Origin of the sequence: Peptoniphilus sp. HCN-40583 (assembly GCF_037892835.1) — a bacterium.
In the GTDB taxonomy this organism is placed as follows: domain Bacteria; phylum Bacillota; class Clostridia; order Tissierellales; family Peptoniphilaceae; genus Aedoeadaptatus; species Aedoeadaptatus rachelemmaiella.
Genome location: NZ_JBBKBU010000020.1, coordinates 1 through 44,054 on the forward strand (window position 1 = coordinate 1; position 44,054 = coordinate 44,054).

40 protein-coding genes and 1 riboswitch are annotated in these 44,054 nt (G+C 41.3%); of the genes, 33 read left to right on the plus strand and 7 right to left on the minus strand.

Annotated features, from left to right (window positions below):
* The 7 genes from WKT05_RS07070 to WKT05_RS07100 all read left to right on the plus strand — a co-directional run.
* Positions 1-312, plus strand: a 312-nt coding sequence (locus tag WKT05_RS07070) for an MptD family putative ECF transporter S component (RefSeq protein ID WP_340413534.1), incomplete at its 5' end; no start/stop codon positions are given.
* Positions 309-995 carry an energy-coupling factor transporter transmembrane component T family protein gene (locus tag WKT05_RS07075; RefSeq protein WP_101540581.1) on the plus strand — a complete coding sequence of 229 codons (687 nt, stop codon included), beginning with the start codon at positions 309-311 and terminating at the stop codon, positions 993-995. The genes WKT05_RS07070 and WKT05_RS07075, both read left to right, overlap by 4 nt.
* A complete protein-coding gene (locus WKT05_RS07080; protein WP_101540582.1) occupies positions 992-2,452 on the plus strand; it encodes an ABC transporter ATP-binding protein in 1,461 nt (486 codons plus the stop codon). Before WKT05_RS07075 ends, WKT05_RS07080 begins: the two co-directional genes overlap by 4 nt.
* Positions 2,453-4,168, plus strand: a complete 1,716-nt coding sequence (locus tag WKT05_RS07085; RefSeq protein WP_110058321.1) for an ABC transporter ATP-binding protein — start codon at positions 2,453-2,455, stop codon at positions 4,166-4,168.
* On the plus strand, positions 4,168-5,904 hold the full coding sequence (locus tag WKT05_RS07090) for an ABC transporter ATP-binding protein (RefSeq protein WP_110058322.1): 1,737 nt from the start codon (positions 4,168-4,170) through the stop codon (positions 5,902-5,904). Before WKT05_RS07085 ends, WKT05_RS07090 begins: the two co-directional genes overlap by 1 nt.
* A gap of 12 nt (positions 5,905-5,916) precedes the next feature.
* On the plus strand, positions 5,917-7,254 hold the full coding sequence (locus WKT05_RS07095; RefSeq protein WP_110058323.1) for an MATE family efflux transporter: 1,338 nt from the start codon (positions 5,917-5,919) through the stop codon (positions 7,252-7,254).
* Positions 7,255-7,533: 279 nt separating this feature from the next.
* Positions 7,534-7,890, plus strand: coding sequence for a TetR/AcrR family transcriptional regulator (locus WKT05_RS07100; protein WP_285044414.1), 357 nt, complete (start codon positions 7,534-7,536; stop codon positions 7,888-7,890).
* A 665-nt stretch (positions 7,891-8,555) separates the two neighbouring features.
* On the opposite strand, the gene WKT05_RS07105 is transcribed toward WKT05_RS07100, so the two are convergent.
* Together WKT05_RS07105 and WKT05_RS07110 are read right to left on the minus strand one after the other, a co-directional pair.
* Entirely contained in the window at positions 8,556-9,911 is a 1,356-nt protein-coding gene (locus WKT05_RS07105; protein WP_110058326.1) for a relaxase/mobilization nuclease domain-containing protein, read from the minus strand.
* Positions 9,911-10,279 carry a plasmid mobilization protein gene (locus WKT05_RS07110; protein WP_101540588.1) on the minus strand — a complete coding sequence of 123 codons (369 nt, stop codon included), beginning with the start codon at positions 10,277-10,279 and terminating at the stop codon, positions 9,911-9,913. Before WKT05_RS07110 ends, WKT05_RS07105 begins: the two co-directional genes overlap by 1 nt.
* 249 nt (positions 10,280-10,528) lie before the next feature.
* On the opposite strand from WKT05_RS07110, the gene WKT05_RS07115 reads away from it, so the two are divergent.
* The 7 genes from WKT05_RS07115 (at position 10,529) to WKT05_RS07145 (ending at position 18,164) form a co-directional block, all read left to right on the plus strand.
* A complete protein-coding gene (locus WKT05_RS07115) occupies positions 10,529-11,206 on the plus strand; it encodes a response regulator transcription factor (protein WP_101540589.1) in 678 nt (225 codons plus the stop codon).
* The gene (locus tag WKT05_RS07120; RefSeq protein WP_285044476.1) at positions 11,199-12,326 is read left to right on the plus strand and encodes a sensor histidine kinase; all 1,128 of its coding nucleotides are present in this window, start codon (positions 11,199-11,201) and stop codon (positions 12,324-12,326) included. Before WKT05_RS07115 ends, WKT05_RS07120 begins: the two co-directional genes overlap by 8 nt.
* Before the next feature lie 111 nt (positions 12,327-12,437).
* Complete coding sequence (locus WKT05_RS07125; RefSeq protein WP_285044477.1) at positions 12,438-13,976, plus strand: radical SAM protein; 1,539 nt, start codon at positions 12,438-12,440, stop codon at positions 13,974-13,976.
* A 53-nt stretch (positions 13,977-14,029) separates the two neighbouring features.
* Positions 14,030-14,251 (plus strand): Apre_1838 family putative sactipeptide bacteriocin, encoded by a 222-nt coding sequence (locus WKT05_RS07130; RefSeq protein WP_019035150.1) that lies wholly within the window; start codon positions 14,030-14,032, stop codon positions 14,249-14,251.
* An 86-nt stretch (positions 14,252-14,337) separates the two neighbouring features.
* Positions 14,338-15,210, plus strand: coding sequence for an ATP-binding cassette domain-containing protein (locus WKT05_RS07135; protein WP_282924703.1), 873 nt, complete (start codon positions 14,338-14,340; stop codon positions 15,208-15,210).
* Positions 15,210-16,418, plus strand: a complete 1,209-nt coding sequence (locus tag WKT05_RS07140) for a hypothetical protein (protein ID WP_340413535.1) — start codon at positions 15,210-15,212, stop codon at positions 16,416-16,418. The genes WKT05_RS07135 and WKT05_RS07140 overlap by 1 nt, the downstream gene beginning before the upstream one ends.
* Positions 16,419-16,433: 15 nt before the next feature.
* Complete coding sequence (locus WKT05_RS07145; protein WP_110058330.1) at positions 16,434-18,164, plus strand: ATP-binding cassette domain-containing protein; 1,731 nt, start codon at positions 16,434-16,436, stop codon at positions 18,162-18,164.
* 81 nt (positions 18,165-18,245) lie between these two features.
* On the opposite strand, the gene WKT05_RS07150 is transcribed toward WKT05_RS07145, so the two are convergent.
* Both WKT05_RS07150 and WKT05_RS07155 read right to left on the minus strand, forming a co-directional pair.
* Positions 18,246-18,713, minus strand: coding sequence for a conjugal transfer protein (locus tag WKT05_RS07150; RefSeq protein ID WP_110058331.1), 468 nt, complete (start codon positions 18,711-18,713; stop codon positions 18,246-18,248).
* Positions 18,713-19,114, minus strand: a complete 402-nt coding sequence (locus tag WKT05_RS07155) for a helix-turn-helix domain-containing protein (protein WP_170111624.1) — start codon at positions 19,112-19,114, stop codon at positions 18,713-18,715. The genes WKT05_RS07150 and WKT05_RS07155 overlap by 1 nt, the downstream gene beginning before the upstream one ends.
* A gap of 287 nt (positions 19,115-19,401) precedes the next feature.
* Between WKT05_RS07155 and WKT05_RS07160 the strand changes: the two genes are divergently transcribed.
* The 10 genes from WKT05_RS07160 to WKT05_RS07205 all read left to right on the plus strand — a co-directional run bounded on the left by WKT05_RS07160 (position 19,402) and on the right by WKT05_RS07205 (position 30,235).
* Positions 19,402-19,875 (plus strand): sigma-70 family RNA polymerase sigma factor, encoded by a 474-nt coding sequence (locus WKT05_RS07160; protein ID WP_110058332.1) that lies wholly within the window; start codon positions 19,402-19,404, stop codon positions 19,873-19,875.
* Positions 19,876-20,337: 462 nt separating this feature from the next.
* Positions 20,338-20,529 carry a DUF6462 family protein gene (locus tag WKT05_RS07165; protein ID WP_019035163.1) on the plus strand — a complete coding sequence of 64 codons (192 nt, stop codon included), beginning with the start codon at positions 20,338-20,340 and terminating at the stop codon, positions 20,527-20,529.
* 91 nt (positions 20,530-20,620) lie between these two features.
* Entirely contained in the window at positions 20,621-20,788 is a 168-nt protein-coding gene (locus tag WKT05_RS07170) for a hypothetical protein (protein ID WP_033626172.1), read from the plus strand.
* A gap of 47 nt (positions 20,789-20,835) precedes the next feature.
* The gene (locus WKT05_RS07175; protein WP_282924700.1) at positions 20,836-22,071 is read left to right on the plus strand and encodes a site-specific integrase; all 1,236 of its coding nucleotides are present in this window, start codon (positions 20,836-20,838) and stop codon (positions 22,069-22,071) included.
* Positions 22,072-22,356: 285 nt separating this feature from the next.
* Complete coding sequence (locus tag WKT05_RS07180; RefSeq protein WP_340413536.1) at positions 22,357-23,160, plus strand: nitrilase-related carbon-nitrogen hydrolase; 804 nt, start codon at positions 22,357-22,359, stop codon at positions 23,158-23,160.
* Positions 23,161-23,337: 177 nt separating this feature from the next.
* The gene (locus WKT05_RS07185) at positions 23,338-24,678 is read left to right on the plus strand and encodes a butyryl-CoA:acetate CoA-transferase (protein WP_340413537.1); all 1,341 of its coding nucleotides are present in this window, start codon (positions 23,338-23,340) and stop codon (positions 24,676-24,678) included.
* 46 nt (positions 24,679-24,724) lie between these two features.
* Positions 24,725-26,038: an acetyl-CoA hydrolase/transferase family protein gene (locus tag WKT05_RS07190; protein ID WP_340413538.1), complete on the plus strand. Its 1,314-nt coding sequence runs from the start codon at positions 24,725-24,727 to the stop codon at positions 26,036-26,038.
* 47 nt (positions 26,039-26,085) lie between these two features.
* A riboswitch (SAM riboswitch) is annotated at positions 26,086-26,182 on the plus strand.
* Between the two features lie 51 nt (positions 26,183-26,233).
* Complete coding sequence (metK, locus tag WKT05_RS07195) at positions 26,234-27,418, plus strand: methionine adenosyltransferase (protein ID WP_215508089.1); 1,185 nt, start codon at positions 26,234-26,236, stop codon at positions 27,416-27,418.
* Positions 27,419-27,443: 25 nt separating this feature from the next.
* Complete coding sequence (recD2, locus tag WKT05_RS07200) at positions 27,444-29,612, plus strand: SF1B family DNA helicase RecD2 (protein ID WP_340413540.1); 2,169 nt, start codon at positions 27,444-27,446, stop codon at positions 29,610-29,612.
* Entirely contained in the window at positions 29,606-30,235 is a 630-nt protein-coding gene (locus tag WKT05_RS07205; protein ID WP_340413541.1) for a ComF family protein, read from the plus strand. The genes recD2 and WKT05_RS07205 overlap by 7 nt, the downstream gene beginning before the upstream one ends.
* A 56-nt stretch (positions 30,236-30,291) precedes the next feature.
* Here WKT05_RS07205 and WKT05_RS07210 read toward each other — a convergent pair whose 3' ends face one another.
* Both WKT05_RS07210 and WKT05_RS07215 read right to left on the minus strand, forming a co-directional pair.
* On the minus strand, positions 30,292-31,068 hold the full coding sequence (locus WKT05_RS07210) for a PhzF family phenazine biosynthesis protein (protein ID WP_340413542.1): 777 nt from the start codon (positions 31,066-31,068) through the stop codon (positions 30,292-30,294).
* An 18-nt stretch (positions 31,069-31,086) separates the two neighbouring features.
* Entirely contained in the window at positions 31,087-32,019 is a 933-nt protein-coding gene (locus tag WKT05_RS07215) for a YihY/virulence factor BrkB family protein (RefSeq protein ID WP_215508085.1), read from the minus strand.
* Positions 32,020-32,091: 72 nt separating this feature from the next.
* On the opposite strand from WKT05_RS07215, the gene WKT05_RS07220 reads away from it, so the two are divergent.
* Positions 32,092-32,787, plus strand: a complete 696-nt coding sequence (locus tag WKT05_RS07220; RefSeq protein WP_215508084.1) for a response regulator transcription factor — start codon at positions 32,092-32,094, stop codon at positions 32,785-32,787.
* Positions 32,788-34,059 carry a sensor histidine kinase gene (locus WKT05_RS07225; protein ID WP_340413544.1) on the plus strand — a complete coding sequence of 424 codons (1,272 nt, stop codon included), beginning with the start codon at positions 32,788-32,790 and terminating at the stop codon, positions 34,057-34,059.
* A 47-nt stretch (positions 34,060-34,106) separates the two neighbouring features.
* Here the strand turns inward: WKT05_RS07225 and hpf are convergent, their stop codons facing one another.
* Positions 34,107-34,646 (minus strand): ribosome hibernation-promoting factor, HPF/YfiA family, encoded by a 540-nt coding sequence (hpf, locus tag WKT05_RS07230; RefSeq protein WP_340413545.1) that lies wholly within the window; start codon positions 34,644-34,646, stop codon positions 34,107-34,109.
* Between the two features lie 127 nt (positions 34,647-34,773).
* On the opposite strand from hpf, the gene WKT05_RS07235 reads away from it, so the two are divergent.
* The 7 genes from WKT05_RS07235 (at position 34,774) to WKT05_RS07265 (ending at position 44,031) form a co-directional block, all read left to right on the plus strand.
* Complete coding sequence (locus tag WKT05_RS07235) at positions 34,774-35,694, plus strand: FUSC family protein (RefSeq protein ID WP_340413546.1); 921 nt, start codon at positions 34,774-34,776, stop codon at positions 35,692-35,694.
* Positions 35,687-37,330, plus strand: coding sequence for a hypothetical protein (locus WKT05_RS07240; protein ID WP_340413547.1), 1,644 nt, complete (start codon positions 35,687-35,689; stop codon positions 37,328-37,330). Before WKT05_RS07235 ends, WKT05_RS07240 begins: the two co-directional genes overlap by 8 nt.
* A gap of 65 nt (positions 37,331-37,395) precedes the next feature.
* The gene (locus WKT05_RS07245; protein WP_340413548.1) at positions 37,396-38,781 is read left to right on the plus strand and encodes a hypothetical protein; all 1,386 of its coding nucleotides are present in this window, start codon (positions 37,396-37,398) and stop codon (positions 38,779-38,781) included.
* 9 nt (positions 38,782-38,790) lie between these two features.
* Complete coding sequence (locus WKT05_RS07250; protein WP_340413549.1) at positions 38,791-39,810, plus strand: polysaccharide deacetylase family protein; 1,020 nt, start codon at positions 38,791-38,793, stop codon at positions 39,808-39,810.
* 6 nt (positions 39,811-39,816) lie between these two features.
* A complete protein-coding gene (gene murJ / locus WKT05_RS07255; RefSeq protein WP_340413550.1) occupies positions 39,817-41,334 on the plus strand; it encodes a murein biosynthesis integral membrane protein MurJ in 1,518 nt (505 codons plus the stop codon).
* Positions 41,335-41,398: 64 nt separating this feature from the next.
* Positions 41,399-42,307, plus strand: coding sequence for an AAA family ATPase (locus WKT05_RS07260; RefSeq protein ID WP_421949889.1), 909 nt, complete (start codon positions 41,399-41,401; stop codon positions 42,305-42,307).
* Positions 42,304-44,031 (plus strand): hypothetical protein, encoded by a 1,728-nt coding sequence (locus tag WKT05_RS07265; protein ID WP_340413551.1) that lies wholly within the window; start codon positions 42,304-42,306, stop codon positions 44,029-44,031. The genes WKT05_RS07260 and WKT05_RS07265 overlap by 4 nt, the downstream gene beginning before the upstream one ends.
* Positions 44,032-44,054 lie beyond the last annotated feature (23 nt).

Consider the following 44,054-nt stretch of genomic DNA (forward strand, 5'->3'; position numbering starts at 1 on the left):
ATTTTATCTGAACTTATAGCTGGAGACTATTCTTCCAATACAAAAGTAGGAATAGCATTTACAGTTGGAATGTTTATTGTGGCTATGCACCCAATCATATTTGTCAAGATTTTAGGTGTTGAAGGAATTGTAAAGTTTGCAGCTTCAATTGGTAGGGAACAAGCAGAATGGATGGCTAATTTTTACACTACTAAAAATATTTTGATAGCTGTTGCTAGTAATATCGTTTTAGAATTTTTAGCTGGTAAGTTTGGAATCTACATCAATAATAAATTCTTTGAAAAGAGAACGGATGGGGCAATCTTGAAATGATAAGCTTTAAGAAAATCCAAGAAAATAATGTAAATCCTATAACTTTGTTTGTTTTAATAATTTTTACATCATTCTTGATTTTTCTTGTAAATGATAGGTTGTTTCTTTATATCTTAGTTGCAAGTTTTGCTTTACTGTTATTTTTCTCTTTTAAGGAATTTATCAAGAGGATTATTATCTATTTAGTCATGATTGGCTTGGTTAAATTAATTTCCATGACCAATATAGGACTAACCACAAATGCATTAATAGCTCTATTGGCATTAGGATTAAGGCTATACCCTATATTCAATATAGGGTTAGCCCTAATTTTAACGAGTCCCCTAAAAATAATGAGTGCTTTAAGAAAAATAAAAGTCACTAACAATATAAGCATTGCTCTTGTGACAGCCTTAAGATATTTAGGTGAACTGAGATTAAGAATGAAAGAAATTAAGAATGGCATGAAGGTACGTGGATTTAGAGCAAGTGTTTTTCGACCAGTATATTCATTTGAATTATACTTGATTCCTTTAATTTACAAATGCCTCCATATAAGTGAAACCTTAACTTCTTCAATTATTTCACGAGGAATTGAGTATGAAGGGGATAAAACAAGCTATAGATCAATAAGATTTGGTTTGATAGACCTTGTCTTCATAGGAATATTCACAGGGATATTAATTGCATGGAGGTTGACATGAAAGTAATAGAAGCAACTATAAAAAGTTTTAAATACGAAAACGATACTAAAGAGACCTTGAAGGAGATCAATTTAAATATTGAAGAAGGAGAACTTGTTGTAATAACAGGTTTGTCAGGTTGTGGAAAAACTACTCTCACCAGAGTTTTAAATGGTCTTGTCCCTCATCATTATGGCGGTAATTTAATTGGTGAAGTTAAGCTTCTTGGCCAGAATATTCTAGACTATAGAAAAGGTGAAATTGCAAAGCATATTGGTAATGTTTTTCAAAACCCTAGTGATCAGTTTTTTGCCACTGTTGCAGAAGACGAAGTCGCTTTTGTAGGTGAAAATCTTGGCATGGAGTATGAAGTTTTAAAGGAGAGAACGAAACAAGCCTTTCGAGAAATGAAAATAGATAATTTGCTGGACAAAAAACTATCAGAGCTATCAGGAGGGCAGAAACAAAAAGTTGCCATAGCTTCTACATTAATTTACGACACGAAGATTATTTTCTTTGATGAACCCTCATCGAATTTAGACTTCCAAGGCATTGCTCAATTTGTGGAAATCATAAAAGATCTTAAGAAGATGGGAAAAACGCTTGTTATTGTAGAGCATAGACTTTTTTATTTAAGAGACCTTTATGACAGATTACTTTATATGAAAAACGGAAGAGTAGTTAAAGAATTTGGAAAGGGCAGATTAACTGAAGTAGATTGTAAGGAAAACAACCTAAGGAGTATTAATTACGAAAATCTTGTTAGTGAGAATGCAACCTCTTTTAAAGAAAAAACTGAAGAGATTAACAAATTAAATATATCTATAGGAAAAAGAACTTTGATTGAGAATCTTTCCTTTGAATTGCATAGAAATGAAATCATGGCTATTGTCGGTGCGAACGGCATTGGAAAAACAACGTTAGCAAGAACTTTAGCTGGTTTAATTAAGTCGAAAGGTTCTATAAGCTTTGGGGCTTATAGAAGGGAAAGACTAAAGAATGCTTATTACATGATGCAAGATGTAGACTATCAAATATTCTTTGATACAGTGGAGAATGAACTAATACCAAAAAATAGATTACAAGATGATAATTATCTAGTGCAAGTTAAAAATTATTTAGAGCAAATTGATTTATGGGATAAAAGATTGGAGCATCCACAAAACTTATCTGGAGGCGAGAAACAAAGGTTATCGTTAGCGACTTCTTTTTTGAGTGAAAGAAAAGTAATAATCTTAGATGAACCAACATCGGGGCTTGATTATAAACGAATGGCGGAAATATCCACATCAATAAGAGATTACGCTAAATATCACCCTGTTATTATAATAACGCATGACCTAGAGCTTATATTTAAGACTTGCAACACAATTTTAATGTTAAATAAAGATTCATTTAAAAAGATTAAGACTTATGGTAACGAAAAAGCCATATTAAATTTTTTAACTAATGAATCCTTATATGAGGAGGTTATTTAAATGGGCTTAATTAAGCAATATGTAAAAAAAAGAAAGGGAAGTTATTTCGCTTCCATTTTACTAGCTATCATAGGCGTGGTTGCTAGCCTTTTTTCCTACATTTACATGGCCGAAATTATAGTTAGCCTAATAGGTGGTAATGGAACAACAAAATATTATCTAAATACATGTTTAATGATTCTTCTAATGTTTGTCATTAAAGAGATTGCTTCATGTGTCTCTACGATGATATCTCATACAGCAACATTCCAAGCACTTGGAGAAATCAGAAGGGACATTTCAAACAAGTTATTTAAGATGCCCTTGGGCGATGTGATGTCCAGATCATCTGGAGAATTAAAAAATATTATGGTGGAACAGGTAGATAGCATGGAAACATCCCTTGCCCACCTAGTGCCAGAGTTTACAGCTAATTTAGTAGGACCTGTCGTACTCTTAGTCTACATGTTTATCCTAGATTGGAGGTTGGCTCTCTTATCACTCGTGCCCTTTGTCATTGGCATGTCCATTATGATGAGTGTTATGAATGATAGTTACAAGGAAATGTTTGGAAAATCCGTAGCTATTGGACAAAGAATGAATAACTCAATTGTGGAATATATCAATGGGATTGAAGTTATTAAAACTTTTAACCAAGGCGATAATTCATATGAGAAATATTCCGATGCAGTTTATGACAACGCCCAGTTTTATTATGACTGGATGGGTCAAACCATGACTAAGGTGGCCATCGGTCGATTACTATCGCCTATGGGTATTCTAACCATTATTCCCTTTGGAATTCTTTTCTATCTTCATGGAAGCATTGCTCTACCAAGTTTAATCACCTTGATTGTCTTATCTTTTGCAACAGTATCAAGCATCGTAAAGATTATGAACTATATGGATGACTTATCTAGAATATCAACCATAACAGGAGAAATTGGAAAGATATTAGACTCCAGAGAGTTAGAAAACAGGGAGCAAAGCAAAGAGATCAAGGGATATGACATTGAACTTAAAAATGTAGACTTCTCCTATGATGGAGAAAAGAAAGTCATTGATGATATCTCTTTAAAAATTGAAGAAGGAAGCACTTCAGCTCTCGTTGGGCCGTCTGGTTCGGGCAAATCTACTTTGGCAAAACTGATTGCAGGATTCTGGAATGTGGACAAAGGGATAATAAAAATAGGTGGTGTGGAAACAAGAGATATGTCACTAGAAAAACTCTCTTCATTAATTTCCTATGTATCTCAAGACAACTTCCTCTTTGATATGTCTGTAAGAGAAAATATACGTACAGGTAGAAAAGATGCAAGTGATAAAGAAGTAGAAGAAATTGCCAAGAAATCAGGTTGCCATGACTTTATTATAAACCTAACTGATGGTTATGACACCATCGTTGGGGAAGGTGGAGGACACTTATCTGGTGGAGAAAGACAAAGAATATCTATTGCAAGAGCAATGCTTAAAGATGCTCCTATCGTTATCTTAGATGAAGCCACTTCCTATATTGACCCAGAAAATGAAGCGGTTATTCAAGAGGCCATTAGAAACCTAGTTAAAGGTAAAACCCTTCTTATCATTGCTCATAGGTTAAAAACGATTACAGATTCCGACCGAATTTTTGTCATCAAAGACGGAAAACTGGACAGCTTTGGCACCCAAGAAGAACTGGTTCAAAAATCTGAAGTGTACAAACAAATGGTCGAAGCAAGTCGAAAGGGGGAAGAATAATGATTAAAGTATTTAAAAAGATATGGAATTTTTCCCAAGAAGAACAAGGTTATATCCGAAGATCCATTATTGCAGGCTTCTTCCATGCTATCTTTAATGCCCTTCAATTTGGTGCCATTTACTATATGCTGATTGCTATATTCAGCCAAAGGGTAAGTACACAAACTATTTGGATTTGTTTAGGTATATTACTTGTTTCACTGATTGGGAAAATTGCTACACAAAAGATTTCACAAATGAATCAAACCCATGCGGGCTATTTTATGGCTGCTCATAAGAGAATTGAAATTGGGGAAAAGATTAAAAAAGTACCGATGGGATTTTTCTCAAGCTACAGTCTTGGCAGATTAACAACCATCGCAACAACAAGCTTAAGTCAGGCGGAACAATGGATTCCTATGCTTTTGGTTTTAGTACTCGGTGGCATTCTCAACACCTTGATATTTGTCCTCGGTACTTTCATTTTCAATCAAAAGATTGGTCTTGTGGCGGTGGTTGGTGTTATTGTGTTCTTCATTGTAACTTCTCTAATGGAAAAGAAGTCTACAAAAAATGCAAAGAAGATGACCGAAACACAAACAGAATTAACAAAGCAAGTTTTAGCAGCCATTCAAGGCATGCAGGTGATTAAGTCCTATAATTTAGCAGGTACAAACAATAGAAAGCTTGAAAAATCGATTAAGGACACCTCATCTCTTTTATTGAAGCTTGAAAAAAGTGTTCAGCCCTATATTGTTACACAAAGAATCGTTATGGGCATTACAACCGTTGCTATGACTTATCTTTCTATCAAATTGAATTTAGCTGGAGACTTGCCATTGGCAGAAACCATCCTTATGATTATTGCCAGCTTTATCATCTTTGAAGGCTTAGTTGGAGCAGGTTCAAATATGGCCATTTTAAGGGCAGCAGAAAATGCTATAGATTCCGTAGATTTTGTCAATGAAATTCCAGACATGAAAGAGGGAACAGAACGCACACCCATTCAAAATCACAATATTGAATTTAAAGACGTATCTTTCTCCTATGACCAAAGACCGATTCTTAAAAATGTGTCTTGTGCAATCAAAGAAAATACAATGACGGCTATTGTTGGACCATCTGGTTCAGGTAAAACGACCTTCTGCAACCTCATTGCTCGTTTCTGGGATGTAGATTCTGGACAAATTAGCATTGGTGGTAAGAATATCAAAGACTACACCATTGAAAACTTAATGAACAATATTTCTATGGTGTTCCAAAATGTCTATCTCTTTGAAGATACCATCGAAAACAATATTAAATTTGGCAAACAAGATGCAACGAAAGATGAAATCATTGAAGCAGCTAAAAAAGCACAATGCCACGACCTCATTATGACACTTCCTCAAGGTTATCAAACCATGATTGGAGAAGGTGGAGCAAGTCTATCAGGTGGTGAAAAGCAAAGAATATCCATCGCCAGAGCTATGCTAAAAGATGCACCAATTATTATCTTTGACGAAGCTACAGCCAACATTGACCCAGAAAACGAAGACAAGTTAAAAGAAGCCATAGAGTCTTTAACAAAAGATAAGACCGTTATTATGATTGCCCACAGACTAAAAACCATTAGAAATGCGGATCAAATTCTGGTCTTAAATCAAGGCAATATTGTCGAACGAGGAGACCATGAAACTCTTATGGCATATGGTGGACTCTATAAAGACTTGATTAAAGCCAAGAAGGTATCTGAAAGTTGGAAATTGAATAATTAGGAGAGTGACCTAATGAAGGAAAAAGAAGATAAATTATTAAAAGAAAAACCCTTTAAGCTTATGTTGGAGCTTTCAGTCCCTGCCATTATAGGTATGGTGATTATTGGCTTATATCCCTTAATGGATGGGATTTTTGCGGGACAAATTCTAGGAAATCAAGCAATGACAGCAGTCGGCATAGCTATGCCTATGACCTTTATTAACTCGGGTATATCTACGCTGATAGGAGTTGGTTCTGCATCAATACTGTCCAGAGCTATTGGACGTAAAGATCAACAAACAATAGATAAGATAATGAATAATCTCTTGTTTTGGGTGGTTTTATTATCAGCCATTGTTACTGTACTGGGACTTGTATTTACCGACCAGTTACTCTCTATTATGGGAGCAACACCAGACATACAGGCTCTTGCAGTAAGGTATATGAAAATTATTTTCATAGGCTCATTCTTTGTCAACTTTACACAAGCTTCTAATATGGTTATTCGTGGTGAAGGATTGATGAAAGATGCCATGATAATAATGGGAACAGGAGCTTTAATAAACATTATATTAGACCCTATTCTCATGAAAGCAATGGGTGATAAAGGAATAGAAGGAGCAGCAATTGCTACGGTTACTGCACAAATACTCCAAGCCATAATGACAATTTTCCACTTTAAAAAGAAAAGTAAGATTGTACAGATAAAGGGAATAAAAGCGGATAGAACACTTTATAAAGAGATGTTTGCTATTGGAGTATCTGCAATGTTAATGCAGGTATTATCTATCATACAACAGACTCTTTTATATAATTCCGCTTTTGCAAATGGTGGGGAAAGTGCTGGATCAATTATGGCCGCATCTCTTAGAGTATTCTCTTTCTCATTTATCCCATTATGGGGTATGAGCCAAGGTTTACAACCAGCGATAGGAGCGAACATTGGAGCTAAAAACTATGATAGGGTAAAAAGAGTATTTAAGGTATTCTCTCTAAGTTCAGTAGTATTAGCAGCTTTGTTTTGGATACCGTCCTTAATATTTTCAGAAAAGCTTCTAGGATTATTTGGGATAGAGGGACAAACTTTAATCCAAGGTATACCAAGTTTTAGAATTTTCTATAGTGTCTATATAACCTACGGAATTATGATTATGTGTATTACATTTTTCCAAGCTATAGGAGATGGAAAATCAGCAGGGCTACTCGTTATGCTGAGACAAATCATATTGTTTGTGCCTGCAATCTTTATACTTCCTAAATTGCTTGGACTTACAGGTGTATGGTTAGCCGAGCCAATCACAGACTTTATTGTTTTTGTATTAGGCGTTTGGAGATATAAAAAAACAGTAGCAAAGCTTCAACAGGAATAGTAATAACTGAGGAGGAAATAATGACAAGAAAAAATCTTATGATAGGAATAACGGCATTGGGACTTGTGTTAGTTTTGGCAGGTAAAAAGGTGATAGATTGCAAAAGAACGAGAGTTTAAGATAGATAAATTTTCTGAAAATATTAAAATCAATAGAACTTGGCAGAGAGTTTTTTCAGCCAAGTTTTATTTTAAATAAGAAAGAAGAAGAGGCAGATATGAAAAAAAGAAGACTAGATAAAAGTACAAAAAAACGAAAAATCTGTGAAGCTTCGAAAAAATGTTTGTAGAAAAGGGATTTAAAAATACTGTAATCACCGATATTATGAACGATTCAAGACTTTCTACTGGTGGCATATATCATCATTATAAAAGTACAGATGAAATCTTATATGACATCATCGAAGAAGACTACAAGAAACTAGAAGATTATTTAGATGAACTATTAAGCGTCAACAAAAATACCATGGAGCCTAAAAGGCTGGCAGAAATTATTGCCGAGAAGGTACTAGAAGATATCGCCTACATTCCAATATACACGATGTTTTTGTGTGAACTTAATGAAAGCGAAAAATTAAAAAAATTGTTTTATGAATTAAAAAAGAAGACAATTCAAAAGCTTAGAGAATATATATAAGAAAGAAAAGCAATAAAACTCTTTCAGAAGGAGTTTTTAACTTTCCTATATATTTAATCAATTCTACTCTGCTTGGATGTGAAATTTTAGATGATAGATTAACTTTTATAGAAAAAAAATGCGTTTTGAATAGCTTGGAACTCTATTTAAAAAAAGTAGAAAATTAAAAAACTTCTGAGAAGTAGTTTTCTATAACAACGTTTTATTTTTTCTATACTTTGTTACTTTTCGTAGAGAGTTTTATTGATTGAGCATTCCAACAATGCAAATGAATAATTATATTAAATAAACCGATAATTTGTTTGTGATTTTCAAGATATTAGATAATGAATAGTTAGCTACGCTGAGATAAGGAATTTTGTTTTACTATAAATATTCATACTTTTGGGAAATTTTTAAAAATATAACAATATTCGAAGGATGATAATTGTAAGGAAAAACTTAGCAATATTAATAACAGAATTAAGCCTTGCATTACAATTTTATTAGTGAAAAATAATATATCATAAAAGACTAAGTGTTTAGAAATTATACGAATAGGGTTTGGGAGAATCCCAAAAATTAATAAAACTTGGCAGAGAATTTTTTCTTGCCAAGTTTATTTTTTCGTAAGTGCATATGCACTTACTGTGCTTGCTACAAATGAGAGATTAGTAAAAGATGCTTCAGAACCTTTCCTTATTTATTTCCTGATATTGTTCAATAGTCTTCTTTAAAGAATAGCATTCGTTTATTTTAGCGTTTAGCACTTCATAATCCTTCATCTTTTTAGACTTGTCTGAAGATAATTTTTTAGACCTTTCTGAAAGAGAATGGATATTAAAATTAACTATCCCCTTTTCTAATAAATTTTTATAAGCCTTTTCATATAAGGTAATTTGATATTTATAGGTTTCATAAAAATCTTTATCGTTGGGATCAGACTGGTAGGCATCATAAGTTTTTTTGTAAATTTTTAAGAGATGGAGTTCTTCTACTACTTCTTTAATATCATCCATTTCCTTTTCAATTTTTTTGATTTCTATTAAGGTATTTTGTCTCTCTGACGCTTGATTTTGGATAAGACTTTCTAATTCGGAATAGTCCTTAATATTATTTTTTCTAAGTTCATTTAATGTTTCAGCAGTAAGTTTCATATTAAATCTATTAGCCCATACTTCATAGCCTATAGACTTTTTAACTTTGGGATTTTTATTTATGCTTACTAGGTTTCTATGTCTTAAAGATTTCTTTTCAAGATTATAAGTTGAATTATGAATTTTATTTTTATCAAGACTCTTGATACGCTTTTTGATTTCTTCTTCGGTATAATCAGGTCCAATGGTTTTTGATCTGGTAAATCTAGTTTGATTTTTGTGCTTAAAAGAGATATATTTCCCAAACTTAATTTCGTAGTTGAATGACTCCATAATCTTTAAAAAATTGTCATAAGAGTTTGACATTAAAACAGCCTTATCTATAGCTACTTGTAATTTATATTTCCAGGAATTACCTTTCTTAAATTCCATATACTCCTTATATGATTTACCTTTGGTAGAGTAAAGCTTTTTAAACTGTCTATACTCTTCATCAATAACACTGAGATGATATTTTTCACATAGCTCATCACTTATATTTCTAATTTGGTGATAAGACTTCTTATTACTTTGATAGGCCTTGCCAGTTTTGAAATTGACATTACTAAAAAGTATATGATTATGAATATGGCCCTTATCAATGTGAGTGGTTAGAACATATTCATATTCTCCTTTTAAAATTTCTTCACAAAGTTGTATTCCAATTTCATGAGCAAGATCTGGTGTAACTTCACCAGGAAGAAAAGCTTGTATTAAATGTCTTGCTAGGACTTTTGTTTTTGAATTACACTCAGCTCTAGTCTGCTCAAATTCTAAATGAGCAGTATCAGGATTGCACAAAAAAGAAGAGATTAAAATTTGTTCATCTGTTTTATCTTTATCCATTATATAATCCAAGGCCAAATTAAGGGTGGATTTAATAGGGTGTATTTTTGTAACCGCCATTATTTTTCCTCCAAAGATTTAGTGGAAGGGAAAGAGGTATTGAAGAGTTTCTTTCTCATCTCTATAATCATTTTATTTTGCTCTTTAAGTAATTTCTTTAAGTCGTCTATATCCTCTTTATAAATCATACCAGTTTGATTTGTGCGTTTAGCAATTTGATTAATTGATCCCGTAGTCCTACCTATAGAAGAAGACATTTCTCTAAAAGGATTCATATCCAAAACAAATATCTCTTTTTCTAGGATACATTTTAAAATAAATTGTCTTAGGGATTTACATTCTGACAACTTATATTTTTCATTCAAAATTTCTTTTTCTTCATCTGATAGCATGATATAAATACCATTAGGTCTTTCTCGATTTGTCATATAATCATCTCCTTATAAATTAGTTGTTTTTTTAATTCTTAAATTTCTATAGTAAAAGAAAACAGAGCAACCATAGATTTGGCTGCTCTGCTTTTAAATGTGACTGTTTTTTTTCAATCCTCAGCTATATTAGATTATAATATCTTTTCTTTTATATTACCAGTTAACAAATCATGTTTAAAAACAAATTGAAAAATAGTATAATTGTAACTAATAATAAGCAAGAAAAAATTTTGGCGGTGATTAACAATGAGTAAAATAGCGATTATAGATGATGATATTTCAATCGTTGAACTTCTAACAGCCTGTTTAGTACGTGAAGATTATGAAGTTGTATCTTTTGTAGATTCGAAAAAAGGATTGGAATATCTATTAAGAAATCCTGTAGATGGCCTTATTTTGGACATCATGATGCCACAAGTAGACGGACTATCTATTCTAAAAATTTTAAAAGAAAAATATGACTATCCTATTATCTTACTTACAGCTAAAACAGAACAAAATGACGTTTTGACAGGATTATATTCTGGAGCAAGTGATTATGTAAAAAAACCTTTTGACATAGCCGAATTGGTACAAAGGTTAAAAATTCATTTGATGAATAAAGAAGTTCACGAAAACGTGCTACAATCAATCACTTATAGAAATTTAAACATAAATGAATCCACTCATGAATTTTCAATCAATAATCATTGTCTTTGTCTTACTCCTGTAGAGTTTAAAATCATGAAGATATTGATGGAGAAAACAAACCAAGTTATTTCCTCTGAAAATATTTTTGAAAGTGTATGGGGGGAAGAGTATCTTGAAAAAGACTCAAATACTGTGAGTGTGCATATTAGAAACATAAGAACAAAAATAAAACAATTAGGAGAGGATTGTAGTTTTTTAAAAACTATATGGGGAGTAGGGTATAAAATTGAATAAGAAAAAATGGTTAAAAAAATTAGCAATAATTATCTTTGTAATGTCAATAATAATTATTATTTTGAAAGCGATTAATTATACAGCATCATTTGAATTAGGAAATAAATTTATAAGCATATATATGAAGGATTCTTATGTTAATGATAATATTGAAGGAATTAGTGGAATTCTTTTATGGGGTAAGCTAAAATCTGATATTTTAATTTTTATTTGCCTAATTATTATTATATTAGTTTTAACATATATAATAACAGGCTATTTTATAGAAAAGAACACAAAATTAAATATTGAAAAAAATTGTATAAGGATTATGAAATGTTATATTAATCATATAGATTTGTCAGAAGAAGATAAAAGAGAGGAGTTCTATGAAGCTCTTACTGAATTGAGCACAAAATACTTAATAGTAAATAGATATAGTAACAATTACTTAATTAAAGATGAAATGATTGCTGATTTTGCACACGATATTAGAACACCCTTATCATCAATCATAGGATTCTTGACTCTTATAAAAAATGATAATGATATGTCTGAAAAATCACGTGATAAATATATAAACACTTTGTTAGAAAAATCTTACGAAGTACAATCACAACTAGAAGATTTATTTTATATCTCAAAATATAATTTTGAACATAAAAACAAATCTAAAAAAGAAGAGAATTTAAAATTATTCTTAGATCAAATTTCAGACGAATTATATCCAGAGTACTCAAACAAAGGTCTAATTATTGATATAAATGTGGATGATAGTATTAGAATAATAGCAAATCTAGAAGAACTGGCGAAAGCATTAGTAAATATTATTACTAATGCAGTGAAGTATACAAAAGAATTTTCGACTATTAAAATTAAAGCAAAAATTACTGATGGATTACTGAATATAGAGATATCAAATAAATCTGAATATATTTCTGAAAAAGATTTAAGTAGAGTGTTTAATAGATTTTATAGAGTAGACCAATCTAGAAATCCCAATATAGGCGGAAGTGGTCTAGGTTTAGCTATTAGTAAAGCTATAATTGAAAATATGGGTGGTACAATTAAAGCAGAATATCAAGGTGGAAACTTTATAATAAAAATTTTCCTACCAAATTTAATATCTTGCGACTACTAAAACTTCATAAAATATTCATTTTTTCTTGCGGATTTATGAACAAACGTCTTCATGCAAAGTTATATAATAATTTATAACAAGCATGGAGATTTTTTATATTAGGAGGCAGCAATGATAAAGGAAGACATATTGGATAAAATTAAAAGTAAAATTCAATGTAGGAACTATAAACGATTAGGCCGCTGCTTTGAAAGCAATAATAAAAAATATTTTTATGACTTAGGTACTGGGAAAATATTTCTAGTCGAGCCTGAAGTATTTGATTTATTAAATTTAATTCTTGATAATAAATGGGATGAAGCTGTAAAAATTAGTAGTCAGTCGAAATCAGACGTTTACGAATCTATTATTAACGAAAATATATTACTAGCTCCAGAATTAAATTCTTATATAGGAGTTCAGATTAGCGATTTGGAAAATCAACTACTTAGAAACAGGGCTCAAATCACTCTTGAATTAACTGAAAAGTGTAATATGAGATGTAAGTATTGCATTTATCAGGAAGGGCAGGGTGGATATAGAGAATTTGGAAATCATGATATGACTTTTGAAGTCGCAAAATTAGCAATAGATGATTTAATCGAACACAGTCAAGATGAAAAGGTGATTTTTGTAAGCTTTTATGGCGGCGAGCCACTTTTAAAGTTTGATTTATTGAAACAATGTATAGATTATTGTGAAACAATTAAGGGAAAAAATATATCTTACGCTTTGACCACTAACGGAACACTAGTGGATAGAGATATGGCTAACTATTTTTCAAGGTTAGGAGAAAGAATACATATTACCATAAGTTTGGATGGTCCTAAATATATGAATGATAAATACAGAGTTTATGGTGATGGCAAGGGAACATTTGATGATGCTGTAAGGGGAGCAAAACTGATTATAAATGAATTTAGCAAAAATGGAAGTAAATTATCTTTAGGAATAAATTCAGTTTTACCAGAATATCATGAACATGACTTGAACAGTATAGAGCATTATTTTGAAAGTCAAGAATGGTTACCAAGTGATGTAGTCTTCACATCTTCTTTTGTTGCAACCAAGGATAAAGAAATGGATTATTTAGGTATCGATAGTCCTATTGAAGAAGAAATAATTTGCAACAGTAAAAAAATCAAAGGATACTTTGATCCGTTATTTGACTGGGCAAGTCCTAGTGAAAATGAGAATATTACATCAAAAATAATAGCCAAGGATAATGTTATTAAAGAGCTAGCAATGATACATCGAAGGTTGTTATTTGATAGTCCTATGGAGTCTTATTATATGTGCGGATGTTGTGTTCCAGGAGCAAGAAGGGTGTATGTTACAACAAAAGGAGAATATTTAATATGCGAGAAACTTGGAGAAGCACCAGACATAGGAAATGTTTATGAAGGTTTAGATTTAGGCAAAATAAAAAAACATTATGTAACAGATTATTGTGAGCAAACTATTCCATATTGCAATGATTGTTGGGCGGTGCATTTATGTGGGATGTGCTATATGAATTGTTATGATCATGAAGGTATAAATCTAAAATTAAGGCACAGTAAGTGCATAATGAATAGGATATATATAGAAAAAAATCTTGAATTATATCATAAAATCTTAGAATTAAATTCAGAAGCTTTATCAATATTGGATGATTATGACTTTAGTTAAGTCAATAATCATAAATTGTAATTGGAAAAACTAAAATATGAGGAGGTGAGACAATGAAACTAGTAAATCCATTAGGAAGAAAACCTAGCGAAGTTTTTGACAATGGCGGTGCAACTCCAATGGCTTGTATGTGTTCAGGAGAAAAAGCGTACGCTACAGCAAGAGGTACAGACAAGTGTTTCAAGTGCGGATGTTCTTGTTCTTCTACTAAATATAGTGCTAATAATTCAAAAAAATCATTTTGGACTATAAGAGGATCTGGAGATATAGAGTAGTTGTAACTTAATAGGAAAAAAACAGATATCAGCAAGCCATTATCAAAATTTTTTGCTATTGCTTGCTGATATTTTTAGGTGAAAATATGAATTTAAAAAAAATATCAAAACAATACGGTAAAAAGACAGTCTTAAAAGAGATAAATACGGAAATAGGACATGGAATCTATGGTTTGTTAGGAGCTAATGGGGCAGGTAAAAGCACCTTAATGAAAATTATGATTGGGGAGGTAAAAGAAAGTTCAGGAAAAATTATTTATGAAAATGAAAATAATAGCCAGGAGAGCTTTTTCTCTACTTTAGGCTATCTTCCTCAAAATTTCAGAGCACCAAAAGAAATGAAAGTATTTGATTATTTACGATATATAGCTGTATATAAAGGGATTAAGGATGAAAAGATAAAAGCAAACATTCAAGAGCTTTGTCAAGATTTAAACCTAAGTGAATACATTCAAAATAGGATTGGAGACCTTTCAGGGGGAACTTTGCAAAGAGTGGGTATAGCTCAAGCTTTATTGGGAAACCCAAGTTTTATTATCCTAGATGAACCATCAAGTGGCTTAGATATAAGCGAGAGAAGAAATCTTAAAGAGTTTATTTCAAGAAAATCTAGAGATAAATCCATTATTATTTCAACTCATATAATATCGGATATTGAGTACATTGTAGATCATCTTTTAATTATTAAAGCAGGAAGAATTTTACAAGATATTAGCTATAAGGAAGCTATTAAGTCTTTAGATGGATGTGTATGGGAAGATTATTTAAATAATGAACAGATAACACATGGAGAAAAATTAATTCAATCCATGGGTGGTGTTACTACAAATCTTGATAGAGAAGATAATAGTCGAAATCACATTCGATATGTTGGAAAAGAAAAATTAACGAACAATTCCGTTTATAAAGAGCCTGAACTGAATGATTTTTATCTATGGACAATAGAAGGGGGCAGATAATGAAAACTTTAAAATTGGAATTAAAAAACATATTTTGTAAAAAGATCAATCTGCTCTTTTTAGTATTTGTACTAGGAATAGGCATAGTAACGGCTTTCTTCTTTTTAAAGGGAGTCAGTGCAGATAAAGTTTTAGAAGATGGAAGCATACAAATTGTAAAAGGCAAAGAAGCCATTGAACTTATTAATGAATATGATAAAGAGATTGCAGGAGAGATAACAGAAGATAAGCTTATGATGGCTAGGGATATCTTTAACAGCACTTGGGACTCAGAGAAAGAAAAAAGAAACATAACAAAAAAACTTCTAGAAATAGAAAGTTTAATAGGTCCTATGGACTCTTTACGCTTTCCCATTAAAGATAAAATGACCATCGTAAAATGGGATGATGTAGACATACCTATTGAATATGCCAGAGACTACTATAGTCTTCGTCAAGATATGCTTAAGAAATATACGGATGATATAAAGGATCAAAAAATAGTTGAGAAAATTTGGAAGATGGAGGAGAAAGTAGACAAACCCTTTGTTATGGGGATTAATCACAATGTTTGGGGAGACAGCATTGAATGGCTTTCTATGCTGATCATTATCTGTCTCATTCTTATTATCTTTGTTTCCGCCACAATTTTTACAGAGACGAAGGAAAATGGATTGTATGAGATTGTGGCAAGGACAGCTTTAGGACAAAAGAAGTTTCACTCTTCTAAACTAATAGCAGGCACTATTTTCAATGCACTAATCTATCTTTTAATGATGCTTTCATATTTAGCTATAGTATATCTAGCATTAGGTGGAGATGGATTAAAGACAAGCTTCCAAATTGACATGGCTTTTTCTCCAGGAAATTTAACTTATAAAAAGGTTATTCTAATTCAAATAATTGGGGGATTTATTGGTAGTTTAGCTTTGGGATCTTTAGCCATGCTGGTCTCTTCAAAATCAAAGAAATCAAAAATAGCTTTAACGATTATGATATCAAGTTTTGTAATTTATGGATTACTAGCTATTTTCATAAGGCCAGAATCAAAATTAATTCAATATATTATGAACCTAAGTCCCTGTGGTATAAGCCAAGTGTTTTTCCAACTACCATTTCCTAACTATATCCATTTAGGGTTGGTAATGTGGTTGCCTTATGTCATGTTAATATTTGGATTAGTACAATTAATTATATATGACTATTTAACGGTCAAATTAAATAGATAATGATGTGTAAATGATATGATAAAGACACTTTGTAGGTCACTAGCAACAGTATTTAGCAACTCTAAACTTTTATTTATTTTAAACTTTATTATTATAATTATTTCTGGAATAATTTCTGGAATTAATGTCTATTCAATCCAACAATTAGTAAATGGAATACAAGATGCGATAATTAAAGGGACGAGTATAAGTAAAAACATAATGTTGTTTATCAGCGTTAATCTGATAATTATTATTGTGCAAAATATTAGATCTTACACTAATCAAATGATTGCTATTAATCTCGATTATAACTTGGATAATGAATACTTAATAAAATGTTCAACCTTAGACCTTAAAGATTTTGAAAATGAAGATGTATATACTACCATAACAAAGGCCTATAGCTTAGGAAAATTAAAAGTTCAAGATATCTATTTTAATTTTTTGCAGCTGGTTGAAAGTATAATCTCAATGATTTCAGTTATTTTTGCTGTTAGGTCTATAGATAGTTATCTTTTAGGGGTTATCATTATAATTCCAATATTTTCTACTATTTCAAGTATTAAGATTGGAAAATATGCTTATGATAAAGAAAAAGAAAATATTAAGCATCAAAGGAAGAGTGATTATTTTAGCTATTTATTGACAAATAATATTGCTATCAAAGAAATCATCAGCTTTAATATTGCTAACTATTTAATAGAAAAGTTTAAAAGGCACAAAGACATTGTAAAGAACACCAATAAATCTATATTAAAATTGCACATTACAAAAAATATATTAGTTTCGATTTTAGAAATTACAATCAAAGTATTTTTGATAGTTACAGTTATTATCAAATCTATCAATAATAATGGAAAAATTGGTAACATAATGGGATATATTTATTCATTAGATTTAATTGAGAACAAACTCAACAATCTACTTTCTAGCATCACAGAAATATATAAGAGCAAATTATATGTGGACAATTATTATGAATTTCTAGACACAAATGTTGGCAATGTTTGCAAAGGAAAGAATCTAGTTTACAAAAAAATAGCTAGCATAGAAATTAAAAACTTATCATTTGGATATAATGGGTTAAAAAAAGATTTATCTAATATAGATTTAAATATAAAAAAGGACAGACCAATTGTAATTTTAGGAACAAATGGTTCTGGCAAAAGCACATTAATCAAAATATTAGCTGGTTTATATGATGATTTTGAAGGAGAGATTTTTGTTAATGGTATGTCGTTAAGAAAAATTAATAAAAACAATTATAGAGAAAAAATTACTGTAATATTTCAAGATTTCAACCAATACGAGCTTTCTCTAAGGGAAAATATTGCTTTTTCAAAGATAAGTCATATAAATAATAGTAAAAAAATCAGTAGAGCTATAAACAAAGTAGGGTTGAGTGATGTAGTGGATAGTTTTGAACATAGACTAGACACACAAATGGGATGCTGGTTTGGAGGTAGAGAATTGTCAAAGGGCCAATGGCAAAGAATAGCACTAGCAAGAGTATTATTCAGAGATGCGGACATTGTAATATTAGATGAACCAACCTCAGCACTTGATCCAATAATTGAAAAAGAAATTTTTTCTTTGATTAATGATATAGCTAAAGATAAAATATTGATATTAGTTACTCACAGGGTTGAAAACATAAAAAAATATGATCCATGGTATGTCTTTATGGAAAAAGGAAGAATAGTGAATCAAGGGCTATATGAAGATATAAAAGATACTTCTGCATATAAGAAACTTACTGTATAATATATAATGATAAAAAATAAAAGCAAGATTGATGAAACACTTCGAATCATACTTGGAGAATTGGTGATTATTGCGAGATAACTATTCTAAACACTCTTCTCTTTTTCTCCAGGGGAATATTGCAAGAACACCAATCAAAATATAATTAACAATGTTATTAAGTGTTTCATTATTCAAGAGTGGAATAAAATATTTATCTCCACCTCGTATAGCAACAATCAGAAGACAATATACAGTCATTACTCCTAGATAAGAGATGATAAAATTTAGTATACTGCCTAACAGCGGAAATAATGAATAAATTTTATTGAATATAAAGGTATAGACAGCAGCCGCAACAAGTCCTGACAATATATCCCAGAAATAAACAAAGTAACCAGAACTATGAATGATGGAGAAATGATTATGCACAAGATAAGCAATAAAAACAAAGATCACTAATTTATCTAAAGCAAAAACAGCAAATTTAGCAATAGACATACCAACAGTAAGCCAAAAGAAAAAGTATAAAATTGGCAATGCAACCAACAATAAATAAACTAAAAACATTAAAATTCACCTTCTTTCTCAAACTTATAATTTATCAATTTAATATTCAGATACATTTTTTCAACTTTTTCCTCCAAAAATAATCTCTCTTTCATAGAGAGATTATTTGCTTTAAAAACAAAATACAAATCAGAAACGGCATCTAATCCTTTAGTAACAGATTCTTTTGCCTGAATTGCCTTTTCTATATCATCATCATTCGAAATACCTAACAACAAATAATCCAATGAAACAGAAAACACCTTTGTGAGTTCTAAATAAACCCTTAAGTCCCTAGGAATACTTTCCCCTTTTTCCCAAGAAATATAACTTCTGTTAGATACCCTTAGCCGTTTAGAAAGTTCCTCTTGGGTCAATCCCTTTTCAGATCTCAATAATTTAATCTTTTCGTGGAATTTCAAAATACCTCTCCTCTTACCATTTAAATAAATAATAACTTCTATTATAATAAAAATATGAAGTAAAAGCTATAAAAATATAAAAAAACATGAATTAAAAGCAAGTTTATATGCAGCTCGACGCAGAAGCGTTTAGAAAAGCTGTCAAGGGCATGCATCACTTTCTAAAAGATAGGCGACGAGTCTATCTTTTTTTTGCTAAAAGGGAAGTGAGTATGTCATATATCAGAGGCCCTCCTCAAGCTATCTATTGATAACAATTACTAATATCAAGGCCTGAAGGAGGAAAAATGAATACGAATAATAAAAATGGATATTACCATGGAAAATACTATATAGAGGGTAAAGAAGTGGAACTTCCTGATAATATAAAGGAAATTTTTGAAGAAGCAAGAAAGGCTGAACAAAGAATATTAAGACAAGAAAGAAGGTATGGTGTTTACTCATCGTCAAACTATATGCTAAAGAGTAGTGAACAAAATGGAAGCCCGCAGGAAGACTACATTGAAAGTTTAGAAGATAAGACATCCAATATAGAAGAAAAAATCTTGAAGAATGAAGAAATTTTGAGGGTCAAAGAATCGTTTTCAGAGCTAGATAAAGAAGAATTAAGGCTAATTAAACTTCTTATAGAAAAAGAATTGACTGAAAGAGAGATAGGAAAAATCTTAGGAATTTCTCAAGTAGCAGTTAATAAAAGAAAACATAAGGTTTTTGACAAATTAAGGACTCTCTTAAAAGATTTAATGACAACATTTATGTAAGTTTAGAAACAATCCCCATGAAAAAAATGGGGATTATTTTTTATTTAAATATCTTTATAAATTTGGTTATCAAACCACTCTTTTCTGTCCCTATATATAAGGGGGTAAATTTTACTTTCCTTTAAACATAAATTGAACCATGACAACTTAATAGACCAATACAGGACGTTAACTACTTGTGGAGCCTTATAAGATTTTCGCCAAGACTTTTCTGCTGAGGTAGAACTCGGTTTAAATGAATACTCTGCTGATACCAGAAGGATAAAAGGAAACGAGCGATAAAAGAGATTATAGATTCAGCTTTGGCAACTGATGCTTTGATACAAGTAGGGATAATGATACTTCTAAAGTTGTTGCCGGCCCATCTAGAAAAGGGGCGGTGGTGAAATTCCAATGTCGTGGCCTACACGCCTGTCAATGTCAAAAAACTTATATTTAATTTAATAAAATAAGGAGGCTTTCGTGAAAAATAAACATAATGATAAAAAGTTTGTTAGATATAAAGAAGGTGCAGAACTTTATTCAATGAGTCAAAGTAAATTTGAAGAATTAGCAAAAGAAGCGGGAGCTGTCTATAAGCTAAATAAAATTGTTCTTGTAAACTGTGAAATACTAAATGAATACTTAGAAACATTCAGGTTACCAGGTATATAAAAGATAATTTGGAAAGGGGGTTTATGATTGACAAAGTGTCGGACAAAAAGTATAATATAGATAAGTTATGAGAATAGAAAAGGAGGAAAACTTGGTAAAAACAGGAAGACCAAAAATTAAAAATCCAAGTACGAAACGAGTTACAGTAAGATTTACAGAAGAAGAATACTTGGAACTGAAGAAGTATATAAAATCTCATAATTTATCCCTTACTCAAGCAGTAAAAAAAGGTTTGACTTTATTGTACAAAGAACAATAAACTGGCATTTTGCATGAAATCTCTTTTCAAAAGGAAGGAGATCATGAATGGTAGCTAGAAAAGATAATAAAGGAAGAGCTTTAAGGAAGGGCGAAACTTATAGAGAAAGTGACAATAGATATTCATATTCTTATAAAGACATATATGGAAAAAGAAAATTTATCTATGCAAAGGATCTAAAAAAACTTCGTGAACGTGAGGCAATTCTCTTCAAAGACCAGTTAGATGGTCTAGATGTATATGTTGCTGGCAAAGCAAAACTTAATTTTGTATTTGATAGATATATTTCTACAAAAACAGAACTAAGAGAAACCACTTATACAAACTATGTCTATATGTATGATAGATTCATAAGAGATGGGTTTGGTGAAAATAAAATTGGAGACATAAAATATTCCGATGTTCTTTATTTTTATTATGACCTTATCAATAATAAGGGTTTACAAATCAACTCATTAGAAACGATTCATACAATTTTACATCCTACCTTTCAGTTAGCGGTTAGAGATGAAATCATTAGAAATAATCCCAGCGATGGCGTTATGGCTGAAATAAAAAAGAAAAGTAAGGACAAAAAGAAAACCAGGCATGCTTTAACAGTAGAGCAACAAAGGGCTTTTATGAATTATATTGCAGAAAGCCCAGTATATAACAACTGGAACTTAATCTTTACAGTTTTATTAGGTACGGGATGTAGGATAGGAGAAGTAGTTGGACTTAGATGGTCTGATGTAGATTTTGAAAATAGGACTATAGACATTAATCATAGTATGACTTATTATCCAAGAAAAAAAGATACTTATAAGTGCGAGTTTAAGGTATCTTTACCTAAAACGGAAGCAGGAATAAGAGTTATACCGATGATGGAGCCAGTGTATGAAGTCTTGAAGGAAGAATATGATAAAAGAAAAAAAGAAGGTTTTTGTCCGGTAGTGGTAGATGGGATGACTGGATTTATCTTTATAAATCGTTTTGGAATGATTCACAATCCAGCATCAATTAATAGAGCTATAAGAAGGATATATGAGTCATACAATGCAGAAGAGATAGTAAAGGCAAAAAAGGAAAAAAGAGAACCTTTGTTAATTCCTCACTTTTCCTGCCATCATTTGAGGCATACATTTTGCTCAAGATTTTGTGAAAACGAGACGAATATAAAAGTTATTCAACAAATTATGGGACATGCTAGTGTAGAAACTACAATGGATATATATGCTGAAGTAAATGATGGGAAATTGCAAGAATCCATGGAGGCGTTAGCCAGGAATCTAGATGTGTTTTAAATCATGAATTTCGAAAGACCACACAAAAACTAAGGACAACAAAAAAGACAACAAAATCTTCATTAATACTAAGCAATGGCACTGGACAATACTTTTACTAAATGGCTATATTATGGGATAAACTGGAACTTTAAGGAATGGTACGTTATCCGAGAAACTATTTTTCCCAACCATGAAACCCTTAGGCGAAGGGGAAAGCGAATCGTGGGACGAAAACGACGAAGAATAAACCAAAGGCCTTGCTGACGCAAGGTCTTTTTTCAGTGACAGACGAGGAGAGAAAACATGGACTGGCGTTTAAAGGTTAGCAGCGTTCAAATCGACGAGCGAATGGCAAGGCGGGATCCTTTCGGCTACATGGAAGCGTGGATTCGCCGGGCGGCGGAAGATGCGCCCGACGTGATTCTTCTGCCGGAAAAGTGGAATCTGTTTTCATCCCCCTCCACCCATTTCGACGGGGCGGACAAAAACGGCGACAGAACCCGGGCCCTCTTATCTCGCCTGGCGAAGGCATACAAGGTGAATATCGTTGGCGGCAGCGTGGCGGAAGTGCGGGAGAATAAGCTCTACAACACCTGCCACGTCTTCGACCGTGCCGGGGAAGAGGTGTTGGTCTACGACAAGGCCCATTTGTATCAGGCGGGCATCGAACAGGAATTTTACGCGGCGGGGAACGGGCCGGGCTTTATGACCATCGACGGCATCCCCTGCGGCGTGGCCATTTGCTACGACATGGATTTTCCCGAATACATTCGCTGCTACGCTTTAAAAGGCGTGGACATTATGTTTGCTGCCTTTGCCTGGCCCGCTAAGTGGCTGGAACACATGCGTCTTGTGATTCGCAGTCGGGCCATCGAAAACCAATGCTATGTCGCCGCGGCGGGCATTTGCAAATCCGACAAGGCGGGGAATATGCGAAGCGGCGGCAGCGGCCTGGTCAGCCCGAGAGGGGATCTCTTGGTCTATGGCGCAAGCGACGAGGGAATTTATTCCGCCGTCTTCGAAAAAAAGCACCTCGACGAAGCCCGGCGCTGGCAACACTTTTTAAACGACCGACGAGGGGATTTATACCGAAAACACGGCCTGTAAGCACCGAGGAAAATGAAACGCCTTCATCCGAAAAAGATGAGGGCTTTTTTTCATGCACCGAAAAAAGTTTTATAAAAAAATAACAAACTTGGGCAAGTTTAAATTGAAAAACAATACAATATCGTGTATTATTAAACAAGCGAACGTTTTTATGATCAAAAACCAGGGAGGACTATCATGGACTATTCAAAGAAATACAGTGAAAAATTGATTTCCGCAAAAGAGGCCGCCGCCAAGGTAAAATCCGGCGACCGTGTAGAACTTGGCTGGGCTGCAGGGATCAGTCAAGCAGTGGACAAAGAACTGGCAAAACGCGTCGATGAATTAGAAGACGTATTGGTTTACGGCGGTTTAGCATTCGCCGCACCTGAAGTACTTAAAGTAGACCCGGAAGGCAAACATTTTACCTGGAACTCCTGGCATGCAGGCGGACCCGAGAGAAAAGCCATTAATGCAGGCCCCGGCGCATTCTACATTCCCCTGCGTTATTCGGAACTTCCGAAATATTACAGAGATGAAGTGGACGTCGACGTCGCCGTCGTCATGACCACCCCCATGGACAAACATGGTTACTTCAACTTCGGTTTGAATACATCTCACCAAATGGCCATTTTGGAAAAAGCCAAAACCGTCATCGTGGAAGTCAACGAAGCATTCCCCTACTGCCCGGGTAAATGCGAATCGGAAATCCACATCGACAATGTCGACTACATCGTTGAAGCGGGATCCATTGCTCCCGTGGAACTCCCCGCTTCGGGTTACGGCGATGTCGACAAAAAAGTAGCTGAATTCATCGTCGATGAAATTCCCAACGGCGCCACCCTTCAATTAGGGATCGGCGGGATGCCCAACGCCGTCGGCGCATTGATTGCAGACAGCGACTTAAAAGACCTGGGCGTTCACTCCGAAATGTATGTCGATTCCTTTGTGGACATGGCGAAAAAAGGGAAAGTCAACGGCTCCAAGAAAACCATCGACAAATACCGTCAAGTCTACGCCTTCGCTGCAGGCAGCAAGGAATTATACGACTACCTGGACGAAAACCCGGAATGTATGGCTGCACCGGTTGAATACACCAACAGCGCCGCCGTCGTCGCAGAAATCGACAACTTTATTTCCATTAACAACGCATTGAACGTGGACCTGTGGGGACAAGTATCCTCCGAATCCACCGGCCTTCGCCACATCTCCGGCGCCGGCGGTCAATTAGACTTCGCCTTAGGCGCTTACCTGGCTAAAGGCGGCAAGAGCATTATCTGCTTAAGCTCCACCTTTACCAACAAACAAGGCGAAACCGTCTCCCGGATTCTCCCCAATTTCCAAACAGGTTCCGCCATTACCGTGGCACGCCCCAACACCCACATGATCTGTACGGAATACGGCATCTTCAATGTCAAAGGCCGCAGCACCTGGGAAAGAGCCGAAGGACTCATTAACTTAGCACATCCCGACTTCAGAGATGAACTCATTAAGAGTGCTGAAGAAATGGGTATTTGGCGCAGAAGCAACAAACGATAGGAAAGAGCCGACTGCGGTCGGCTTTTTTTGTGAGGGAATTTAAAGTATGTACGAGAAGATTTACAAAGAAAAACTGAAGACGGCACGAGAAGCGGCGGCCCTGATTCAAGATGGCGATGAAATCGAAATCGGTTTCGGCGCAAACTTCCCCGTGGAATTTGATGCGGCTCTGGCGGAGAGGGCCCATGAGCTGAATCACGTGGCCATACGAAACGGCGTCCTCGTGGATTCCTCCCGCTTGGTAGATGCAGGCGGCCCCTTCCTGTGGCAGAGCTGGCACGGCACCGGCCAAGTGCGCCGCGCCATGGATCAGGGCACGGCCAACCACATTCCCGTGCGCTACTCGGAAATCATTCGCTATGTTACGGAAAACAGAGACACGGACGCCCTGGTGATCTCCGTCTCGCCCATGGACAAGCACGGCTACTTTAACTTCGGCATCGACGGCAGCCACTTTTTCCGACTGGCGGAAAAGGCGAAGACGGTGATCGTGGAGGTCAACGAAAAGCAGCCGCGGATTTTCGGCCTTTGTGAGAGCGAACTCCACATCGATCAGGTGGATGTGATCATTGAGGCAAAGCCCCACGCCATGGGCGTCTTGCCCAATCGAGACTACGGCGAGTTAGACAGAAAAATTGCTGAAATCGTGGTGGAACGCATGGAAAATGAAGCCACGGTGCAGCTGGGGATCGGCGCATTGCCTAACGCCATCGGCGATGTCATCGCAGGCAGCAGCTTAAAGGATTTAGGCGTGCACACGGAAATGTACGTGGACAGCTTTATGAAAATGACCTTGGCGGGAAAAATCACCGGCATGAAAAAAAACCTGGACCGCGGTCGGCAGGTGAGTGCCTTTTTGGCGGGCACCGAGGCCCTTTACGACTTCGTCGACGAAAATCCTTCCATCGTCGTAGGGCCGGTGGATTACGTCAACGGTGCCGCCACCATCGCCGCCCAACACAAAATGACCAGCATTAACACGGCGATTCAGGTGAACCTCAGGGGCGAAGTGAGCTCGGAAAGCGTGGGTACGCGGCAAATCTCAGGCGCCGGAGGCCAATTCGATTTTGCCGTGGGAAGCTACCTGGCGCCGGAGGGCAAGGGCTTTATTTGCTTGCGCTCATCTCGCGTGGACAAAAACGGCCTGCGCCATTCCAACATCGTCCCCGATTTTCTAACGGGCACCATCGTCACCTTGCCCGCCCCGGTGACCCAGTATGTGGTCACGGAATACGGCATTTGCAATTTAAAGGGTAAGAGCCTTTACGAGCGGGCCAAGGCGTTAATCGCCATCGCCCATCCGGATTTTCGCGATGAACTCATCAAGGCCGCTATGAAAAAAGGTTTTTGGAAACCGTGACTTGCATTTTCCTTTTGATTCGTCTATACTATTATCACTGTTTAACATTCTTATTAAGAGCGGTGGAGTGACTAGGCACTGTGAAACCCGGCAACCCTTTTTGGTGCTAAATCCTACAGACGCGACAGGTCTGAAAGATAAGAATGAAAGCCTGCCGCGTGCAGGCTTTTTTTATTGAATCATAAGGAGGAAAAAATGAATAAATGGTTATTTTCCTCGGAATCGGTCACCGAAGGCCACCCGGACAAGGTGTGCGACCAAATTTCCGACGGAATTTTAGATGCGATTCTCGCAAAAGACAAAAACGCCCGCGTGGCGTGTGAAAGCTTGGTTTCTACGGGTATGGTAGTCATCACCGGTGAAATTTCCACCAATGCCTATGTGGACTTCACCAACGTAGTCCGCCAAACTTTAACGGACATCGGCTACGTCCACGGCGTGCAAAACGGCTTCGAAGCCGAATCCGTGGCGGTTATTTCCGCCATTAAAGAACAAAGCCCGGACATCGCCATGGGCGTCGACCGCTTTAAGGAAGCGGGCACCGAGGAGTTGGACGCATTCGGTGCCGGGGATCAGGGGATTATGTTCGGCTACGCCTGCCGAGAAACGGAAGAGCTTATGCCCTTGCCCATTTCCCTCGCCCACAAAATGGCGAAGAAGCTTTCCGACGTGCGCAAAGACGGCACCTTAACCTATCTCCGTCCCGACGGCAAGACCCAAGTCACCGTGGAATACCACGACGGCACGCCGGTGCGCCTCGAAAACATCGTGGTCAGTACTCAACACGACCCGGCGGTGGATCTGGATACCATTCGGGGGGACATCGAAAAATACGTCATCGATCCCGTGGTCGCCGACAAGTGGATGGATGAGAACACGAAGATCTACATCAATCCCACGGGCCGCTTCGTGGAAGGCGGACCGGTGGCCGATGCAGGGCTTACGGGCCGCAAGATCATCGTGGACACCTACGGCGGCTATGCCCGCCACGGCGGCGGTTGCTTCAGCGGCAAAGACCCGACAAAAGTTGACCGCTCCGCCGCTTACGCCGCCCGCTATGTGGCGAAAAATCTCGTAGCCGCAGGCGTTTGCGACAAATGCGAAATCGGCTTGAGCTACGCCATCGGCATCGCCAAGCCCCTGTCTGTCTACGTGGAAAGCTACGGCACCTCGGATCTCACCGACAACGAAATCGAAGACTTGGTCCACGAAGTATTCGACCTGCGTCCCGCAGCGATTATTCGCGACTTGGATCTTTTGCGCCCCATTTACAAAAATGTCGCCGCCTACGGTCACTTCGGCCGCGAAGATGTGACGGCACCGTGGGAAGAAACGAATAAGGTGGAAGCCATCTTAGAGGCATTGAAAAACAGAAAGTAGGGACTTTGTGATCATCGAAGGCGTTTTGGATCATATTATTTTTCGAAACGAAAGCAATGGCTATACCGTCGCCCAATTCATTACGGAGGATACGGATATCGTCATTGTAGGCACGTCCATCGCCTTTCATGAAAAAGAGCATTTGCGCCTGGAAGGCGAGCTGATTTATCACCCGAAGTATGGGGAGCAGTTCGCCTTTGACCGGGTGGAAAAAATAAGGCCGCGAGGGAAGGAAGCCATTACCGCTTACCTTTCCGGCGGCCTTATTCCCCATGTGGGAAAAGTGACGGCGAAGCGCATTGTGGACACCTTCGGTGAGGAGACCCTGCAGATTATCGAAGAGGAACCGGAGCGGCTGAACGAGGTGGAGGGCATCGGCAAGAAAAAGCTCGCCGTGATTTTAGACGCCCTGAAAGAGCAGAAGGGCATGCGGGATTTCTTTCTCGATGCGGCGGCCTTCGATCTCACCAATAAAGAAGCCATGGCCATTTACAAAGTCTTCGGCAAAGATGCCCCGGCCATGATCGAAAAGAATCCCTACGCCTTGGCGGGGAAGGTGCGGGGCTTCGGCTTTTTAAAGGCCGACGGAATTGCGAGAAAAATCGGCATGGCGGAAGACGACCCGAAGCGTATCGTCGCCGCCATGAAATACGTCTTGACCAACGGCGTATTAGACGGCAACTGCTACCTGCCCAAGGACCTTTTAATGGAAGAGGCGGCCCGGGTTTTAAACATGGACGTGACCTTTGTGGAGGAATTTCTGCAAATCCTCGCCGTGGATCCGGACATTTACCTGGCCCAGCGCGTCGGCGTGGTGAAAATCTACTTCCTCAACTACTTCCGCGCCGAGCAATTGGTGGCGCGGGAGATTAAAAAGCGGGGCAAAGTGGATCTCGCCGAGCACATGGCGGAAGACATGGTGAGTGCCGTGTGCGAAAAGCTGGACATGACCTTGGCGGACAAGCAAAAAGAAGCCCTTATGCGGGCCGTGGATTCCCACCTCCTCGTCATTACCGGAGGTCCCGGCACGGGGAAGACCACCACCCTTCGGGCCATTGTGGAAGCCATGGATCGGCTGAATCTTTCCATCGCACTGGCTGCGCCGACGGGACGTGCGGCGAAGCGCATGGAAGAGGCCACGGGCCGAGGCGCCTCCACCATTCACCGCCTCTTAAAATACGACTACATCGACGAAGAGGGCACCGACTCCATCGTCTCCGGCGACGACATCGATGCCGATGTGTTGATTATCGACGAGGCCAGCATGATCGATTTGCTCCTGATGCGAGACGTGCTCACCTCCTTAAAGGAAAAAACCCGCCTCATACTCGTCGGCGACGTGGATCAGCTGCCGCCGGTGGGGGCGGGAAATGTGTTGAAGGATATTTTGGATTCCGGGGAAGTGCCTTCCGTGCAGTTGGACGAAGTGTTTCGCCAGGCGGAAACCTCCTACATCGTAAAAAATGCCCACCGCATCAATCACGGGGAATTGCCTCGGGTCAATGAAAAGGGCACGGATTTCTTTTTTATGGAAGAGAGCGATCCCGACAAGGCCCTGGCACTCATTTGCGATTTGGTGAAAAACCGCCTGCCCGCCTTCTACGGCGTGGATTCCATGGAAGACATACAGGTTCTGGCGCCGATGAAAAAGGGCATTTGCGGCATCGAGCATTTAAACGAAGCTCTGCAGAAGACCTTGAATCCCGGAAAGAAGGGCCTTGAGAGCCGGGGCTTCACCTACTGCGTCGGCGACAAGGTGATGCAGACGAAAAACAATTACCAAATGCCCTGGAAGTCGCAAAACAAAGTTTTCGACAACGAGGGCGAAGGCGTCTTTAACGGCGATTTGGGCCGAGTCACGGCGGTGGATCCCGCCGGCGGGTGGATCAAGGTCCTCTACGACGACAAGCTTTGCACCTACACGAACGAATACTTGCCGGAGCTTATGCCCGCCTATGCCAGCACCGTGCACAAGTCTCAGGGATCGGAATTTCCCGTGGTGGTCATGCCCCTGTTAAACGGCCCGCCCATGCTCTATACGAGAAACCTTCTCTACACCGGCGTCACCCGGGCGCGGAAGCTGGTGGTCATCGTCGGAAGCTTTCAGGTCTTAAAGCGCATGGTTGAAAACAACCGCATTCGCTGGCGCTATTCCGATTTGGATGTCATTTTAAAGGAGAAGAGGGAATGGTAAGGGGATTTTTCGCATCGGGAGACTGCGCACTCTGCAAAAAAGAAGCTGCCTCGGCATTTCACCTCTGCGAAAGCTGTTTAGACACCCTCTCTTTTATGGGGGAGGCGATTTTAAGCGAAAAGGCCTTTCCCGTCTACGCTCTGCTTCGGGAAAATAAGGCGGCGTCCTTTATGATCGAAGGCTTAAAATTTCGCGAAGAGCGGTATTGGGCGGAGGTCTTCGGCGAAATGGCGGCGGATTTTTTGCGCCACAGCGGCCTCGGCCCCTTCGACGCCATCGTCTGCGTGCCCACCTCGGCGAAAAAGCGGCGCATTCGGGGCTACAATCCGCCGGGGCTCATCGCCCGCAAAGTGGCGACACAGATGGATCTGCCCTTTGAAGAGAGGCTTGTGCTCACAAAAAAGGTCAAGGATCAAATCGGCCTCGGGGCCAAGGCTCGGGCATTGAATGTCGAGAACGCCTTCGCCGCAAGCCATGTGTCGGGGAAGCGCCTCTTGTTAATCGACGACACCTACACCACCGGCGCCACCATGGGGGCCGCGCAAAAAGCCTGCATGGATGCAGGGGCGGCGTCTGTTTCCGGCATCGTGTGCATGAAGGCCCGGGATGTGGATTACGAATAAAGGCAATAAAAGAGCGATCTCTCTAAAAAGAGGGATCGCTTTTTTTGTGCAGGGGATCAGATGTGAATGTCGCCTCGATAAAACATGACGGCGTGGCCCGTTAAGTTGACGTGGCCCGGGGTGACGTAGGTTTCCAAAATGCCGCCGCGGCGACTGGCTTGGTAGGCCAAAATGTCGGGCTTGTTTAATTTTTCCGACCAGTAGACGCAAATGTGGCAGTGGCCGGAGCCGCAGACTGGGTCTTCGTCGACGCCGAGCTTCGGCGCAAAGGAGCGGGAGATGCAGTCGTAATCCCCGTCGCCTGCCTTGGTCAAGTGGAGCATGGAGCCTTCCAAGGTCTTGATCTTTAAAATGTCCGGATCGTATCCCGCCAAATCAAAATCATCTTCCATGATCAAGAGTAAATCCCTGCCCATGTAGGCTTCCTTGGGCGTGGCGCCTACCGCCGCCGTCATTTCATCGGTAACGGGGACTTTTTTCAACGGGAAAGTGGGCAAGTCCATGGTAAAGAGATCGCCCTTTCTCGAGACGGGCATGGTGCCGGATTTCGTTTCGAAATAAATCGTGTCCTTTTCCCGCTCCAAAATCAAAAACACGATGTAGGCGGCGGCAAAAGTGGCGTGGCCGCAAAAATCCACTTCCTCTTCCGGCGTGAAGGAGCGGAGCACGTATTTATCTCCGTTTTTAATGACAAAGGCCGTTTCCGACAAATTGTTTTCGTTGGCAATGGCCAGCATGAGCTCATCGGTTAAGAGGCGATCGGGCAGGCAAACCGCCGCGGGATTGCCCTTAAATACTTTTTCCGTAAAGGTATCGACGATAAATTGTTTCATAAATAACTCCTATACTAATCAGAGCACTTGTGTGTGCGACGAGATCAGGCCCGAAAGCAGGGTTTCTTCCCGTGGCCATTGGGCGCCTTTCGTGTTCAATAGATAAAGACTCGCCTGAACGGAACTGCCGACGAGCAGAATCAGGCCGAACAGATAGAGCCATACTAAAAAGATAATCATCCCCGCCAGGGATCCGTAGGTGTTGGAATAATTGGAAAAATTCGCTACATAATAGCCGAATACCGCGTTGGAAAGTAAAATGCCTACGGTGGAAAATAAAGCCGCTGCCAAGTGTACACCGGCTTTCGGCTTCGTGCCTTCAGGCCACTTCGGTGCGAAGCGGTAGAGGCAGTAGAAGCTCAAAAACATATACACCAGGGGCACGAAGGTGGTAATGCGGCGGATGAATGTAAATGCCTTCGGGGGCAGCTGCAAAAACTGAAAAACAAAGCGCAGGGCATTGGAGCCGATGACTTGGGTGACAAAGAGCAAAATCACCAAGGCGAAAAGGGCGATGGTAATAATAAACGACAGGACGGTGAGAGACAAAATGTTTCGATCTTCCGCAATGGAAAGGCTGTCGTTAATGCTCTTAATCAGCTGCTTAATGCCCTTGCTGGCCACATAAATCGTACCGATTAAGGAAATCGACAAAAGGGCCGAAGACGAGTTCAGCTGCAGGTCTTTAAAAAAACTCGTGGCAATGCTTTGAATCTCCGGCGGCAAATTGTCCAGTATTTGCGACACTTTGGAAAGATAGCTTCGGTTCACCACGTTGAGAATATTTAACAGGGCGATAAAAAAGGGGAAGATGGCCAAAACAAAAAAGTAGGACAGGCTCGCCGCCTTTTGTATCGAATCGTTTTTCAAAATATTGTAGAAAAGGATATCGAAAAAAGCGAAAGGCTTTTTTGTAACGAAACCTTTGAGTTTCCTTTTCAATTTATTCATAGAATCCTTCTTCCCTCCTAAGGCGATTATATCATAGTTATGATAGAATAGACCTAAGATGGAGGATGATTTATGCAATACAATATTTTGGTTTGCGACGACGAAAAGGACATCGTCTCGGCAATAAGAATCTACTTGGAAGCGGAAGGATACAGGGTGTTTCCCGCCTACGACGGCCTCGAGGCCCTGGAAGTAATGAAAAAAGAGGACATTCACCTGGTCTTAATGGATTTAATGATGCCTAACATGGACGGCATGTCCGCCATTTTAAAAATCCGCGAAACCAGCAACATTCCCATTATTATCTTAAGCGCAAAAAGTGAAATCACAGACAAGATCATCGGCTTGAACATGGGGGCGGACGACTACATCATCAAGCCCTTTAACGCCGTGGAACTCATCGCCCGGGTCAACTCCGGCATTCGCCGCTACACCTCTTTAGGCGCGGCGGAAATCGACGACGGCAATTACACCGTGGGCCGCATCAGCTTAAACGACAACGCCAAGGAAGTGCGGGTAGACGGGGAAGTGGCCAATTTAACGCCCCACGAGTACAAGATTCTGCGTCTGCTCATGAAAAACAAAGGGCGGGTCTTCTCCAGCGACGAAATTTACGAAATTGTGTGGGAAGAATCGGCCCACGACGTAAAAAAAGTTATTTCCGTACACATCTCCCATTTGCGGGACAAAGTGGAGATCAATCCGAGAAAGCCCGATTACATTAAGTCCGTCTACGGCATGGGCTACAAATTCGAGGACGTGGACTAAATGACCGACAAGAGTCGGCAATTTTTCCAAGGGATCAAAGCCCGCGCCTATAAATACTGCCGGGGCAATTACCTGGAAATCATTTGGGTGGACCTGTGGTTTATCATGGGGTGCATGAGTCTTTTCGCGTCTTTTTTCGGCGGACACGTTTACGATCCTTCCCGCTCCGCCTTCTACAGCCTGACGGTCTTGGTGCTTCTGTTGGTCTTTTGGTGCGTGAAGCTTTTTATGCGGGCCACCACCCGCACCTGGCTCACGGCGAGCATGATTAAAGAAATGAATAAAGAAGCCATCTACGGCTTCTTTTGTTTCATGAATCTGTTTTTAATTATCTACTTTCTCATGGTGTTTACAGGCTTTCCCGTTCTCTACGGCATGTTAATTATGCCCGTTTTGCGGCTCATGCTCATGGGGGAAGACGAGGTGGTTCAAAACCGCATCCTTCGCGCCGCCATTGCCGAGACTCAAAGCTATGTGGACATTACGGCTTTCTCGCCTATGATGAAGGAATCCACCTACGAGGCATTAATGGATCTGACCCGGATCAAAGACAGCATGTATCAGGCGGCTCAGGCCCAGGTGAAGTCGCAAAAGATGAAGACCGAGCTCATCACCAATATCAGCCACGATTTAAAAACGCCTTTAACCAGCATCATTAACTACGCTGACATATTAAGCAAAAAAGACGTCATGGACGACGAGGCGAAAAATTACATTCATATTCTGGGGCGCAATTCCGAGCGGCTCAAGAGCATGATTATTAATCTGATCGAAGCCTCGAAGACGGGCAGCGGCAATGTTACTCTGGAGCCGGTGATTATCGACTTTAACGAATTAGTCAGCCAGATCTACGGCGACGTTGCCGCCGATTATGAATCCAGGAATTTAAATTTCGTCTACACCTCCGATGCGGAAGACATTCCCATTTACACCGACGGCAATGTTTTGAGCCGCGTCATTCAAAACCTCTTTAGTAATTGCTATAAGTATGCGAAAGAAAATACCACCGTCACCGCCAACACCTCGGTGGTGGGGGAAAAGATCTACTTCAATATGAAGAATCTGTCGAAAAACAAGATTAACCAGTCCACCGCCGAATTGTCCAATCAATTCATTCGGGGGGACAAGAGCCGCACCACGGAAGGAAGCGGCCTGGGTCTTTATATTGCCAAAAACTTGGTGGAAATTTTAGGCGGCGAATTTCGCATGATTATCGACGGAGACTACTTCCAGGTCTTTATCGAGCTGCCGAAAGAAATTGAATCCAATTAAAAAACCGGACGAGCGTCCGGTTTCTTTATTATAGGGCGTGTTTAAGATTAAATATCGAAGTCGATGCGACCGAAATTGCCGTCGCGGCGCTTGTAAAGCAGGGCCGGTGCGCTGTCTTCGGCATCTAAGAAGACGAAGAAATTGTGGTTCAACAGTTCCATTTGAAGCATGGCTTCTTCTTCGTGCATGGGCAGAAGTTTAAAGTGCTTCCGCTTGGAAATAATCTTGCCTTGTTCGTCTTCTTCGCTTTGCGGCATGGCTTGTTCGAAATTTTCGAAGCGAATGGTTTCGGCATTTTGGTGGCGCCGTTTCAGGCGGGTCTTGTACTTGCGGACTTGCCTTTCCAGCGCGTCCACAGCCAAATCAATGGAGGCGTACATGTCTTGAGTCGTTTCTTCTGCGCGGACAATGCTGGTCGGTAAGAACACCGTAATTTCAGTGGTGTGATCGCCCTTGGTGGCAGAGAATGTGGCTTTCGCTTTTACCTCTTCGGCAAAGTACTTGTCCAGTTTCGACAGTTTCTTTTCCGCTTGATTTTTTAAAGCTGACGTCACTTCAATATTCTTTCCGTAAAATTCAATACGCATAGTCATGTCTCCTCTCACTACTTTTTATTATAATACCCCGATTCCGAAGATTGAAACGGGCCTCTCCCTTGCAGTTTTTTTTCAGTTTGCTATACTTTTTCTAGAAGTGCAAAAAGGAGAACAGAATTTGAACATTCCACCGGTAAAAGATCATTTGCCCCATGTCGGCATGCGTACATTTAAAACGGCTCTGGCCGTCGTCATCGGATTGTTTTTATCGAATATACTTGGGCTTCATACGCCCCTTTTTGTGGCCATCGCCGCCATGACCACCATGCAGCCTTCGGTCCACGAAACCCACAAAGCCGTCAGACTTAGAATGTTTACCTGCGTCATGGGCGTGGTCCTGGGCTATGTTTTGGCACTGATCACCGACAACATTTACATTCGTCCCTTTATCGCCGGCGTGGGCATCGTCATTATTATCTTAACCCTGCTGAAATTTAAGATGAACCGCTTTATTAATCTCACGAATATTATTTTCGTGGCCAGCTTTTCATCGACGCAATCCCAATTAATTTACGGCGTCAACCGCCTTATCGGGACCTTTCTCGGGATTTTCGTCTCCCTGGTCATTAATTACCTCATCTCCCGGCCCACGCCGAAGCGCAGTTTCGAAAACCTCTTGGAGCAGACATACGAAGATATTTTTCGCCTTTCCGAGGCCGTGATTCTCGCTGACGAAAAGATCGGGCTCGATGCGCTGCAAAAAGAGCTCGCCAAAACCCAGGAATCCTTTGAGCTCATCAAAAAAGAAATGTCTGAGCCCTTTGCCCGAGACGTAGACCTTTACGGCGTGGAAAATCTCCTGGATCATTTCAGCGAATGCTTTATTTCGCTGCGGGTTTTGTCTCATATGAATCTGATGGAAAGCAAACTAACGACGGAAAATAAATTGATTATTCAAGAACTGTTCCACTACACGGAACTGTTTGAGGGCATGGACGAGGTGCTTCCCGATCCCATTGTGAATTTTCACGTCCATGTGGTTTTGGAAAAGCTCCAAGCCACAAAAGCCCTTTACGACGAAGGAGTAACCCATGTCTAATACACAGCTTTGGCTGAAAACCCTGGAGGATATTGTGGCCATTGTGGATTCCACTCGCCACAACATTCCCATGGACGACTTATTTAAAGACGAGGAAATGTATGCGCCCATGCGCGTGTCGATTCCTCATTTCGACTTGGCCGCCTGGCTCATGTTCGACACGGAGGAAAATCGCCCCACCACGAGCCAATTGGTGGGCCAGTTGTGGCGCCACATTCACAAAATGCGCGGCGTGGAGCCTTATTTGGAGCGGATTTTCGATTCCTATCTGTCCATTTACCGCGTCAATTACAAAAGCGAGGCGGGCATTTATGTTCAAAGCCTTCTGTTTCCCGAGCCCGCCGTCATCCTCGAGGCCACGGAAGAGGCGAAGGCGCTGAAAGAGGGGGATCTCTTTTTGGGTCGCATCGTGGAAACTTCCGTGGGCCATTTTCTCTTCAACAAGGCGAAGGTTGTGCCTGAAAAATTACGGGATGCCTTTGGAGAACAGGTCATGGAACTGAAAAAGCGTCAGCCCATGATGCAGGAAAACACAAAGGCCTATGAGGACACCTTAAAAAACGGGAATCCGGAAATCCTCTTTCTCTTTGCCCTGGCCTATGCTCGGGCGGAGGACGAGGAGAGTTTGCCTTTCGACGAGGAGGAAGCGCTTTTGGATGTCTCCGAGGGCATTCTCGCCCTGGCACCGGAATTTGCCGATGACGACGCCGCCGTGGTGGCGGATATGTACCTTCTCGAGCACATGGATTCGGCGGTGCTTATGGCGGAAGGGGTGAATCTTGAGGACAATGGCTTCACCCACTACGACGAGCTTATGGTGGCGGCCTCAAACGACGGGGATTTTGCCGACGACGCCCAAATGCTTCGGATTTACGCCCTCTTTCGCCACTGGTGCCGCATGCGGGGAAACGACGCGGGCCTACGCTCCCTGGAGCCGGCGGATAAAAAAATTCTCGATTACAAAAGGCGCCTCGCCCACTCGGTGCGGGGAATGTACCGGGTAAACAGTCTGGCAGAGGCTCGGGGCGAGATGAAGCGTTCCTCCCGCTGGCTGGATCAGTTCGATCGCTACCTGGAAACCATTCTCGACGAAGATTTAATGGTGACGAAAACCGGCGCCTTGAACCAGAAGAGCTTGGCTCAGGTGCGGCAAAATGTGCCGATTTTTCTGCAAAAGAGCCAAGCCAATCGGGAGAGCAGCTTTCCGGAGCTGGTGTTTTTCAGAAAATTCGCCCTTTTAAAGAGCTTGGTCTTTGTGGAAGAGGGCCTGCTTCTTCCCACCATTCGCCTGGAGCAATACATGCAAATGGAAGACGAAGAAAAGTTGGTGCTTTGGGTAAGCACTCTGTTTAACGAAAAATTCCAAGGAGCAGATGTGTATTTCCGCCAATGGCCTTTTCGAGATGTTTATGCCCAATGCCTCAAGCCGGGCGCCAAGCTTTTCAGGGAAGTGGTCGGTGAAAAAGACGACGTGATTCTGAGACGTATCATGGATCTGGGTCGGGACCTGGATTTATACGACATGGCCGTAAACGACGAGGGGAAAATCATCTTCCGTCCCACGGCTTTCGGCGAGGCGGCGTTTAGTTATCTGGGCCTTTTGGAAAAGGACAATGTCATCGCACCTTTTGAGTGATAAATCCTATTTATCTTAGAATTTCAAGCCCTCGGGCTGTGGTAAAATAATGGCGGAGGCGAAAGATGATGAAAAGAAAAGCCCTTTTGGCGGCGTGTTTTCTTCTCGCCTTCCTAGTGGCGGCGAAGCCTTATTCGACGGAGGAGAAATTTTTTCGCGACATACCATCGAAAAAGCCGGTGGTGGAAACGCCCACCCATGTGCCGGAGCTTTATATCTTTCGGCGATCCAAGGGCGCGGTCCCGGTGCATTACACCTATCCCGTAAAAAAAATAAACGGCGATTGGGCCCTTGCCTACAAGGATTTTATCCGACTGGTGGGAGAAAAGCGCATGGGCTATTTTCCCGAAGAAAAAATCATTACCATCAATCAAATCAATCGCATTTACATGGCGGCGGATAAAGCCGTGGTGGTTCGCTCATCGGGGCGAGCAGAGGCCGCGTCTTATCCCACATTTGACGGCGACGCACTCTATGTGCCCCTGGTCTTTACACTGAAGGAAATGGGCTATGGAATCAATCTGTCAGACGACGGATCCCGCCTGTTGATTCTGCCGCCGGAGGATCAAACGAAAGTGGTCCCCGATCGCGCCGTGAAGGTGGGAAGCATCTCCCCCTATCGCGACGGCGCCATGGCCACGGAAATTTACGATATCAGCACCACGCAGATCATGGGCTGGGGCGAAAAAGTGCCCGGAGGCATGGGCAGCTTTTTTCAAATCAACGAAAAACAGTCCATTCGCTTTATCGGCGACTTGGCCTTAGACGCGCCGGTGTACTACGACGACGAAACGAAATCGGCCCTAGCTGTGGATGGTCAGCGGCTAGTCATTTATTCGCTCGATAAAATGAGCCGCAAATCCTATCCCTTGCCCTACGCCATGGAAGGCGCAGAAAGAATCTGCTACGACCGCGGCCACGTGTACTTTCAAAGGCCCGGCGGCATCTACGCCTACTCGCCGAAATCGAAAGTGTTAAAGCGGGTAGTGGATCGGGACACGGAAGACTTCGATGTTCAAGACGGACGCATTATTTACCGAAGAGGCGGCGTTTTGTTTATACACGAAGACGACCGGGAAGACAGGCCCTTGGATTCCAAGGCGGCCCACTTCAGCCTCAGTGCGTCCTACATTCTCCTGGACGACGGGGATTTAGGCCTTGTCACCATTCTCGATAGAGATACGCTACAGGCCGTGTCTTTTGCAGCCTACGACAAGAACAAAGGCCACAGCGTCAAGCTCATGGGCGACAGGTACCTGGCTTTCGGACAGGGGCGATTGGTACAGCTAAAGGATTTAGATTCCGATGCGACCTATTTATTGGACATGGTAAATATTGAAGATACATTAAAGGGCCGCCGCGTGCTGTGGCTATACAACGGCAGTGTGCTGAAAGGCTACGTCTACGGCGACGGCAGGAAAATTGCACAAACCATTACGGTGCACCCTTAAGGAGGAGCTATGAATAAAGAAGAAATGGAAAGACAACGGCGGCGCAGAAAAATGCGCATCCAAAAGCGAAAGAGACAGGCGCGCCTTCGCGGCCTCGTGCTTTTGGCCGTGATTTTAATCGTCTTCGCCGGGGCCTTTCATAAATTAAAACGTCTCGCCGCTTCTGGCGCATCGGATGGGGGCGGCAACCAAATCGAATGGTTCGTCCTTAAAAACATGGATGCCCTACATACCGTGGGCAGCTACACGCCGCAAGAAATCGGCAACTTAACCAATAATATTATTAACGACCGCATTGAAATTCGCCTGGCCAAAGGTGAAAACCACATTACCCGCGCTTCGAGTTACGCCTACGATGCGGGAGAAATTTCCGAAATCATTCAAGGCAAGCGGGAATATACGGGCAAGAAAAAAATCGCCTTCTTAACCTTCGACGACGGCCCGAATCACAAGATTTCGCCCCAAATTTTGGACACGCTGAAAGAAAAAGATGCCCACGGAACCTTCTTTGTCGTGGGAAAAAGCATCCATGAAAAAAATCGCGATATTTTGCTACGGGAATTAGTCGAAGGCAACGCCATTGCCCTGCACTCCTACAGCCATGATTACACCAAGCTTTATCCCGGACGGGTTGCCGATACGGCGGCCATCGAAGGGGAAGCCATCAAAACGCAAAAGGCCCTGCAAAGCATATTAGGGAAAAACTTTCATGCCGGCGCGTGGCGTTACCCCGGCGGGCACATGAGCTGGAAGGGGCTGGATGCGGCCGATCAAAAGCTGAAAGACATGGGCATTTCCTGGATCGACTGGAACGCCCTCACCGGCGATGCGGAACCGGCCAGTCGCCGCCCCACTACGGCTGCAGGCCTCGTGGAATTTTTGAAGAAGTCCATGCCGAAAAACGGCGACGCTTCGGTGGTCGTCATTTTAATGCACGATGCGGAAACGAAGCAGCTTTCCGCCGACGCCTTGCCCCACGTCATCGACGCCCTTCGGGACGACGGCTACAGCTTCGGTATCTTAAAGTAGGGAATTATGCAGCACACATCCCTGCTTTTAATGCTCATTACCATAGGGACCAAATGTTTTGGATTGGCTAGGGAAAAAGCCCTAGCCCATTTTTTTGGCACATCCGCCGTGGCGAATATTTTTCTTATCGCCTTTACTTTGCCTATGGTCTTATCCAATCTTTTTTCAGGTTCCATCGCCGGCGGCTTCATTCCCGTCTACACGGAAATGGCCCACAGAGGAGGTGAGGAGGAAGCGAATCGCTTCACCACCACCTTGGCCTTTGCCGTGGCGGTCATCGCCTTAATCCTCAGCGTCCTCGCCATTATTTTTGCGCCGGTACTGGTGCATGTGATGGCGCCGGGCTTTCAAGGCGCCACCTTCGAGAAAACCGTGGCCATGAGCCGGGTGACGGCACTGAGCATGACGGTAAGCGCCGTCTTTTCCATCTTTAAAGCCTATTTGCAAATTCACGAACACTTTATCGTCTCCATGTTCCACTCCGTGGTCATGAACAGCATTTTAATCGCGGCCATGTTCTTGGGCCGCGCCGGCGACTTGCGCCTTCTGGCCCTGGGCATTTTGTTCGCTTTTTGTTTTCAATACGTGATCTTTTTGCCCTATCTGAAAAAAAGCGGCTTTCACCTGCGTAGAGGCTATCCCCTGAAAGGGGCGGCCATGGGGCATATGTGGCGCTTAATTTTTCCCATATTAATCTCCACCTCGGTCTTGGAGCTGAACAATATTGTTAGCAAGGCCATGGCCTCCGTCATCGCCCCCACCGGGGTCGCGGTCATTAACTACGCCACGAAGATTCAGGGATTCGTCACGGGCATTGTGGTGACCAGCATCGTTACCGTCACCTACCCCCGCATGGCGAAGCTGGTGGAAGATAAAAGCAGCGAGGAACTGTCTCGTGTGATGCGGGAGAGCCTCTCTTTGATGGCGGCCTTCGTCTTGCCCGCCACCGTCGGCGTCCTGTGCTTTCACAAAGAAATCGTGCAGCTCTTGTTTTTAAGCGGCGCCTTTTCCGCGGAAGATGTGCGGGCCACGGGGGAAGTGCTTTTGTTTTACGCCCTGGGCCTTTTCGCCATCGGCATTCGGGAAATCGGCGTACGGATTTTCTACAGCCGAAAAGACGCCCGCGTGCCCTTAATCAACGCGGCGTATATGGCGGCGGTTAACGTGGCTTTAAGTTTTATTCTCGGAAAAGTCGTGGGCCTAAGTGGCCTGGCCATAGGCACCTCCGTCTCCCTTTGGGTGGGGGCCGTGGGCATGCTGGTCCATTTAAAGAACACCGCCATGGGCCTAAAACTCGCCGGCGGCGTGAAAAATCTGATAAAAATCGCCTTGGCCTCGGCCCTCATGGGCCTTATCGCCAAGGGCGCGGAGAAAATCCTTCTGGGCTTTCTTTCGCCGAATGTGGCCCTTTTGGGCGCCATGGTCGTGGCGGGAATAAGCTACCTCCTCTTGGCCCTGGTCATGAAATTTGATGAAATCGAACAAATAAAAAAATTGCTTTATGTCAAGAAGAAAGAGGTATAAACTAGAGCGAGATTATAAATTTAATAATTCATATAGAGAAGGGAAGAGCATGAAGAGAGAACAACTGGTAGATTTTTTAAACAAACAAGCCATCGACGCTACCTTGCTGAAAGACGTAGAAGATTTTGTCGCAGAACACAAAGTGGATCCCGCCGTGGCGGATCGTGTGCCCGTATCCATTTACCGCTACTACGGAAAAAGCATTTGGGAAAAAGCCATTTACGCCATTTTATCCGGCTACCACATTTTGCTTTCCGGCCCGAAAGCCACGGGGAAAAACGTCTTTTCCGAAAACCTGGCCCAACTTTTTAATCGCCCCATGTGGAATATGTCCCTTAATGTCAATGTAGACAGCGCCTCTTTAATCGGCGTGGACACTTTCAGAAACGGGGAAGTGGTGTTGAAAAAAGGCCCCGTCACCTTGGCGGCGGAAAAAGGCGGTTTCGCTATTTTTGATGAGATCAACATGGCGAAAAACGAATCCCTTTCCGTGGTGCACTCGGCGCTGGACTTTCGCCGCATGATCGATGTGGCGGGCTACGACCGCATTCCTCTGGACGATGCCACCCGCTTCATCGGCACCATGAACTACGGCTACATGGGCACCCGTGAATTAAACGAAGCCTTAATCAGCCGCTTTATGGTCATCGACATGCCGATTTTGGAAGGCGAAGGACTGAAACAAATTTTGCGGGAAGAAACCCATTTAAACGAAGAAGGCATGCTCCTCTTTGCCCGCCTCTTTACGGACCTGCAAAACAAAAGTTTGGAAGGCGAAATTTCCTCCAAGGCCGTGGATATGCGTGGCCTTTTCGGCGCCCTTACCATGATCGAGCGGGGGCTGGATGTGAAAGAAGCCCTGAACATGGGCATCGTCAATAAATCCTTCGACCGCTTCGAAAAAGAAGTGGTGGAAGATGTCATCGATACCCTTTTTGCAAAAGGCGTGACGAAAGGTGAACTCTTCCGATGACCTGGACGGACAAGCGGCGACAAAATGTGTACTGGACCGTCGGCGGCAATTATCAGCGACGTTACAGCGGCGAGGGCGACGGCTTCGACGCGGCGGAATCGGGAATGATCGATCGGGCTTTTCCGAAAAATCGCCTGGTGAACTTCGTGGCAAAAAACACGCAAAATGTCACCAACGGCAAGGACATGAACGCCGTGGCGCGGATCTTGGCCCTGCAGTATACGAAAAATACCTTGTACAGCGAGCGGCCCGGAATCAAGGCCATGGCCAAAGATAGTTACAAAACACGCTACCGCACCTTGGATTTTTTAAACAAAAGGGACTTGGCGCAGGAAATTGAAATGCAATACGCCGCCTACCGCATGGGCAAGCCCATGAGCGCCGGCACGTTCCTGGAGCCTTTAATGCGCAAGCTCATCGCCGGGGATAAATTAAAAAGCGAAGGCGAATTTTACGAGTACTTGGCGCGACTGTGGCGGGAGCATTTCCACGTGAATCCCACTTTAACCTTCGAAGTGGAAAAAAAGATCGAGGTTAAAGACGTGCCGCCTCCGCCGGAGGAAGCGGAGCCGAAAAAGAAGCGCCGCCAAATCGTGGAGACCAAGGCGGAGCAAATCGAAGACAAGGACACGGAAATCATCGAGTCGGCGGAATTTTCCGGCGTCATTCGGGACACATCGAAGGTGGTGGAATCCGACGCCTCCATTACCAGGACCCGCGCCGACAACGAAGCCCGTACCTTGGCTCGAGTACGCAAACACTACGGCAAGGAGACCCTTTCTCCCGCCAAGGCAAAAAAAATCGAGTCCACCATCGCCACGGGGCTGCACCAAGGCATGCGCCTGCACGTCACGAAAGGCAATTTCGAAAACGACATGGGGGCGCGGTTTTTCGAGGATCAAATCCTCGCCCAAAGGCAAGAAACGGAAGCCATCTACGAAAAAGACCGCCACATTTACGAACGATCCATCTTTGAATTAAGAGAAATCATTCGTAAAAACCTGCTGGACGACTCCTCCCAGGAATCCGTGCGGGCCGCCAACGGCGCCATCGACACGGGCCTTTTGTGGCGCCACGTAATTTTAGGCGACGACCGCATTTTCAAGAAAAATTCCTTCGAGCAGGAAAATTCCTTTGCCGTGGACATTCTTCTTGACATGAGCGGTTCCCAACAGGATCGGCAGGCGGAAGTGGCCATTCAGGGCTTTCTCATCGCCGAAGCACTGACCCAACTTCGCATCCCCACGCGGGTCATGGGCTTTTGCAATCTCTTTAATTACCAAATCATTCGCATCTTCCGAGACTACAAAGACGACAGCAAAGAAAATCGCGAGATCTTCTCCTACAAAGCCAGCGGATCCAATCGCGACGGCTTCGCCCTGCGCTACGTCTTCGAAACCATGGAAGAAATCGAGTCGGACACGAAAGTGCTCATCGTCCTTTCCGACGGCATGCCCAACGACCTGCTCTCCGTCGGCCTGGATACGGGCAAAGGTGATGTCGTCGACTACGAAGGGGAAGACGCGGTCTACGACACGGCGGCGGAAGTGCTTCAGGGCAAACTGAAACAGCGTGCCGTTTTAGGCGTCTTTACCGGCGAGGACAAGGAGCTGGATCAGGAAAAACTCATCTTCGGCACGGACTTCGTGCGCATCAAAGATTTGGAACGCTTCTCCGTGGTCGTTGGAAAATATTTAAAGAGCGTGGTGGAACGCTTGCAATAAAAAAGAGCCTCGAGGGCTCTTTT

Bases quoted from the DNA above. Each gene is read 5' to 3' on its own strand.
- WKT05_RS07180 (WP_340413536.1), top strand. From the start codon at position 22,357: ATGGACTGGCGTTTAAAGGTTAGCAGCGTTCAAATCGACGAGCGAATG.
- WKT05_RS07125 (WP_285044477.1), top strand. From the start codon at position 12,438: ATGATAAAGGAAGACATATTGGATAAAATTAAAAGTAAAATTCAATGT.
- WKT05_RS07265 (WP_340413551.1), top strand. From the start codon at position 42,304: ATGACCTGGACGGACAAGCGGCGACAAAATGTGTACTGGACCGTCGGC.
- WKT05_RS07110 (WP_101540588.1), bottom strand. From the start codon at position 10,279: ATGACAAATCGAGAAAGACCTAATGGTATTTATATCATGCTATCAGAT.
- WKT05_RS07225 (WP_340413544.1), top strand. From the start codon at position 32,788: ATGACCGACAAGAGTCGGCAATTTTTCCAAGGGATCAAAGCCCGCGCC.
- WKT05_RS07250 (WP_340413549.1), top strand. From the start codon at position 38,791: ATGAATAAAGAAGAAATGGAAAGACAACGGCGGCGCAGAAAAATGCGC.
- hpf (WP_340413545.1), bottom strand. From the start codon at position 34,646: ATGCGTATTGAATTTTACGGAAAGAATATTGAAGTGACGTCAGCTTTA.
- murJ (WP_340413550.1), top strand. From the start codon at position 39,817: ATGCAGCACACATCCCTGCTTTTAATGCTCATTACCATAGGGACCAAA.
- metK (WP_215508089.1), top strand. From the start codon at position 26,234: ATGAATAAATGGTTATTTTCCTCGGAATCGGTCACCGAAGGCCACCCG.
- WKT05_RS07240 (WP_340413547.1), top strand. From the start codon at position 35,687: ATGTCTAATACACAGCTTTGGCTGAAAACCCTGGAGGATATTGTGGCC.
- WKT05_RS07175 (WP_282924700.1), top strand. From the start codon at position 20,836: ATGGTAGCTAGAAAAGATAATAAAGGAAGAGCTTTAAGGAAGGGCGAA.
- WKT05_RS07210 (WP_340413542.1), bottom strand. From the start codon at position 31,068: ATGAAACAATTTATCGTCGATACCTTTACGGAAAAAGTATTTAAGGGC.
- WKT05_RS07205 (WP_340413541.1), top strand. From the start codon at position 29,606: ATGGTAAGGGGATTTTTCGCATCGGGAGACTGCGCACTCTGCAAAAAA.
- WKT05_RS07190 (WP_340413538.1), top strand. From the start codon at position 24,725: ATGTACGAGAAGATTTACAAAGAAAAACTGAAGACGGCACGAGAAGCG.
- WKT05_RS07095 (WP_110058323.1), top strand. From the start codon at position 5,917: ATGAAGGAAAAAGAAGATAAATTATTAAAAGAAAAACCCTTTAAGCTT.
- WKT05_RS07245 (WP_340413548.1), top strand. From the start codon at position 37,396: ATGATGAAAAGAAAAGCCCTTTTGGCGGCGTGTTTTCTTCTCGCCTTC.
- WKT05_RS07090 (WP_110058322.1), top strand. From the start codon at position 4,168: ATGATTAAAGTATTTAAAAAGATATGGAATTTTTCCCAAGAAGAACAA.
- WKT05_RS07145 (WP_110058330.1), top strand. From the start codon at position 16,434: ATGATAAAGACACTTTGTAGGTCACTAGCAACAGTATTTAGCAACTCT.
- WKT05_RS07220 (WP_215508084.1), top strand. From the start codon at position 32,092: ATGCAATACAATATTTTGGTTTGCGACGACGAAAAGGACATCGTCTCG.
- WKT05_RS07080 (WP_101540582.1), top strand. From the start codon at position 992: ATGAAAGTAATAGAAGCAACTATAAAAAGTTTTAAATACGAAAACGAT.
- WKT05_RS07130 (WP_019035150.1), top strand. From the start codon at position 14,030: ATGAAACTAGTAAATCCATTAGGAAGAAAACCTAGCGAAGTTTTTGAC.
- WKT05_RS07115 (WP_101540589.1), top strand. From the start codon at position 10,529: ATGAGTAAAATAGCGATTATAGATGATGATATTTCAATCGTTGAACTT.
- WKT05_RS07085 (WP_110058321.1), top strand. From the start codon at position 2,453: ATGGGCTTAATTAAGCAATATGTAAAAAAAAGAAAGGGAAGTTATTTC.
- WKT05_RS07100 (WP_285044414.1), top strand. From the start codon at position 7,534: ATGTTTGTAGAAAAGGGATTTAAAAATACTGTAATCACCGATATTATG.
- WKT05_RS07150 (WP_110058331.1), bottom strand. From the start codon at position 18,713: ATGTTTTTAGTTTATTTATTGTTGGTTGCATTGCCAATTTTATACTTT.
- WKT05_RS07185 (WP_340413537.1), top strand. From the start codon at position 23,338: ATGGACTATTCAAAGAAATACAGTGAAAAATTGATTTCCGCAAAAGAG.
- WKT05_RS07075 (WP_101540581.1), top strand. From the start codon at position 309: ATGATAAGCTTTAAGAAAATCCAAGAAAATAATGTAAATCCTATAACT.
- WKT05_RS07160 (WP_110058332.1), top strand. From the start codon at position 19,402: ATGAATACGAATAATAAAAATGGATATTACCATGGAAAATACTATATA.
- WKT05_RS07215 (WP_215508085.1), bottom strand. From the start codon at position 32,019: ATGAATAAATTGAAAAGGAAACTCAAAGGTTTCGTTACAAAAAAGCCT.
- WKT05_RS07140 (WP_340413535.1), top strand. From the start codon at position 15,210: ATGAAAACTTTAAAATTGGAATTAAAAAACATATTTTGTAAAAAGATC.
- WKT05_RS07105 (WP_110058326.1), bottom strand. From the start codon at position 9,911: ATGGCGGTTACAAAAATACACCCTATTAAATCCACCCTTAATTTGGCC.
- WKT05_RS07135 (WP_282924703.1), top strand. From the start codon at position 14,338: ATGAATTTAAAAAAAATATCAAAACAATACGGTAAAAAGACAGTCTTA.